The organism is Streptomyces sp. NPDC030799 (assembly GCF_055572255.1).
Map to the genome: position 1 here is coordinate 132,064 of NZ_JBVIDS010000009.1, position 57,414 is coordinate 189,477.

Genomic DNA, 57,414 nt, shown 5'->3' on the forward strand with positions numbered 1-57,414 from the left:
TGGTGAAAGATATCTTCAGAGGGGTGGGGAGGAAAGGGGGTGGGGGCAGCCGTGGGGGGAAGAGAAGAGAAATTGCCATGTGGGGGCACCGACACCCCCCGCCCCCCCCCCCCCCCCGGCGGCTTTTTCACGACGGTGGCGGCGCCTCGGGGGGGCCAGGGGCGCGAACATGCCCGAGGGGCGCGGGGACTGCCGAGCAACCACGGACGACCCGCAGGTCACCCGGGCTGCCGCAGTCCCACGGCGCCCCTCGTTTCGACGGCTAATCCCGGCGGAGCGAAGGCTTGAGCTCCTTCAGCCGGCCCAGCAGACCGTTCACGAACGAGGGCGACTCGTCCGTCGAGAACTCCTTGGCCAGCTGCACCATCTCGTCCAGGACGACGGCATCCGGGGTCTCGTCGACCCAGATCAGCTCGTACGCGCCCAGCCGCAGGATGTTGCGGTCCACGACCGGCATCCGGTCGAGCGTCCAGCCGACCGCGTACTGGGCGATCAGCTCGTCGATCCGCCGCGCGTGTTCCGCGTAGCCCTCGACCAGCTGCATCGTGTACTCGCTGACCGGCGGCTGCCGGGTGTCGGACCGGGAGAGCCGGACCCAGTCGGCGAGGACCGTCAGGACGTCGGCGCCGCGCTGGTCGCCCTCGAAGAGGATCTGGAAGGCGCGCTTGCGGGCCGTGTTGCGGGCAGCCACGGTTAGCTGTTCACCCGGCCGAGGTAGTCGCTCGTGCGGGTGTCGACCTTGATCTTCTCACCGGTGGTGATGAAGAGCGGGACCTGGATCTGGTGGCCGGTCTCCAGGGTGGCGGGCTTGGTGCCACCGGTGGAGCGGTCGCCCTGGACGCCCGGCTCGGTCTCGGCGATGGTCAGCTCGACCGCGGCGGGCAGGTCGACGAAGAGGACCTCGCCCTCGTGCTGCGCGACGGTGGCGGTGAAGCCCTCGACGAGGAAGTTGGCGGCGTCACCGACGGCCTTGCGGTCGATGTGCAGCTGGTCGTAGGTCTCCATGTCCATGAAGACGAAATACTCGCCGTCCATGTACGAGAACTGCATGTCGCGCTTGTCGACAGTGGCCGTCTCGACCTTGACGCCGGCGTTGAAGGTCTTGTCGACGACCTTGCCGGAGAGCACGTTCTTGAGCTTGGTGCGCACGAATGCCGGGCCCTTGCCGGGCTTGACGTGCTGGAACTCGACGACGGACCAGAGCTGGCCGCCTTCGAGCTTGAGCACCATGCCGTTCTTGAGGTCGTTCGTGGAAGCCACGGTTGCGGAATCTCCTGGACTGACGTACGACCCCGGGGCATGCGCACAGCGCGAGGCTAGAGCGCGAGCAGCTCCTTGGTCGTGATGGTGAGTAGCTCGGGTCCGCCGTCCGCCTCGGGGCGTACGACGAGCGTGTCATCGATCCGGACGCCGCCCCGGCCCGGGAGGTGGACCCCCGGTTCGACGGTGACCGGCACGCAAGCGTCCAGTTTACCCATGGCCGCGGGCGCCAACTGCGGGTCCTCGTCGATTTCGAGTCCGACGCCGTGTCCGGTGAGCGGTGGCAGGGCCTCCGCATAGCCGGCCGAGTCCAGTACCTGGCGCGCAGCGCGGTCCACGTCACGGTATCCGGCGCCGGGTGCCAGGGACTCGCGTCCGGCGCGCTGGGCGGCGAAGACGAGGTCGTACAGCTCGATCTGCCAGTCGGCGGGCGAGGTGCCGATCACGAAGGTGCGGCCGATCTCGCAGCGGTAGCCGCGGTAGGTCGCCCCCAGGCACACGGTGAGGAAGTCGCCCTCCTCCACGCGCCGGTCGGTGGGGCGGTGGCCGCGGCGGCCGGAGTTCGGCCCGGTGGCCACCGAGGTGGGGAACGCGGGTCCGTCGGCCCCGTGGTCCACCAGACGGCGCTCCAGCTCCAGCGCGAGGTGCCGCTCGGTACGGCCGACCAGGATGGACTCCAGCAGCTCACCGAGGGCCTGGTCGGCGATCTCGGCGCCGATGCGGAGGCAGGAGATCTCCTCCTCGTCCTTGACCACCCTGAGCTGCTCGACGGCTCCGCCGAGGTCGGTGAGGCGGAGACGCGGGGCGACCGAGGCCAGGGCTCTGTGCCGGGCCACGGTGAGGTGGTGTTCCTCCACCGCCAGTGAATCGGCACCCTGGGCTGCGGCGAGGTCGGCCGCCGCGACGGCGGCGTCACCCCCGGCGGGCAGGACGTGCAGGCGCAGGTTCTCGTCCGGCCGGCCCTCGTAGGGGCGGTCGTCGGGCGGGCCGGCGCAGACGAGGAGATCCTCGCCCTTGCCGAGCAGCAGTGCGGAGCCCTGCGGGGCTGCGGCGGCGAGGTAGCGCACGTTGGCCGGGCGGGTGACGAGCGCTGCCGCGGTGCCGGCCGCGGTGAAGTGGTCTCTCAGCCGGGATCGGCGGGTCGCGTACACCTCTGACATGAGATGAGCGTAGGAGTTTTGTGCCGATTGTGCCGATTCGTGGGGGCCGAGTGGGGCTGCGGGGCAGGTGAGGGGTGGTGCGCGTTCTCCCCGCTCACCAGCTCGGTGGGCTCGCTATCGCTCTCGACAGGACCTCGTCCAGGACCCTCGCCGTGCCCGGAACATCGAGCTGGGAGTTGTCGATGATCGGGAGACCCGAGCCGTACCAGCCGGCCATGCGGCCGTGGATGCGCGCGACCTCCTCGTCGGTGAGGCGGCGGTTGCCGGTGCGCTCGGCGTTGCGCTCCAGGACGATGTCCAGGCCCGGCAGGAGGACGACCGGGAGCAGGCCGGGGCCGACGTGCCGTTTCCAGCCGCCGAGGCCGACGACCGGGCGGTCCGGGAAGACGGCGTCGTCCAGGATGCAGGAAATGCCGTTGGCGAGGAAGTTGCGGGCGGCGAAACCGCAGGTGCGGCGGGCCAGGCGGTACTGGGCCTCGGAGTTGTCGTTCCAGCCGGACTGGGGGTCGGCGAAGCCCGAGCGGACCCATTCGCGCACGTCGTCCAGGCTGATGTGCGCGGTGGGCACGCGGCGGTGGTCGGCCCAGTACTTGGCGACGCTGGTCTTGCCCGCGCCGGCCGGGCCGATCAGCAGGACGGCCAGCGTGGTGGTCGCCGGGTCGGGGGCCGCGGCATGAGCCGGCGGCGCCATGGGGACGCCCACGGGGCCGCCCGGCGGCAGCGGGACATGGCCGGTGGTGTCGGGGGCCGGCGGCGCGGCGGGCTGCGGGGCCGGGGACTGGGGCGCGGGAGGTTGCGGGGGCGTCGGCGGGACGGCACCGGCCGGGGCCGGGAAGACCGGCGGCGGAGGAACGGGGGCGGGCCCCTGGGAGGCTCCCGGGCGCGGGCCCGGGTGGTGCGCGGCCGACGCCCAGCCGACATGCGGCATCTGCCCCGGCTGGTGGGGCGGCGGCAGCGGAGACCCCACTGCGTGCTGCATCCGTTGCCACTCCGTCTCGTACAGGCAATTCGTGCTGGTAGCAGAGGTTAACCCGCTGCTTGCCGAACGGTACCGTCCCCGGCCGTCGTTTGGTGAAACGACCGGGGGCGGCTCGAAGTGCCCGTTCCGGAAAGGGAATCGGACGGACGCAACAGTCGGGGACCTACTGCCCGACCTCGCCGTACGCGGCGAGCAGGACGGCCGGGTCGGGGCCTTCCAGGACGGTCGGCTTGGCCAGGCCGTCCAGGACGATGAAGCGCAGCAGGTCGCCGCGGGACTTCTTGTCGACCTTCATCGTCTCCAGCAGCTTGGGCCACTGGTCGTAGCGGTAGTGCAGGGGCAGGCCGACAGATTCGAGGACCGTGCGGTGCCTGTCCGCCGTCGCATCGTCCAAACGGCCCGCCAGGCGGCCCAGTTCGGCGGCGAAGTGCATGCCGACCGCGACCGCGGCGCCGTGCCGCCACTGATAGCGCTCGTTCTTCTCGATGGCGTGGCCGAGCGTGTGACCGTAGTTCAGGATCTCCCGCAGACCCGACTCCTTCAGGTCGCTGGAGACGACCTCGGCCTTCACCCGGATCGAGCGCTCGATCAGCTCCGCCGTGTGCGGGCCCTCCGGGGTGCGGGCCGCCTCCGGGTCCGCCTCGATCAGCTCCAGGATCGCCGGGTCGGCGATGAAACCGGCCTTGATGATCTCGGCGAGTCCGGAGACGTAGTCGTTGACCGGGAGGGAGTCCAGCGCGGCCAGGTCGCACAGCACACCGGCCGGCGGGTGGAAGGCGCCCACCAGGTTCTTGCCCTCGGCGGTGTTGATGCCGGTCTTGCCGCCGACCGCCGCGTCCACCATCGCGAGGACGGTCGTCGGGATGGCGATCCAGCGCACCCCGCGCAGCCAGGTCGCCGCCACGAACCCGGCCAGGTCCGTCGTCGCGCCGCCGCCCACACCCACGATCGCGTCGGTGCGGGTGAAGTTCGACTGGCCCAGCGCCTTCCAGCAGTAGGCGGCGACCTCGGCGGTCTTGGCCTCCTCGGCGTTCGGCACCTGGATGGCGATCGCCTCGTAGCCCTGCTCGGCCAGCTCCGCGCGGAGCGCGTCACCGGTCTCGGCCAGCGCCTCGGGATGGATCACCGCGACCCGCCTGGCCCTCGGCCCGATCAAGCCGGCCAGCTCACCGAGGAGTTGCCGGCCGACCAGCACCTCGTAGGGGTCGGTGCCCGCCGAACCGGCGACCTGGATCCGAGTGACTGACTCGCTCATGCTTCCTTCAACTCCAGTGCGTCGAGGGCTGCTCGGGTGACCTCTTCGGGGGTACGGCCGTCCGTTGGTACGACGGCGGTGGCGACCTCCTCGTACAGGTGCCGCCGCGCCTCCATCAGTTCGCGCCACTGCTTGCGCGGGTTGACCGCGAGCAGCGGCCGGGCCACGTTCAGACCCGTGCGCTTGACGGCCTCCTCCACGTCCATCGAGAGGTAGACCACCCGGTGCCCGGCGAGCAGGGCGCGCGTGTCGGCGTCCAGGATCGCTCCGCCACCGAGCGCGAGGACGCCCCCGTGCTCGGCGAGCGCGGCATGCACCGCCCGCTTCTCGATCGCCCGGAAGGCGGGCTCGCCCTCGTCGACGAAGATCTCGGCGATGGTGCGCCCCTCGGCGGCCACGATGTCCTCGTCGGTGTCCCGGTAGCCGAGGCCGAGGCGCTCGGCCAGGAGCCGGCCGATGGTGGACTTGCCCACGCCCATCGGTCCGACCAGTACGACCGCAGGCACGGCGCTCACCGGATCTGCAGGTTGTCGAGGTAGGACTGCACGTTGCGGCGGGTCTCGGGCACGGAGTCGCCGCCGAACTTCTCGGCGACCGCGTCCGCGAGGACGAGCGCGACCATGGCCTCGGCGACGATGCCGGCCGCGGGCACGGCGGAGACGTCGGAGCGCTGGTGGTGGGCCTGGGCGGCCTCGCCGGTGGTGACGTCCACGGTCTGCAGGGCCCGCGGCACGGTCGCGATCGGCTTCATGGCCGCCCGCACCCGCAGCAGCTCGCCCGTGCTCAGGCCGCCCTCGGTGCCACCGGCGCGGCCGGAGACGCGCCGGATGCCCTCGGGCGTGTTGACGATCTCGTCGTGCGCCTTGGAGCCGGGCACGCGGGCCAGCTCGAAGCCGTCACCGATCTCGACGCCCTTGATCGCCTGGATGCCCATCAGGGCACCGGCGAGCCGGGCGTCCAGCTTGCGGTCCCAGTGCACATGCGAGCCGAGGCCGACCGGAACGCCGTAGGCCAGCACCTCGACCACGCCGCCGAGCGTGTCGCCGTCCTTGTGAGCCTGGTCGACCTCCGCGACCATCGCCTTCGACGCGTCCGCGTCCAGGCAACGCAGCGGGTCGGCATCCAGCTTCTCGACGTCGGCGGGCGTGGGGTACACGCCCTGCGGAGCCTTCACGGAGCACAGCTCGACGACGTGCGAGACGATCTCGATACCGGCCGTCTCCTTCAGGTAGGAGCGGGCCACCGCGCCGAGCGCCACCCGGGCCGCCGTCTCCCGCGCGGAGGCGCGCTCCAGGATCGGCCGGGCCTCGTCGAAGCCGTACTTCTGCATGCCCGCCAGGTCGGCATGGCCGGGCCGCGGGCGGGTCAGGGGCGCGTTACGGGCGAGCCCGTCGAGGATCTCCTGGTCGACCGGGTCGGCCGCCATGACCTGCTCCCACTTGGGCCACTCGGTGTTCCCCACCATGATCGCCACCGGGGAACCGAGGGTCAGACCGTGCCGGACACCGCCCAGGAAGGTGACCTCGTCCCGCTCGAACTTCATCCGCGCACCGCGGCCATAACCGAGCCGCCGCCGCGCCAGGTGGTCCGCCACCATGTCCGTGGTGATCGGCACGCCGGCGGGAAGCCCCTCCAGCGTCGCGACAAGTGCCGGACCGTGGGACTCCCCCGCGGTCAGCCAACGCAGCCTGCTCAACGGTGCTCCTCAGTGTTCGCGCCCGGTACTGCCCTGCGTACGCTCATCCACGCGTACGGCGACGGCGCGACCGGGTGCGCGACCCCGGCCCGCCACCTCCGATCCTCCCACGAGCCGGCCGTTGTCAGGCCGCCGGTCCAGTAAACGGACGTACCGGCGGGCGGTCAGTGCGCGGCGAGTGCCTTCTCACCGGCGTGGCGCATGGCCTCCAGGGGCACCGGGGAGCGGCCGGTCATCTGCTCGACCTGAAGGACGGCCTGGTGGATCAGCAGGTCGAGCCCGCTGACCACGGCGCCGCCGAACATGGACCAGCGGGCCGCGAGCTCGGTGGGCCAGGGGTCGTAGAGCACGTCGAAGAGGGTGGCGGGACGCTCGGGTACGGCAGCGGCGAGGGCGTCGGTGGTGCCGGCTGGGGTGGTGGCGACGACCAGCGGGGCACGCAGCGCCTGCGCGGCATCCGCCCAGTCCGCCGTGCGCACCTCGACGTCGAGCCGTTCGCCCCACTGGCGCATCTCGGCGGCGCGGGCCTCGCTGCGGACGTAGGCGACGACCTCCCCGGTGCAGATCCGGGCCAGGGCGGCGAGAGCGGAGGAGGCGGTGGCGCCGGCGCCGAGGATCGCGGCGGAGTCGACCTGCTGGATGCCGTGCTCGCGCAGCGCGGCCACCATGCCGGGTACGTCGGTGTTGTCGCCGATCCGGCGGCCGTCCTCGGTGAAGACGACCGTGTTGACCGCGTCGACGGACGCGGCCGTCTCGCTGATCTCGTCCAGCAGCGGGATGACCGCCCGCTTCAGCGGCATGGTCAGCGACAGTCCCGCCCACTCCGGCCCGAGCTTCTCGAAGAAGCCGGGCAGAGAGGCCTCGTCCATCTCGAAGCGGTCGTACGACCACTCGGTGAGCCCCAGCTCGTCGTACGCGGCCCGGTGCAGCACCGGCGAGAGGGAGTGGGCGATGGGCTTACCGAGCACGGCGGCCCGGCGGGCGTCTGCTTCCTTCGATGCCATGGAACCCGTCCTTGAGCTTCTGTGTCCAGGCGAAGACTACCGACCCGACGTCAGCTCTTTTTCCGGGACGCGTTCCACTCGTTGACGAGCTTCTCGTGCTCCTCGAGGGTCTTGGTGAACTTGCTGGTCTTTCCGTCCATCGAGATGAAGTAGTACCAGCCGTCGTGGGTCGGGTCGAGCGCGCCCTTGAGCGCTTCCTCGCCGGGGTTTCCGATGGGGCCGGGCGGCAGCCCCTTGGAGAAGTAGGTGTTGTAGGGGTTGTTGTACTTGCGCAGCTCGGCGATGCTCAGGTCGATCTTGCTCTGGTTCTTCACGTAGTTGTACGTGGAGTCGAACTCCAGCCGCCCGTAGGTCTGCGGGTTGTCGGGTTCGAGGCGGTTGTAGACGACCTCCGCCATCTTGCGGAAATCGTCGTGGCTCGTGCCCTCGGCCTGCACCAGGCTCGCCACGGTGAGCAGCTGCCAGGGGCCGTCGAGGCCGAGCACCTTGGCTTTGTCCTCCAGGCCCAGCTCTTTGTACTTGGCGGTGGCCTGGGACACCATCTCCTTGAGCACGGCCTCGGGCTTCTGGCCCTTGGTGACCGCGTAACTGGAGGGGTAGAGGAACCCTTCCAGCGGATCCTTCAGGTTCGCGTGGTCCAGTGCCCAGGCGGGCAGTCCGAGGCTCTTGTAGTCCTTCTTCGCGACCCTCGCCGTCGTACCGGCCGCCACCCCGACCCGCTTGTCGATCAGGCTGTAGACCGCCGTGTTGCGCAGACCCTCGGCGATGATCAGGTTGCTGCGGCTCTTCGGGCTGAGCATCAGGTCCACCGCGCTCGCGGCGGACATCTGTTTCTCCAGGGTGTACACACCGTCCTGGAGCGACTTGTTCCCCGGGTTCGCCTGCAGTGCGGACACGAACGCGGCGGCGCTCTTGACGACGCCCGCCTCCTGCAGCTTCTGGCCGATGTCCCATCCCCCGGCGCCCTTGGGGATCTCGACCGTCACCTGCTCGCCGTTTCCGGCGCCCGCGTAGTCCGGGGCCGGGGCGAAACGATTTTGGTAGAACTTGTAGCCGAAGTATCCGACGCCGCCGAGGCCTCCGCCGAACACCAGGCAGACCACCAGACAGGCGCAGCCGGTGCGACGTTTCTGGCCCTTCTTGGCGGGTTTCTTCCCTTTGCCGCGCCGGTCACGGCGGCTCTGGAGCTCGTGCTCCTCACCCTCGTCGTCCTCGCCGCCGCCTCCGGCGAAGAAGGGGTGCTCCTCCTCGGCGGGCGCGGTCTCCGGCTCGGGTTCGGCCTCGGTGCGCCTGCGGCCGGGGGGCTGCGGCGGCGGGTAGGCGTCCTCGGTCCCGTAGAAGTCGGGCTGCTCCCCGCCGTACGCGACGGGCTGCTGGCCGTACGGGTCACCGGGGTCGGCGGCGTACGGCGCCTGGCCGTGGGTGCCGGTCGCGTCCCAGCCGCCGTGGTGCTGGTACTGCTGCTGGGTGTGGCCGGTGAACTGCTGCTGCCCCTGTTCGCCGTAGACCTGGTAGTGCTCGTGGCCGTACCCGGACTGCTGCTCCTGGCTCCAGTCGCCGTACTGCGGCTGCTGCGGGTGGTGCTGCGGCTGGCCGCCGTAGGCAGACTGCTGACCCATGTGGGTCTGCTGCCCTTCCCATCCGCCGTCCCCGAACAACGGGTCCTGCGGATGCCACGGTTGGGAGCCTGGGCTCCGGCCATACTCAGTCATCGATCCCCTAGAGCCGCGAGGCCGACCGGTCACGTGGCCGGTGGGCCTCGCTTCCGTTCCGCCTCTTTGCTGTGCGCCGCTTGTTCGAACACCGGCGCATCGCGCGGAACGTTACCGTATCGCGATCAGATGACCACTTCGACGCCCTCGCCGGGTGCTTTACCTGACACCCGTTCGGATTCGAGAGCCTGCTGCAGGATGATGACGGCGGCGGCCTGGTCGATGACGGCCCGGCCCTTCTTGGATTTCACACCGGAGGCACGCAGTCCCTGACTGGCCGTCACGGTCGTCATCCGCTCGTCCACCAGGCGCACCGGGACCGGCTTGATGCCCTTGGCCAGCTCCTGGGCGAAGGCGCGGACCTTGACGGCGGCCGGGCCCTCACCCCCCTTGAGGGAGCGAGGGAGGCCTACGACGACCTCGATCGGTTCGTATTCCTCCACCAGTTGCCGCAAGCGGCGGTGGGCGGCGGGGATGTCCCGGCCGGGGACGGTCTCCACCGGTGTGGCGAGGATCCCATCGGGGTCGCACGAGGCGACCCCGATACGGGCGTCCCCGACGTCGATCGAAAGTCGACGTCCTCTGCGCATGTCCGGCCGTTTCCTTACTCAGTCGTCACTTGGCGGTTTCGGCGACCAGGCGCTCGACAGCGTCGACGGCCTCGCCTACGGCGGCCGGGTTCTGGCCGCCGCCCTGGGCGACGTCCGGCTTGCCGCCACCGCCGCCACCGAGGGTCTTTGCGGCGGTACGGACCAGGTCACCGGCCTTGAGGCCGCGCTCGCGGGCGGCTTCGTTGGTGGCGATGACCGTGAGCGGCTTGCCGTTGTTGACCGTGAAGAGGGCGACCACGGCGGCCCGGCCGCCCTGGATGCGGCCGCGCACGTCGAGAACCAGCTTGCGCAGGTCGTCCGGGGTCGTACCGTCCGGGACCTGGCCGGTCACCACGGCGACACCGCGGACGTCCTTGGCGGACTCGGCGAGACCGGCGGCGGCCTGGAGGACCTTCTCGGCGCGGAACTTCTCGATCTCCTTCTCGGCGTCCTTCAGCTTGCCGAGCATCGAGGAGACCTTCTCCGGCAGTTCCTCCGGGCGGCCCTTGAGCAGCTCGGTCAGCTGGTTGACGACCGTGTGCTCCCGGGCGAGGAAGTTGTAGGCGTCCACACCGACCAGGGCCTCGATACGACGGACGCCCGAGCCGATGGAGGACTCGCCGAGCAGCTTCACCAGGCCCAGCTGGGCGGTGTTGTGCACGTGCGTGCCGCCGCACAGCTCCTTGGAGAAGTCGCCGATGGTCACGACGCGGACCCGCTCGCCGTACTTCTCGCCGAACTCGGCGATGGCGCCCTGCTTCTTGGCCTCGTCGATGCCCATGACCTCGGCGTGCACGTCGAGGTCGCGGGCCAGCACCTCGTTGATCTTCTGCTCGACGTCGGTCATCACGGCCGTCGGGACGGCGGACGGGGAGCCGAAGTCGAAGCGGAAGCGGCCGGGCTGGTTCTCGGAACCGGCCTGGGCGGCCGTCGGGCCGAGGGCGTCGCGCAGGGCCTGGTGCGTCAGGTGCGTGGCCGAGTGGGCACGGGCGATGGCCTTGCGGCGGCGGGCGTCGATGGAGGCGTGGGCCTTGGCCCCGACGGTCACCTCGCCGACCTGGACGACGCCCTTGTGGACGTACACACCCGGGACCGGCTTCTGGCAGTCGCGGACCTCGATGACGGCACCGGAGTCGGCCTTGATGCGACCGGTGTCGCCGATCTGGCCGCCGCCCTCGGCGTAGAACGGGGTGCGGTCGAGGACGATCTCGACCTCGTCGCCCTCGGTGGCGGCCGGCGAGGAGACGCCGTCGACCAGGATGCCGACGATCGTGGACTCGCCCTCGGTGTCGGAGTAGCCGATGAAGTCGGTCTCGCCGGCGGTGTCGGCGATCTCACGGTAGGCGCCCATGTCGGCGTGGCCGGTCTTCTTGGACTGGGCGTCGGCCTTGGCGCGCTCCCGCTGCTCCTTCATCAGGCGGCGGAAGCCGTCCTCGTCCACGGAGAGGCCCTGCTCGGCGGCCATCTCCAGGGTGAGGTCGATCGGGAAGCCCCAGGTGTCGTGGAGCAGGAACGCCTTGTCGCCGGGCAGGACGGTGGAGCCGGCCTGCTTGGTCTCGGTGACGGCGGTGTCGAGGATGTTGGTGCCGGCCTTCAGCGTCTTGAGGAAGGCGTTCTCCTCGGCGAGGGCGACCTTCTCGATCCGCTCGCGGTCGGTGATCAGCTCGGGGTACTGCCGGCCCATCATCTGGATCACGGTGTCGATCAGGTCCTTGACGACCGGACCGGTGGCGCCCAGCAGACGCATGTTGCGGATGGCACGGCGCATGATGCGGCGCAGGACGTAGCCGCGGCCCTCGTTGCCGGGGGTGACGCCGTCGCCGATGAGCATGGTGGCCGTACGCATGTGGTCGGTGACCACACGCAGGGACACGTCCGAGGCGTGGGCGTCGCCGTAGCGGACGCCGGTCAGCTCGGTGGCCTTCTCGATGACGGCCATGGAGGTGTCGATCTCGTACATGTTCTGCACACCCTGCAGAATCATGGCGAGCCGCTCCAGGCCGAGGCCCGTGTCGATGTTCTTGCTCGGCAGGTCCCCGAGGATCTCGAAGTTGTCCTTGCCGATGCCCTCGCCGCGCTCGTACTGCATGAAGACGAGGTTCCAGATCTCCACGTACCGCTCGTCGTTGACGGCGGGGCCGCCCTCGACGCCGAACTCGGGGCCGCGGTCGTAGTTGATCTCGGAGCAGGGGCCGCACGGGCCGGGGACGCCCATGGACCAGTAGTTGTCCTTCATGCCGAGGCGCTGGATGCGCTCCTTCGGCACCCCGACGACCTCGTGCCAGATGCGCTCGGCCTCGTCGTCGTCCTTGTAGACGGTGATCCAGAGCTTCTCCGGCTCCAGGCCGTAACCGCCCTTGTCCTGGGGCGTGGTGAGCAGCTCCCAGGCGAGCTTGATGGCGCCTTCCTTGAAGTAGTCGCCGAAGGAGAAGTTGCCGCACATCTGGAAGAACGTGCCGTGGCGCGTGGTCTTGCCGACCTCTTCGATGTCGGGCGTGCGCACGCACTTCTGCACGCTGGTGGCGCGCGGGAACGGCGGCTTGACCTCACCCAGGAAGTAGGGCTTGAAGGGCACCATGCCGGCGGGGACGAGGAGCAGAGTCGGGTCGTCCGCGATGAGCGACGCCGAAGGGACGACGGTGTGCCCGCGCTCCTCGAAGAAGCTCAGCCAGCGGCGGCGAATCTCGGCCGACTCCATCAGTGGTCCTCATTCCGGTTGTACGAGTACATCGGGGCTTCGATGTACTTCGGGTTGCTGCGGTTGTTGCTGCGGTCGGCCTCGATGGCGGCCTGCCGCCTGGGTGCGGGGAGTTCGGGGTTCTCGTGGATCCCGAGGGCCTCCTCCAGCTCGGCCTCCCGCTGGGCCATGTTGTCGCGGACGTCGAGCGCGAAGCCCACCGCACGGTCCTTGAGCCGCTGACCGGTCTCCAGGGCCTTGTTCGCCGCGGTCGCGGCGAGGCTCTCCGGGGTCAGCTGCTTCAGCTTGCGGTTGACCTTGGTGGTGGCCCACACGCCGGCGGCGACACCGGTGGTGAACCAGAACGTACGGCGGAACATCGCTCGGTCTCAGTCCTTACTTCCGCTTGCGTCGTGCGGCGGGGACCGTGCGGCCCACGATCACCGTACGCCGGGGCGCCTTCGCGGGCACGTCCTCCTTGCGGCCGCCCAGCGCCCGGCGGACGCCGTAGCCGAAGGCCGCGACCTTCACCAGCGGGCCGCCGAAGGTGGAGGCGACCGTGCTCGACAGCGCGGAGGCGTTCGACGTGACCTCCTGGACGTCGGAGGCGATCGCGTCGACGCGGTCGATCTGGGTCTGCGCGGAGCGCACCGCCTGGGAGGCGTCGGCCAGCAACGGGACGGCCTGGTCGGTCACGTCCGCCACGAGCTTGGTCGTCGCCTTGAGCGTCTGGGCCAGCCTCGCGAGAGCCACCGCGAGGAAGGAGACCAGGATCGCCCAGAAGACGGCCACCAGGATCCCGGCCACCTCTCCACCGGACACTGTGCGCACCCGCTCCCTGAAACGTGCCTCACCATCGAAAAGTCGTGTCCGAGCCTATCGCGCCGGGGGCGGGGCTCCGTACCGGATTACCCGGGCCGCGGGGGCGGAGTTGCGGGAAGCGATTGTACGCAATGAACACACTTCAGTACGCTCCGTGTCCCATGCGAGGTCCTCAGCGCCCAGATCCCTTCCCGGACGGCGATCCGCCCCTGGAACTGACCACGTTCGTCGGGCGCTCGGCCGAACTCGCCGAGCTGACCGCCGCTCTCGGCCGGGCCCGGCTGGTGACCGTCACCGGGGTCGGCGGCGTCGGCAAGTCCCGGCTGGCCGCGCGGGTCGCCGCCGGGTGGGAGTCGGGGTCCGGGCGGGTGGAGCTGGCGCCGGTGCGCGATCCGCAGTTCGTGGAGTACGCGGTCGCGGAGGCGCTGGGGCTGACCGACCACACCGCCCGGACGCCCCGGGAGACGCTGCTGGAGCATTTCGCCGGCCGTCCGGCCCTGCTGGTGCTGGACGGGTTCGAGCACCTGGTGGAGGCCTGTGCCGGGCTGACGGCCGACCTGCTGCGGAGGCTGCCGCGGCTGCGGGTGCTGGCCGTGGGCCGGCGCCCGCTGGGGCTGGCGGGCGAGCGGCTGCTTCCGCTGGCGCCGCTCGGCGAGGACGAGGCGGTGGAGCTGTTCACCGACCGGGCCCGGGAGCAGGGGCTGGAGCTGTCCGACGGTCCCGAGGTGCGCGAGCTGTGCCGGCGCCTGGAGGGGATCCCGCTGGCGCTGGAGCTGGCGGCCGGGCGGCTGCGGGCGCTGTCCCCGGCGCAGCTGCTGCAGCGGCTGGACGACCGGTTCCGGCTGCTGGCCACCGGTTCCGGAGCGCGCTCCGTCCCCGGGGGACCCCCGGCCCGCCACCAGACACTGCGCACGGCGATCGGCTGGAGCCACGAGCTGTGCACGCCCGCCGAACGGCTGCTGTGGGCGCGTCTTTCGGTGTTCGCGCAGACCTTCGACCTGGAGGCGGCCGAGTACGTCTGCAGCGGGGACGGGCTGCCCGCCGAGGACGTCCTGGACGTGCTGTCGGAACTGCTGGCCCAGTCCGTCGTGACCCGTGAGGAGACCCCGGCCGGCCCCCGCTACCGGATGCTCGACACGGTCCGGGCCTACGGCGCCGAGTGGCTGGAGGGGATCGGGGACGCGGGGCGGCTGCGCAGGCGGCACCGGGACTGGTACCTGGGCCTGGCCACCTCTTGCGAGCTCGACTGGTTCTCGCCCCGGCAGGGCGAGGTCGCCGCGCGGGTCGAAGCGGAGCTGCCCAACCTGCGGGCGGCCATCGAGTGCTGTCTGGCGGAGCCGGAAGGGACCCATCTCGGCCAGTACCTGGCCGGGTCCCTGTGGTTCTGCTGGGTCGGCTGCGGGCGGCTCGCGGAGGGCCGCCGCTGGCTGACCTGCTGCCTGGAGCTGGATTCGGGGTACGAGCAGTCGCGACTGAAGGCGCTGTGGGTGCTCGGGTATGTGGCGATCCTCCAGGGCGACACCGTGCCGGCCCTGGCGGCGCTGCAGGAGTGCCGGGAGCAGGCGGAGCGGGCCGCGGATCCGGCGGCGGTGGCGTACGCGGAGCACCGCACCGGCTGTCTGGCCCTGGTCACCGATGACATGGCCCGCGCAGAAACGCTGCTGCGGTCGGCGCTGTGCCGTTATCAGGAGATCGGCGAACTCAACAGCAACGTGCTGATGGGGCAGGTGGAGCTGGCGATGACGCGGGCTTTCCAGGGGGACCTGCCGGAGGCGGTGCGGCTGTGCGAGGACGTGCGCCGGGTGTGCGAGGACCACGGGGAGCGCTGGGCGCGGTCGTACGCGCAGTACGTGCTGGCGTACGCGGCCTGGCAGGACGGCGACCAGGGCAGGGCGCGGGAGCTGCTCGCTGACTGCCTGCGCAACGTCCATGCCTTCCACGACCTGCTCGGCTCGGTGCTGTCCATGGAGTTGCTGGCGCTGGTGACCGTGGCGCAGGGGGACGCGGCCGAGGCGGCGGTGCTCCAGGGGGCGGCGGGCCGGATCTGGCCGTCCGTGGGGCTGCCGTTGTTCGGCTCGGCCTATTTCAACGCCCCGCACGAGCGCTGCGAGGCACTGGCCCGGCAGGCGCTGGGGGACGCGCGGTACGAGGAGTGCGTGCGGGAGGGTTCCCGGCTGGACCGGGCGGAGGCCGTGGCCCGCGCGCTCGGGCACCGCGGTGTACGACCGCTGGACGCACTGCCGGCTCCGCGCGGGCCGGTGCCGCAGGAGGGCGGCGAAGGCGGCCAGGGCGTGGGCTCGGGCGAGGGCGGACAAGCCGCTGACCGGACCTCCGGCTCCGCGCGGGGCGGTGCCGCAGGAGGGCGGGACAACCGGTCCGGGCGCGGACGAGGCGCAACGCGGCGCGGTCATTGAGAGAAAAACAAACCCGCCGCCTCGCCCGCCCGGCAGGGCCGGGCGGGGAGACGGCGGGCTGAGGACTTACGCCGTGACCGGGGTCAGCGGGCGTAGTACTCGACGACGAGCTGCTCGTCGCAGATGACCGGAACTTCCTTGCGGTTCGGCTCGCGGTCCAGGCGGAACGCCAGGGCCTTGAGGTTCACCTGCAGGTAGCGCGGGGTCTCACCCTCGGGGGCGAAGCCACCCTCGCGGGCGATCTGGAAGAGCGTCTTGTCCTTGGAGCGGTCGCGGACCTGCACGACGTCGTCCGGGCGGACACGGAAGGACGGCTTGTCGACCTTCTGGCCGTTGACCTGGATGTGGCCGTGGACGACCATCTGACGGGCCTGGTAGATGGTGCGGGCGATGCCCGAACGCAGGACCAGGGCGTCGAGACGGCGCTCGAGCTCCACGATCAGGGCCTCACCGGTCTTGCCCTGGACCTTGGACGCGCGCTCGTAGGCGCGGACCAGCTGGCGCTCGGAGATGTCGTACTGCGCGCGCAGACGCTGCTTCTCCAGCAGACGGACCTTGTAGTCCGAGTTCTGCTTGCGGCCACGGCCGTGCTCACCCGGCGGGTAGGGACGGGCCTCGAAGTACTTGACGGCCTTCGGGGTCAGCGCGATGCCGAGGGCACGCGACTTCTTGACCTTGGGGCGGGACTGGTTCGCCACTGTCTTTCGTCTCTTTCGTAGTGTTCGGCTCGTCAGGGTTAGGGAGGTCGCATCCGCAGCCGGGAAAACCCGCCGGGTCCCAAGGGACCTGCCGGGCAGCCGCTTCCCTGGTCTGGGCACATACGTGCAGCACGCGAGTGGCCCACCGACCGGTCCCGTGACTTCGGGTGGTGGTGGGCTGCCCGCGACACCGTTCGACGGTGCGCGACGCTCCTGGAGTCCATCCGGGGAGGATGGGGCTCCGGCTGGCTGTCCCGCTCTGACAGCACGGGACTCAGCACTTCGGGGAATTCTACAGGGCGCTCAGGACCGTCTGCGACCGAGGTGCTTCCTGGTCCACTCCACGGCGTCCGCATACCGCGCCTCGGCGCCGTGCCGGCTCGGGGTGTAGTACTCGCGGTCCTTCAGGGCGTCCGGTGCGTACTGCTGCTGGGCGATGCCCTCGGGCAGGTCGTGCGGGTACACGTACCCCTGGGCATGGCCGAGCTTGGCGGCGCCCTGGTAGTGCCCGTCGCGCAGGTGCGGGGGGACCGGGCCGGCCAGGCCCTTGCGTACGTCCTCCATGGCGGCGCCGATCGCGGTGGTCGCCGAGTTGGACTTGGGGGCGAGCGCGAGGGCGATGGTGGCGTGGCTGAGGGTGAGGGCGGCCTCGGGAAAGCCGATCATCGCGACGGCCTGGGCCGCGGCGACGGCGATGGGCAGGGCGTTCGGATCGGCCAGGCCGATGTCCTCGCTGGCGGAGATCATCAGACGGCGGGCGATGAAGCGGGGGTCCTCGCCGGCCTCGATCATGCGGGCCAGGTAGTGCAGGGCCGCGTCGACGTCGGAGCCCCTGATGGACTTGATGAGGGCGCTGGCGACGTCGTAGTGCTGGTCGCCGTCGCGGTCGTACTTCACCGCGGCCCGGTCGACCGTCTGCTCCAGCGTCTGCAGGCTGATCGCGCTCTCGCCCTGGTCCAGGGCGGCTCCGGCGGCGGCCTCCAGGGCGGTCAGCGCCCGGCGGGCGTCACCGCCGGCGATGCGCAGCAGGTGTTCCTCGGTGTCCTCGGGGAGGGTGACGGCGTCCTTCAGACCGCGCTCGTCGGTCAGGGCACGCTTGAGCAGGCCCCGGATGTCGTCGTCGGTGAGCGGTTCGAGGGTCAGCAGGAGCGAACGGGACAGCAAAGGCGAGATCACCGAGAAGTACGGGTTCTCGGTGGTGGCTGCGATCAGGGTCACCCAGCGGTTCTCGACCGCCGGGAGCAGGGAGTCCTGCTGGGCCTTGCTGAAGCGGTGGATCTCGTCCAGGAAGAGGACGGTCTCCTTGCCGAAGCCGCCGGTGGCGCGGCGGGCGCCGTCGATGACCGCGCGGACCTCCTTGACGCCCGCGGTGATCGCGGACAGCTCCACGAACCGCTTGTTCGTCGCCTTGGAGACCACATAGGCGAGGGTGGTCTTGCCGGTGCCGGGCGGGCCCCAGAGGATCACCGAGGACGGTCCTGCGGGACCGCCGGAGCCCTCGCCGACCAGCCGGCGCAGCGGGGACCCGGGCTTCAGCAGATGCTGCTGGCCCACGACCTCGTCGAGGGTGCGCGGGCGCATCCGCACCGCCAGGGGGCTCGCTGCCGGATCCTTCTCCTGGCGTTCTTCTGCCGCGGCGGTGAACAAGTCGGGTTCCACATGGAAGACCCTAAATCACCGCACTGACAACGGGACCGGGCCAGGGGTCAGGCCCACAGATGGCTGCCCCAGCGGGTCAGGATCAGCATCACGATGACGCCGCAGTGGGTGACCGGCACGACCCAGGTGAACTCGGCGAAGAAGGACTTCAGCCAACGCGGGGCCGGCAGGAAGTCGTTGCGGACGTTGAACGAGGTCACGTACCAGAACATGGTGATCGTGGCGACCCAGGCCAGTGAGCACCACAGGCACAGCGCGTTGATCGAGTACAGGGACTGGTACTGCAGCCAGGTGACGAAGCAGACACCGAAGAGCGTGCCGAAGTTGAAGGTCAGCCAGTACCAGCGGGGGAAGCGGGCGCGGGTCAGCAGGCTCATGGCGACGCAGACGACGATGCCGTAGCAGACCAGGCCGAGCATGGGGTTCGGGAAGCCGAAGACGGCCGCCTGCTTGCTCTCCATGACGCTGCCGCAGGACACGATCGGGTTGACGCTGCACCCCGGGGTGAACGTCTTCCCGACGGCTTTCGCCTCCAGGATCTTGTTCTTGTCGATGGTGATGACCCAGGCGGCCAGCAGTCCGGCCGCGCCGGTGATCAGCAGCAGCAGGGCGAAGGCGCGGCTGCCGCCCGCTGTGCGCGGGCCGTCGGCGGCACGCTCGGGACCGGACTCCGTGGAGACGTCGTTGACTGTCGTCTTGCTCATCACGCCGATTCCGTCATTTGAGAGTTGGACCATCTTCGGGCACAGCTCATTGTGCCGCACACACGCGTGTGTCCACCGTTCGAAGGACATAAGGAGGTACGCACGGTGGTCACGGATCGTTCGGTTCCGGCCGATGCTCGACGTCATGACAGCACACGCGAACGAACTCGCGGTGGACGTCCGGGGGCTGCGCAAGCGGTACGGGGGCGTCACCGCGGTGGACGGCCTCGACCTCGGCATCCGGCGCGGTGAGGTGTTCGGCCTGCTCGGGCCCAACGGCGCGGGCAAGAGCACGACGGTGGAGATCCTTCAGGGCAATCGGTCACGGGACGGGGGCGAGGTGTCCGTCCTCGGCGCGGATCCGGCGACGGGCACGCGCGCGTGGAGGTCCCGTGTCGGAATCGTCTGGCAGGACGAATCGGCGCCCGCCGAGTTGACGGTGCGCGAGACGGTACGGCACTTCGCCCGCTACTACCCCCGCCCGCGCGACCCGCAGGAGGTCATCCGCCTGGTCGGCCTCGACGCGAAGGCGGACAGCCGGGTCAAGGCCCTCTCCGGCGGCCAGCGGCGCCGCCTCGACGTGGCGCTCGGCGTGATCGGCGATCCGGAACTGCTGCTGCTCGACGAGCCGACCACCGGCTTCGACCCGGCCGCCCGGCGCCAGTTCTGGGACCTGATCCGGCTCCTCGCCGGCGGCGGCACGACGATCCTGCTCACCACGCACTACCTGGAGGAGGCCGAGACCCTCGCGGACCGGCTCGCGGTCGTCGCCCGAGGCCGGGTCGTCGCCGAGGGCACGCCCGCCGAGCTGCGCCGGCGGTACGGCGGTGAGGCGACCGTGACCTGGACGGAACCCGACGGCTCCCCGGGCGCGGAGCACACCGCCACGCCGACGCGAACCGTCGCCGCGCTCATGCGCCGCTTCGACGGCGAGATACCGGCACTCACCGTGACCCGCCCCACCCTGGAGGACGTCTACCTCCGGCTGACCGGACAGGAGGCCGTGCGATGACCACGACCGCCGTACGCGCCACCGACCGCGCCTGGGCCGGATCCCTGCCCGGCGCCTGGTCGCTCGGGCTGCTGCGGGGCGGCCTGGAGATCAGGCAGTTCTTCCGCCGGCGCGAACAGGTGGTCTTCACCTTCGCCTTCCCCGTGGTGTTCCTGTTCCTGTTCGCGTCGATCTTCCACGACGCCGTCCGGGGCGCCGGGATCACCGCCTCCCAGCTGTACGTGCCCGCGATGACGGCGTCCGGGATCATGTCCACGAGCTTCCAGTCGCTCGGCATCTCGATCGCGGTGGAGCGGGACGAGAAGGTGCTGCGGCGGCTGCGCGGCACGCCGATGCCGCCCGCGGCCTACTTCCTGGGCAAGATCTGGCTGGTTCTGTTCACCGGCGTCCTGGAGACCGCGATCCTGCTGACCGTCGGCACGGTGTTCTACGACGTCCACCTGCCCTCGGACGCCGGGCGCTGGTTCGACTTCGCGTGGATCTTCGTACTCGGGCTGACCGGGTGCGCGCTGCTCGGCATCGCCATCAGCTCGGTGCCCCGCTCCGCGAAGAGCGCCAGCAGCGTCGTCGTACTCCCCTTCCTGGTGCTCCAGTTCATCTCCGGGGTGTACATCGCCATCGACACCCTTCCCGGCTGGATGCTCGACATCGGCGCCCTGTTCCCGCTCAAGTGGATGTGCCAGGGGCTGCGAGGTGTGTTCCTGCCGGACTCCGCTCGGGTCCTGGAGCAGGCGGGGAGCTGGGAGTTCGGGCGGATCGCTTTGGTGCTGGGGGCGTGGTGCATCGGAGGATTGGCGCTGTGCTTGCTGACTTTCCGGTGGAAGAACCGGCGCGACGGGTGAGGGGGGACAGGGCGCGCGGTGTCCACGCCTGGGACCGCTCGCTCCTGCTCTGGGACGTGTACTTCGCGGTGGCCTGGGCGGCCACCCAGACCATGCTGCTCGGCGCCGACCATCCCGTGTGGCCGGTCCGTGCCGTGGCGGCCGGGCTGCTCGTACCGCTGGTGCCCTGGTACGTGGCCGTGGGGCGCCGTCTGCTCGGCGAGGACCCGCCGGACGAGCGCCGCGCCCGGTCCTACCTGGCCGTGGCGATGGTCTTCTTCCTGCCGGCCGCGGTACTGGCCGGGGAGACCCGGATACTGGCCTTCGCGCTGATCCCCCAGTGCTTCATGACCCTGCGCATGCGCGCCGCGCTGATCACGGTGACCGTGATCAACGTGGTCCCGGTCGCGGGCTGGGCACTGCTGTGGCGGCCGGGGGCCGAGGACCTGCTCGTCAACACGCTGTCCGCCCTGGTGACCCTGGTGTTCTCGGCGGTGGTCGGCGGCTGGATCATCCGGATCATCGAGCAGAGCCTGGAACGGGCCGAGCTGATCGCGGAACTGGAGGCCAGCCGGCACGAGATCTCGCGGCTGTCGGCGGCGCACGGCGCCCTCGCCGAACGCGAGCGGCTGGCCCGCGAGATCCACGACACCCTCGCCCAGGGCTTCACCAGTCTGCTGATGCTGGTGCAGGCGGTGGAGGCCGAGCTGGACACCGATCCGGCGCAGGCCCGCCGCCATCTCGCCCTGATGGACGAGACGGCCCGCCGGAACCTCACCGAGGCCCGTGCCCTGGTGGCCGGCGGCGCGCCCGCCGATCTGGCGGGGTCGTCGCTGCCGGACGCGCTGGAGCGGCTGGCCGCCCGGCACTCGGCCGCACTCGCGGTGACCGGCCCGGTGCGCGCGCTGCCCGCTGGCGTGGAGGTGGTCGCCCTGCGCGCCTGCCAGGAGGCGCTGACCAACGTCCGGAAACACGCGGGGAGTTCGGCGACCGCCGAGGTGCACGTCGGCTACACCGACGGCACCCTGACCGTCTGCGTCCGCGACGACGGCCACGGCTTCGACCCGCCGTCCGCCACCGGCGGCTACGGTCTTGCGGGGCTGCGTGCCCGCGCCGCCGAAGTGGGCGGCACCGCGGTCGTCCGCAGCGCACCCGGCGACGGTACGACGGTGACCGTACGCCTGCCCGTCCCCGCCGCCGTGGCTTCCGTCCTGAGGAGTGAGACCCCGTGATCCGGATCGTCCTGGCCGACGACCATCCCGTCGTGCGGGAGGGACTGCGCGCCATGCTGAGCGCCGAACCGGACCTGGAGGTGGTCGGCGACGCGGCCGGCGGGCCGCAGGCGGAGGCGCTGGCAGCCGAACTGCGCCCGGACATCGTGCTGATGGATCTGCGCATGCCGGGCGGCTCAGGTGTGGACTCGATCGTGCGGATGACCGCGGCCGGGCTGCCGTGCCGGGTGATCGTCCTGACGACGTACGAGACGGACCGGGACATCCTGCGGGCCGTGGAGGCGGGCGCCGCAGGCTATCTGCTCAAGGATCTTCCACGGCGCGAACTGGCGGACGCGGTACGGGCGGCCGCGCGCGGCGAGACGGTGCTCGCCCCGTCGGTGGCGGCCCGCCTGGTGGACCAGCTGCGGACCAGGCCGGAACGCCCCCGGCTGTCGGAGCGGGAGACGGCGGTACTGCGGCTGGTGGCGGAGGGCTGCACGAACGCGGAGATAGGCCGGCGCCTGTACATCGGGGAGTCGACCGTGAAGACCCATCTGCTGCGGGCCTTCGCCAAGCTGGGAGTCGACGACCGCACAGCGGCCGTGACCCACGCCATGCGGTACGGCCTGCTGGAACAGTGAGAGGGCGCCGGGGTCCTCCCCGGCGCCCTCTCGTTGCCCGACAGCCGAGTTGGCCGACCAGCCGAGTTGGCCGACCAGCCGAGTTGGCCGACTAGCCGAGCCGGGACTCCAGTTCCGCCACGATCTCGTTCACGCCGATCGCCGTCTGCTCGCCGGACTCCATGTCCTTGAGCTGGACGACACCCTCGGCGAGGTCGCGTTCGCCGGCGACGATCGCGTACCGGGCGCCCGAACGGTTCGCGTTCTTCATGGCCCCCTTCAGGCCCTTCCCGCCGTACGAGAAGTCCGCCGCGACGCCGAGCTTGCGCAGCTCGGTGACCTTCGCGAACAGGATGCGACGGGCCTCCTCACCGAGCGGGACCGCGAAGACGCTGGTGGTCGAAGGGAGCTCCAGCTCGACACCCTCGGCCTCCAGAGCCAGAACCGTGCGGTCGACGCCCAGGGCCCAGCCGACGGACGGCAGCGCCGGGCCGCCGATCATCTCGGACAGTCCGTCGTAGCGGCCGCCGCCGCCCACCGCGGACTGGGAGCCCAGACCGTCGTGCACGAACTCGAAGGTGGTGCGGGTGTAGTAGTCCAGGCCACGCACCAGCTTCGGGTCGTCCTCGAAGGACACGCCCGCCGCCGTGATCAGCTCGCGGACCTCCTCGTGGTACGCCTTGCACGCGTCGCACAGGTAGTCGCGCAGCAACGGGACGCCGGCGAGCTGCTTCTGGACCGATTCGCGCTTGTCGTCGAGGACCCGGAGCGGGTTGATGTCGACGCGGCGGCGCGTGTCCTCGTCCAGGTCCAGGCCGAGCAGGAAGTCCTGCAGCGCGGCCCGGTACACCGGCCGGCACTCCTTGTCGCCCAGGCTGTTGAGCAGGATGCGGAAGTTGCGCAGGCCCAGCGAGCGGTACGCCTGGTCGGCCAGGATGATCAGCTCGGCGTCGAGGGCCGGGTCCTCCGCGCCGATCGCCTCGGCGCCGACCTGGGAGAAGTGCCGGTACCGGCCCTTCTGCGGGCGCTCGTAGCGGTACTGCGAGCCCGAGTACCAGACCTTCACCGGGAGGTTGCCCGTCTTGTGCAGGTTGGCCTCCAGCACCGCGCGCAGCACGGGTGCGGTGGTCTCCGGACGCAGGGCCAGCTTGTCGCCGCCCTTCGTCTCGAAGACGTACATCTCCTTCGTCACGATGTCGGTGGACTCACCGACTCCGCGCGCGAACAGCTCCACGTTCTCGAAACCGGGCGTCTCGATGTAGCCGTAGCCGGAGCTCCTGAGCGGCGCGGCGATCGCCTCGCGGACCGCCAGGAACTTGGCGCTGTCCGGCGGCAGCAGGTCGTACGTGCCCTTGGGGGCCTTGAAAGTGCTCACGGAAATTCTCGTCACATTCCTCGTCGGGGAGCGTCGGCGTCCGCTCCCAGGCCGACGGCCACCTGCCGCAGGTACGGATTGGTGGCGCGCTCCTGGCCGATGGTCGTCTGGGGGCCGTGGCCGGACAGCACCACGGTGGAGTCGTCGAGCGGCAGGCACACGCGGGCCAGCGAGTCGAGCATGTCCTCCATGGATCCGCCCGGCAGGTCGGTGCGTCCGATGGAGCCGGCGAACAGCAGATCCCCGGAGAAGAACACCGACGGGATGTCGGCGGTCTCGGGCATCCGGAAGGTCACCGACCCCTTGGTATGGCCCGGCGCGTGCGCGACGGAGAACTCCAGACCGGCCAGTTCGAGGGTGGTGCCGTGCGTCAGCTCCCGGACGTCGTCCGGCTCGCCCACGGTCAGCTCGCCCATCAGCGGCATGCCGATGGACCGGCCGAGCGCCTTCTCGGGGTCGCTCATCATGTACCGGTCCTCGGGGTGGATCCAGGCCGGTACGTCGTGTGCGCCGCAGACCGGGACGACCGAGGCCACGTGGTCGAGGTGGCCGTGGGTGAGGACGACGGCGACGGGCTTGAGCCGATGCTTCTTCAGTGCTTCCTCGACGCCTTCGGCGGCCTGGTGGCCGGGGTCGATGATCACACACTCCTCACCGGCGGCGGGGGCGACGAGATAGCAGTTCGTCCCCCAGGCCCCGGCGGGGAACCCGGCAATGAGCACGATCGTCCTTCGTTGTGTCGACACGGGTGAGCACAAGCTGTGGTCCAGAGCCTACCGGCGCTGCCGTTTCCTCAGCGAACCCATATACGGTACGGGGCTACACACAGCGGTCGGCTCACGAGGACGCACGCGTACCGGTCGACACACGACACGCATGAGGAGAGAACCCGGTGGTCAGCCAGGAGCAGCGGCGGCGTCAGCTCGCCCGGGAGAAGTTCTTGCGGCAGCAGCAGCGGCGCACCAGCGCGCGGCGCAAGGCCCGTGTGCGCAACTCGGTGATCGCGTCGGTACTGGGCGTGATCGTGATCGGGAGTGTCGCGCTGTACAGCACCGATGTGCTGAAGGGCAGCGACGGCAAGGCCAACGCCGGTGCCGACACCACGCCGAGCGCCTCGCCGACCAGCAAGGCCCCGGACCCGTGCGCGAAGCCCGCGGCCGGTGCGGCGAAGAAGCTGAGCTGGAAGAAGGAGCCGGCGATGACGATCGACACGTCGGCGAAGTACACGATGAAGCTCGCGACGACGTGCGGTGACATCGACGTCGCGCTGAAGACGGCGGCGGCGCCGCACACCGTGAACTCGTTCGACTTCCTGGCGGGCAAGGGCTACTTCGACCACACCAAGTGCCACCGTCTGACCACGAGCGGTATCTACGTGCTCCAGTGCGGCGACCCGCAGGGCACCGGCATGGGCGGGCCCGGCTACACGCTCCCGGACGAGAACCTGAAGGACAAGAGCCTGAAGGCCAGCACATACCCGGCGGGCACGGTGGCGATGGCCAACACCGGTCAGAAGCACACCGGCGGCAGCCAGTTCTTCCTGGTCTACAAGGACAGCCCGCTGCCGCCCCAGTACACCCCGTTCGGGACGGTCTCGGAGGCGGGCATGAAGGTGCTGCAGAAGATCGCCGCCGCCGGCTCCCAGCCCGCCGACCCGACCACGCAGAACACCGCTCCGAACGCCACCGTGGTGATCAACAAGGCGACCGTGACGAAGTCCTGACCCTGCCCCCGTGCCCAGCGACGGCCGACTGCCGAATTTCGGTCGTGCTGGATGCGGACAGGGAACCCGCTGGTCGCCTATGTTGGCCGTGACGAAACTGTGGACGATGCCCGGGGGTGCTGAGGCCCCCCGCAGGCATCATGTGGAGGAGGCGCTGTGAGCAGCGACCCGTGGGGCCGCGTCGACGAGACGGGGACCGTGTACGTGCGTACGGCCGACGGCGAGCAGGTCGTCGGATCCTGGGCGGCCGGCTCCCCCGAGGAGGCGCTTGCCTACTTCGAGCGCAAGTACGAGGGCCTGGTTGTCGAGATCGGCCTCCTCGAGAAGCGAGTGCAGACCACCGACCTGTCGGCGAAGGACGCCCAGACCGCCATCGACCACCTGCGCGAGCAGGTGGACGCGCATCACGCGGTCGGCGACCTGGACGCCCTGCGCAAGCGGCTGGACAAGCTCGTGGAGACGGTCGAGGCGCGGCGTGAGGAGCGCAAGGCGCAGCGGGCCAGGCAGTCCGACGAGGCCCGCAAGGCCAAGGAGGACCTGGTCGCCGAGGCCGAGCAGCTGGCCCAGTCCGACCAGTGGCGGGCCGCCGGTGAGCGGCTGCGCGCGCTGGTGGACACCTGGAAGGGGCTGCCGCGGCTGGACCGCAAGTCCGACGACGAGCTGTGGCACCGCTTCTCGCACGCCCGGTCGGCGTTCTCCAAGCGGCGCAAGGCGCACTTCGCGCAGCTGGACGCGCAGCGCGAGGAGGCGCGCCGCACCAAGGAGCGGCTGGTCGCCGAGGCCGAGGCGCTGTCGGGTTCGACGGACTGGGGTCCGACGGCGGCCCACTACCGCGAGCTGATGGCGCAGTGGAAGGCCGCGGGCCGCGCCCAGCGCGAGCACGAGGACGACCTGTGGAACCGCTTCCGTGGCGCTCAGGACGTGTTCTTCGCCGCCCGCAGCTCGGTGTTCGCCGAGCGGGACGCGGAGCAGTCGGAGAACCTGAAGCTGAAGGAGGAGCTGGCCGAGGAGGCCGAGAAGCTCCTGCCGATCGGCGACCTGAAGTCCGCGCGGGCCGCCTTCCGTTCGATCAACGAGCGCTGGGAGGCCATCGGCCATGTCCCGCGGGACGCGCGGCCGAAGGTCGAGGGCCGGATGCACGCGGTCGAGCGGGCGATCCAGGAGGCCGAGGAGGCCGAGTGGCGCCGGACGAACCCGGAGGCACGCGCGCGTGCCGAGGGGCTGACCGGTCAGCTGCAGGCCGCCGTGGACAAGCTGAAGGCGCAGATCGAGCAGGCCCGCGGTCAGGGCAACAACGCCAGGGCCGACAAGCTGGAGCGTGAGCTGGAGGGCCGCCAGGCGCTGCTGGACCAGGCTCTGAAGGGCCTGCAGGAGTTCGGCGGCTGACGGACCGGCAGGCGGCGCCGACCGGCCGTATCGGCGGCTGAACGGCCGGCGGTCGCCCTCCTTGTGTCCTCGTCGTGGCGGCCCGGTGGTGGTGTTCCCCCCGGGCCGCCCGGCCGTTTCAGACTGGTTCTTCAGGGGCGTTCACAGCGGTCCGGCCTGCTCGCTGATGTCCAGGGCGTGCTTGAGGACCTCGCAGGCCTGTACATGGTTGCCGGACTCCTGCAGCAGCTCGGCCAGCCGTCGGCAGACGAGCACGGCTTCGGGGCCGTACCCCTTGTGCACCTGGTGGAAGGCCAGCTCCAGCACCTCGATCGCCTCCCGCACCTGGCCGGTCTCCGCGAGCAGCTCGGACAGCTCCAGCTGTACGGCGACCAGGTCGCCCTGCGCCCCCGCGGACTGCTGTTCCTGGAGCGCGAGCCGGAGCACCGGCAGGGCGTCACGGGTGTTGCCGGTGGCGCGCAGCAGCCGGGCGAGGGCGAGGCCGGTGGCGACGATGGCCGCGCGCACCTCGGAAGCCCGGGCCGGGCCGGCGAGGGTCCGGCGGCCGGCGCGGGCCTTGTTGCGGGCCAGCGGGAGCCGTCCGACGCCGTTCTCCTGGGAGCGCTGTGGCAGGGGCCGGTTCTTGCTGCGCAGGCGTTCTTCCAGGACCCGGTAGAGCGTGTCCAGGTCGATCAGCTCCGGTCCCTCGGCGACGCCCTCACGCAGCACACGCAGCAGCTCGGCGGTGAAGGCGGTGTTGCGCTCGCCGTCGGGGGCCAGGGCTATGCGGTCACCGGGCGAGGCGGTCAGGACGTAGGCACCGTCCACGGCGGCCTCGGCGGCGAGCACGTCCCCGCCGCCCAGCGCCCGGGCGGCCCGGCCGCTGAAGCAGCAGTCGAGCACGACGATCTTGCGCCGGGCGCGGGCGGAACGCAGCGCGGTGCGCAGGTGCTGGTAGGCGACCGCTGTGTAGCCCAGGTGTTCGCGGGAGTCGCCCAGCGCGAGATACAGGTCGGCGGAGTCGGCGTCCCGCATTCCGTGGCCGGCGAAGTACACGAGCAGGGTGTCCGTGGCCTCCTCACCGGCCTGGTACACCGGGTCCAGGATGGTCTGCGGGCTGAGCGGGTCGGTGACCACCGTGCAGTGCCGTACGGGCAATCCCCACACGGTCGGGTCGCACAGCTCGGCGGCGAGGTCCACCACGTTGGCCTCGACCGCGGGCAGCTGTGGCAGATGGCGGTAGGAGGCGGTGCCGACCAGAACGGCCCGCGAGCGCGCCGGGTCAGGCAGTCGTGTCATCGCCTCCGGGCTCCTCGGTGCTGCGGTGCGGGAGGCTGCCGTCGGGCGAGATGCCGTCGAGCAGCTCGACGATGCGTCTGAGGGTCTCCTCGTCCCGCGCGGCCCGGGGGGCGAGGACGACCTCCACCTCGCCGCGGCGGAGGGTGACCGCGGGTGCGTGGCGCCGGGCCGCCTGCCACTGGAGGACGGAGACGACGAGCGACCCGGCGGACAGGCCGGTGCCGAGGGCCAGTTGGAGGATGTCGAAGCCGGCACCCATGCCGCCCGGGGCGGGCCGTGCGCTGCTGCCTGCTCGTCCGCGCACGGCGAGTGCCTCGTCCGAGCGCAGCCAGCGCAGCAGGGAGCGCAGGTCGTCCTCGGCGCCGGAGTGCCCGGCCCCCGGGGCCCCGGGCGGTGCCGGGATGGCCACGACGAAGTCAGTCATCGCTTCCGTCCGTTCGGTCTGCTCGTCTGCCGACACGTCTGTTCACCCGGGAGAGCATCTCCAGTGCCTCGTCCCCGGCGTCGAGCCTGGCCCGGCAGACGGCCTGCCAGTACTGGCTGGTGAGGGTGGTGGGGTGGTCGGGGCCCAGCTTGGACAGACAGATCTGGACGACGACCGCCAGCATCTGTGCCGCCTCCCGCACCTGTCCGCGCTGCACCAGGCCGACGGCCTCACGCTGACGTGAGAGCGCGCCCTGGGGAGTCATACTGCCGAGGACGATGCGCCTTGTGGTGTCGCTGAGGGTGGCGGGATGCATGGGGTCCGGGGCGGCCGAGAGCGAGACGGCCTCGGCCCACACGTACTCCGGCTCCTCGCCCAGGGGCGCCGGCAGGGGGCGTGCGGAGACCTCGGTGCTGCGGACGGCGTCCACGGCTTCGGCACGCAGACGCCCGGTCACGAGGCCGGCAAGGTCCTGGGTGCCGCCATACATCAGGGGGACGAGCGTGTCGCGTACGACGGCGGCGTCCGTCAGGCGCAGCAGGGGATCCTGCCGGCACAGTTCGCCGACGAGGTGGGCCAGAGGCAGCGGGATGCCGTCGTCGGCGGTGAGCCGCGGGATGCCCTCGCCCAGTGCACGCAACATGATGGCGCCGACGTCCGCGGTGGGGCCGAAGGGCAGCTCGCCGGTCAGCATGAGGTACAGGCAGGCTCCCAGGCCGTACCAGTCCGCCGCGGCCTCGCGCGGCCCGCCGCTCATGGCTTCGGGCGCCATGAACTGCGGGGTGCCCACCAGGGCGCCGGTACGGGTGATGGCCGTCTCGCCGGCCAGCCGGGCCAGCCCGAAGTCCTGCAGCACAACCCGCCCGTTGCCGGTGACGCCCACGTTGGACGGCTTGACGTCGCGATGGACCACACCCCTGTCGTGCACCGCCTGCAGGGCTTCCGTGATGCCCAGCGCCACCGTGCAGGCGGCGGCGACGGGCAGCGGGCCGGTGGCCACGACCAGGTCGGCCAGGCTCAGGCCGTCGAGGACCTGCATCACGAGGTACGGCACGCCCTCGTGGACTCCGCTGTCGTACAGGGTGACGACACCGGGATGATCGATGCGTGCCAGGGCGCGGACCTCGCGCTGGAAGCGTTCCCAGGCCACGTCCTCTGCGGCGAGGCCCTCGACGGCCGTCAGCATCTTCACGGCGACGCGGCGGCCCAGTTGGACGTCCTCCGCCTCGTGCACGACACCCATGCCGCCCCGCCCGAGCAGCTGTAACAGACGGTAGCGTCCGGCGACGAGCTGCGTCCGGGCGTCCTCGGCGTCGGGCCCGTCGTGGTCCTGCCCGCTCATCCCGCTCCCCCCGTTCCGGACACTCCTACGACCGGCTGCGACCGGATGTCACGCGGTACACGTCGTACACGCCCTCCACGCCCCGTACGGCCTTCAGTACGTGGCCCAGGTGCTTGGGGTCGCCCATCTCGAACGTGAACCGGGAGGTGGCCACCCGGTCCCGGGAGGTCTGGACGGCCGCGGAGAGGATGTTGACGTGCTGGTCGGACAGTACGCGGGTGACGTCCGACAGCAGTCGCGAGCGGTCCAGCGCCTCGACCTGGATGGCGACCAGGAAGACCGAGGACTGGGTGGGCGCCCACTCGACGTCGAGGATGCGCTCCGGCTCACGGGACAGCGAGTCGACGTTCAGGCAGTCGCTGCGGTGAACCGATACGCCGCTGCCGCGGGTGACGAAGCCGATGATCGGGTCACCGGGTACGGGCGTGCAGCAGCGGGCCAGCTTGACCCATACGTCGTCCACGCCCTTGACCACGACGCCCGGGTCGGCGCTGGAGCGGCGCTTGCGGCCCCGGCTGCGCGTCGGCGGTACCGCCTCGTCGATCTCCTCGGTGGCGGCCTCCTCCCCGCCGAGGGCCTGGACCAGCTTCTGCACGATGTTCTGTGCGGAGACATGGCCCTCGCCGATCGCCGCGTACAGCGCGGAGATGTCCGAGTAGCGCATCTCGTGCGCGAGCGTGACGAGGGAGTCGCCGGTGAGGATGCGCTGGATCGGCAGGTTCTGCTTGCGCATGGCCCGGACGATCGCGTCCTTGCCCTGCTCGATCGCCTCGTCCCGGCGTTCCTTGGAGAACCAGGCCCGGATCTTGTTGCGGGCGCGCGGTGACTTGACGAAGCCGAGCCAGTCGCGGGACGGCCCGGCGCCGGGTGCCTTGGAGGTGAAGACCTCCACCAGGTCGCCGTTGTCCAGGGTGGATTCGAGCGGGACGAGCCTGCCGTTGACCCGCGCCCCTATGGTGCGGTGGCCGACCTCGGTGTGAACGGCGTACGCGAAGTCCACCGGGGTGGCACCTGCCGGGAGCGCGATGACGTCGCCCTTGGGGGTGAAGACGAAGACCTCGTTGCGGGACAGGTCGAAGCGCAGGGACTCCAGGAACTCGCCGGGGTCCTCGGTCTCCTTCTGCCAGTCCAGCAGCTGCCGCAGCCACGCCATGTCGTTGATGGCGTCCTTGTCCTTCGCCGACGTCTTCGGCGCGTCCGTACGGACCTTGGAAGCGCCGGCGACGGCCTCCTGCTTGTACTTCCAGTGCGCGGCGATGCCGTACTCGGCGCGGCGGTGCATGTCGAAGGTGCGGATCTGCAGCTCGACCGGCTTGCCGTTGGGCCCGATGACCGTCGTGTGCAGCGACTGGTACATGTTGAACTTGGGCATCGCGATGTAGTCCTTGAACCGGCCGGGGACCGGGTTCCATCGCGCGTGCACGGTGCCGAGGGCGGCATAGCAGTCGCGGACGGTGTCGACAAGGACGCGAATACCCACCAGGTCGTAGATCTCGGCGAAGTCGCGGCCCCGCACGATCATCTTCTGGTAGACGCTGTAGTAGTGCTTCGGGCGGCCGGTGACGGTCGCCTTGATCCGAGCGGCCCGCAGATCGGCCTGGACCTCGTCGGTCACTATGGCGAGGTACTCGTCCCGCTTGGGCGCCCGCTCGGCGACGAGCCGGACGATCTCGTCGTACATCTTGGGGTAGAGGATCGCGAACGCGAGGTCCTCCAGCTCCCACTTGATGGTGTTCATGCCCAGCCGGTGGGCGAGCGGCGCGTAGATCTCCAGCGTCTCCCGCGCCTTCTTCTCCTGCTTCTCGCGCTTGAGGTAACGCATGGTGCGCATGTTGTGCAGGCGGTCGGCGAGCTTGATGACCAGGACACGCGGGTCCTTGGCCATCGCCACGACCATCTTGCGCACCGTCTCGGCCTGCGCGGCCTCGCCGAACTTGACCTTGTCCAGCTTGGTTACGCCGTCGACGAGCAGGGCGACGGTGTCACCGAAGTCGCGGCGCAGCTGGTCGAGGCCGTACTCGGTGTCCTCGACGGTGTCGTGCAGCAGCCCCGCCATGAGGGTGGCCGGGTCCATGCCGAGCTCGGCGAGGATCGTGGTGACGGCCAGCGGGTGTGTGATGTACGGGTCGCCGCTCTTGCGCTTCTGCCCGCGGTGCCACCGCTCTGCGACCTGGTAGGCGCGCTCGATCTGCCGCAGGGTCGAGTTCTCGGTCTTCGGATCGTTGCTGCGCACTATCCGCAGCAGCGGCTCCAGAACCGGGTTGTACGGGTTCGCGCGCTGGACGCCGAGGCGGGCCAGGCGGGCGCGGACGCGGTTGGAGGAGCCGGTGCGGGTGGGCTGGGTGGCGGGCTGGCGCACCACCGGCGGCTGCACCGGGCGCTCGGGCGGGACCGGCTTGGGACGCGAGGCCTCGGCAGCCTTTTCGACGGGCGCGGACTGGGCGTGCTCGATCGGCCCGCGGGTGTCGTTCTTCGCGTTGGACGCGTGGGGCGCGGGCTTCGCCGCGGCGGCCGAGGCGGACTCGGGCTTTGCGGCGGTCAGGTGCTGGGCCTCGTCTGGCAAGAGGGCTCCTCGTGCGCGATCCGGGTCCCCCGGTCAGGCTCCGGAGACCCCATGGTAGCGATCCTGCGGCTGGTCATCGCCTTCAGGCGGACGTGAGGACCGTCTACCTGTGGAACACGGGAGGCTTCCGCCGGATTCCTCAAGGTGGAATCGGGGTGGTCGAGGGGCGTGCGCCGGGTGTCCTGCGAGTGGCTTCGGCCACGCCTTCGGCCGGATGTGGTTCCCACCGGCACCACCCGTACGGTTTTCGTCGCCGGGCGCGGACGGCCCCGTCGGGCGCCTTCGCCGTCGGCGGGTGCGGGGGGCCTCGGCGGACGGCCGGCGACGGGCTCGCGGCCGCCGGCGGCGAGCACCACCCACGGGCGTCACCGCACCAGTCGGCGCATGCCGCACAGGTAGTGCCGGTGGGAAACACAAAGCGGCCCCGGCGAGGCCGGGGCCGCTCGTGCAGCAACCTGCTCAGACCTGGAGCAGCGCCTCGAGCGGCGCCGAGCCGAGCGCCGGCTCCAGCCGGGCGCGACCGCCGAGGAAGCCGAGTTCCATCAGCACCGCCAGGCCCGAGACCTCGGCACCGGCCCGCTGGATGAGGTGGATCGCGGCCTCGGCCGTACCGCCCGTGGCCAGGACGTCGTCCACGATCAGCACTCGGTCACCGGCCGACAGGTCCTCCGCGTGCACCTCGATCTCGGCCGACCCGTACTCCAGGTCGTACGCCTGGCGCAGCGTCGCTCCGGGCAGCTTGCCCGCCTTGCGGACCGGGATGAAGCCGAGACCCGCGCGGACGGCGACCGGGGCGCCGAGGATGAAGCCCCGGGCCTCCAGTCCGACGATCTTGGTCGCGCCGGTGTTCGCCGCGATCTCGGCCAGCGTGTCGGTGAGCGCCGTGAACGCGGCCGGGTCCGCGAGCAGCGGGGTGATGTCCTTGAACATCACGCCCTGCTCGGGGTAGTCGGCGACGTCACGGATGCGGCTGAGCAGCAGCCCTGAGATGTCCGCGAGCTCGGTCATCGGCGCTTCCCGGAGGGTCGGCCGCGGCCCCGGTTGCGGGACGCGGGCTGGTTGCGCGGGCCCACGACGGCGGGGGCGGTGTCGGCGGAGTCGTCGTCGGCACGGTCGCCCGCGACGTTCTCCTCGGCGGCGGCCTGGGCGCGCTTGGCCAGGACCCGCTTGGTGAGGGCCTTCAGCGCCGGCTCCCGCTCCTTGAGGTCGGCGACGAGCGGCGTGGCGATGAAGATCGACGAGTAGGCACCGGCCGCGAGGCCGACGAACAGCGACAGCGAGATGTCGTTGAGCGTGCCTGCGCCGAGGAAGCCGCCACCGATGAACAGCAGACCCGCGACCGGCAGCAGGGCGACGACCGTGGTGTTGATCGAACGGACCAGCGTGCCGTTGATCGACTGGTTGGCGATGTCGCTGAAGGTGAAGCGCGTCTGCTTGGTGATGTCCTTCGTCTGCTCCTTGAGACTGTCGAAGACGACGACCGTGTCGTAGAGCGAGTAACCGAGGATCGTCAGCAGACCGATGACCGTACCGGGCGTGACCTCGAAGCCGACCAGGGCGTAGATACCGGTCGTGATGGTGATGTCGTGGATCAGCGCGACCAGGGCCGCGACCGCCATGCGCCACTCGAAGGCGATGGCCAGGTAGATCACGACGAGCACCATGAAGATGCCGAGGCCTTCCCAGGCCTTGTTGGCGATCTGCTCGCCCCAGCTCGGGCCGACCAGGTCGGCGGCGAGCTTCTCGGGGTTGAGGTTGAGGTCCTTGGCCAGTTCCTGCTTGATCTTGTCGGACTGGCCGGTGTCGATGCCGGCGATCTGGATGCGCAGGCTGCCGTTGCCGAGCTTCTGCACGATCGCCTCATGACCGGAGGCGTCCTTGGCGTAGGTCTCCGCCTGGGCGACCGACGTGCTCATCTTGGTCGGCGTGGTGAAGACCGCGCCGCCCTGGAACTCGATGCCCATGTTCAGGCCGCGCACCGCCAGGCCGAGGATGGCCGTGATGGTGATCAGGATGGAGATGCCGTACCAGATCTTGCGCTTGCCGACGAAGTCGTACGAGATCTCGCCGCGGTGCAGTCGAGCGCCGAGGTTGCCGAGTTTCGACATCGCTCAGGCCTCCTTCGGGTCGACAGGGCCGGCGGCAGGACCGGCGGGACGGCGGGTGCGGCGCAGCGGCGGCTTGGCACCCAGGCTCTTCGGGTCGAGGCCGGACCACTTGTGGCCGTTCGCGAAGAACGGGCGGCGGGCGAGCAGCGTCATCAGCGGCTTGGTGAAGAAGAAGACGACGACGACGTCGAGCAGGGTGGTCAGGCCGAGGGTGAACGCGAAGCCCTGGACCTTGCCGACGGTCACGATGAACAGGACGGCGGCGGCGAGGAACGACACGAAGTCCGAGACCAGGATGGTGCGCCGGGCGCGCGGCCAGGCCCGCTCGACGGCGGGGCGCAGCGAGCGGCCCTCGCGGATCTCGTCCCGGATGCGTTCGAAGTACACGATGAACGAGTCCGCGGTGATACCGATGGCGACGATGGCACCGCACACGGCCGGCAGGTTCAGCGCGAAGTGGATGGCCGGGCCGAGCAGCGACATGATCACGTAGGTGAGGATCGCGGAGACCAGCAGCGACGCCATGGCGACGATCGACAGGCCGCGGTAGTAGACGACCAGGTAGATCACGACCAGGGCGAGGCCGATCGCGCCGGCGAGCAGACCGGCGTGCAGCTGCTCACCGCCGAGCGCGGCGGTGACGGTGGTGACGGACTGCTCCTGGAAGGAGAGCGGCAGGGCGCCGTACGAAAGCATGTTGGCGAGACCCTGGGCGTCCTGCTGCGTGAAGCTGCCGGAGATCTCCGCCTGGCCGCCGGTGATGGCCTCCCGCACGAACGGGCTGGAGACGACCTCGCCGTCGAGGACGATGCCGAACTCGTTCTGCGGGTCCTGCTTCTTCGCCAGCTCGCCGGTGATGTCCGCGAACTTCTTGGAGCCGCTGGAGGTGAAGGTCATCTGGACCTGCCAGCCGGCGGCGCTCGTGGTGTTGAAGACGGCCTGCGCCTTCTTCACCTCGGTGCCGTCGACGGCGGCCGGGCCGAGCACGTACTTGTACCAGATCTTCTTGATCTGACCGCAGGCGATGGTGGGCTCGCCGGGCTTGGAGGCGCCGCCCACCTTGGCCCGCTGGGCCGGGTCCGTGCAGTCGAGGGCGGCGTACTGGGCCTGGAGCTTGGCGGCGGCCGAGTTGCCGCTCGCGGACCCGGACGGCGTGGCCGACGGCTTCGCGGACGGCTTGGAGCTGCCGCTGGAGGACGCGCTCGGCGAGGGAGTGGAGCCGGCCTTCAGCGCGTCGGTGACGGCGCGGCCCTGCGAGGTCGCCGACGCCGTCGGGGACGGGGAGCCCGTGGAGGACGAGGACGCCTTCTCCTTGGAGGAGGAAGAGGCGGAGGAGCTCGTGCTCGGGTTCGGCGAGGAGCTGCCGCTGGGGGAGGCGCTCGGCGAGGGGCTCTTCGCGGCGGGGAGGCTGGGCCCGCTGGCCAGGACAGGGCGGAAGTACAGCTTGGCGGTGGTGCCCACCTGCTGCTGGGCTTCCTTGGAGTTGGTGCCCTTGGGGATGTTGACGATGATGTTGTCGTTCCCCTGGGTCTGCACCTCCGCCTCGGAGACGCCGAGGCCGTTGACACGGCGGTTCATGATGTCGACCGCGGTGTCCATGTTGGCCTTGTTGATCGCGGATCCCTGGTCGGCCTTCGCCTTGAGCGTGATGCTCGTACCACCGGCGAGGTCGATGCCGAGACGCGGAGTGGTGTTCCCGGAGAGGAACATGCCTCCGGTGAGCGCCACGATGGCGATCAGGATGAGGGCCAGCGAGCGCCCTGGCTTGCTCTGGGCACTCGCGCTCCGGCCCCTCTTAGGTGCTGCCACCTTCTCGTACTCCCTCTCGGGCCGCCCCGCGCCCGGTCGGCGCGGTCGGCCATGACATGGTGTCGGGCTGTTCCGTGCGGGAAACAGACGCCCGGTGGTGCGCGGGGCGTGATGATGCCGCCCAGCGCACCACCGGGGCGTGACTACTTCGCGTCGGAGTCGCCGTCGGTCTTCTTCGGCTCGTCCTCCGCCTTGGCCTCGGCGGCCTCGGCCGTGTCGGTGTCGTCCTCGGCAGCGTCCTTCTTACCGAGGTCGACGGCCTTGTCGTCGGAGGCGGCGGCAGCGGGCGAGTCGGACTCGTCGGTCTCGGTGAGGGAGGAGGCGTCGTCCGGGACGATGTCGGCGTCGGACTTCAGGTCGTGCTCGATGCCGTGGACGATGCGGTTGTACTCGTCGTCGGTGAGGACGGCGCCGATCGCGTTCTTGGCGAAGAGGAGCTCGACGCCGGGGCCGGCGTCGAGGAGGACGGTCTCCTCGTTGACCTCCTTGACCGTCGCGTACATCCCCCCGATCGTGCGGACACCGGAGCCAGGCTGCATCTCATTGCGCATCTGGGCGGCCTGCTGCTGCTTCTTCTTGGCCGAGCGCGTCATCAGGAACATGGCCGCGATGAGCACGATGAAGGGGAGAAGGGTAAAGGCATTCACGGGACGGAATTTCCTTCGCGCGACCGCGACGGAGAGCGGCCTGTTGACGGGGGTGTGGTCGGCGCCGCCCGCAAGGGCGGCATCGGCGGAGTCTAAGCGAGTCCGCGTGCATGGAACAACGCTCAGCATGGCACCTGGGTTCCTGCTGGTGCCAATGCCTTCGCCGTCCCGTATCCATCATCGCGCCGTCAGCTGCCGAACAGGTCCTGTTGTCCGTTTCCCCCGGTCGCCGAGCGGGGCGGGGTCAGGCCGAGGTGCGCCCAGGCGGCGGGCGTGGCGACCCGGCCGCGCGGGGTGCGGGCGAGCAGTCCCTCGCGGACGAGGAAGGGTTCGGCGACCTCCTCGACGGTCTCCCGCTCCTCCCCCACCGCGACGGCGAGCGTGGACAGGCCGACCGGGCCGCCGCCGAAGAGCTTCAGCAGGGCCTGCAGGACGGCGCGGTCGAGGCGGTCCAGGCCGCGCGTGTCGACCTCGTAGACGGCGAGGGCGGCCGCGGCGATCTCACGGGTGATCAGGCCGTCCGCCTTGACCTGGGCGTAGTCGCGGACGCGGCGCAGCAGGCGGTTGGCGATACGGGGCGTGCCACGGGAGCGGCCGGCGATCTCGGCGGCGCCGTCCGGCTCGATCTCGACGTCCAGCAGGTTCGCCGAGCGGTGGACGACCCGCTCCAGTTCGTGCGGCTCGTAGAACTCCATGTGCGCGGTGAAGCCGAAGCGGTCGCGCAGCGGGGGTGGCAGCAGGCCCGCGCGGGTGGTCGCGCCGACCAGGGTGAAGGGCGGCAGCTCCAGGGGGATGGCGGTGGCGCCGGGTCCCTTGCCGACGATGACGTCGACGCGGAAGTCCTCCATCGCCATGTACAGCATCTCCTCGGCGGGCCGGGACATGCGGTGGATCTCGTCGAGGAAGAGGACCTCGCCCTCCTGCAGGGAGGAGAGGATCGCGGCGAGGTCGCCGGCGTGCTGGATGGCGGGGCCCGAGGTGATGCGGATGGGCGCGCCCATCTCGGCCGCGATGATCATCGAGAGGGTGGTCTTGCCGAGGCCGGGTGCGCCGGAGAGGAGCACATGGTCGGCGGTGGCGCCACGCGCGCGTGCGGCCCGCAGGACGAGGTCGAGCTGTTCGCGCACCTTCTCCTGGCCGATGAACTCGCCGAGGTCCTTGGGGCGCAGAGCGGCCTCGACGGCCTGGTCCTCCCGGTCGGCGGACGCACCGACGAGCCGCTCGGGGGCGGGGGTGTCGGTGGTGTCGTCCCAGTTCATATGCGTGTGCCTCGATCGTCGTGGGGTCAGCGGGCGCGGTTCAGGGTCTGCAGGGCGGTCCTCAGCAGCTGCCCGATCTGCGGGTTGCCGCCCGCGGCCTCGGCCTGCGGGGTGACCGCGGCGACGGCCTCGTCGGCCTCTCGGGTGGCGTAGCCGAGGCCGATGAGGGCGGCGTGCAGCTGGTCGCGCCAGCCCTGGGTGACCGGAGCGCCGACCACGGGGGCGCCGACGGGTTCGCCGAGCCGGTCCTTCAGCTCCAGCAGCAGTTTCTGCGCGCCCTTCTTGCCGATGCCGGGCACGGCGGTCAGGGCCTTCTCGTCGCCGGTGGCGACGGCGCGGCGCAGCGCGTCCGGGGTGTGCACGGCGAGCATGGCCTGGGCCAGGCGCGGGCCGACGCCGCTCGCGGTCTGGAGCAGCTCGAAGACCTGACGCTCGTCGTCGTCGGCGAAGCCGTACAGGGTGAGGGAGTCCTCGCGTACGACCAGGGAGGTGTGCAGCTTGGCCGGCTGGCCCAGGCGGAGCGTGGACAGCGTGTTCGGCGTGCACTGGACGGCCATGCCGACACCGCCGACCTCGACGACCGCGGCGTCGGGGGCGAGCGCGGCGACCGTGCCGCTGACGAAGGCGATCATGCCGTACGGCCTTTCGGTGCGTTGACGGTGTGGGCGTTGCCGGTGTGGGCGTTGCCGGTGTGGCGGGCGACCGCCTGCTGGAGCCGGTTGTGGGCGGGCGCGCGCCAGATGTGGCAGATGGCGAGCGCCAGGGCGTCGGCGGCGTCGGCCGGCTTGGGCGGTGCGGAGAGCCGCAGCAGCCGGGTGACCATGGCGCCGACCTGGGCCTTGTCGGCACGGCCGGTACCGGTGACGGCGGCCTTGACCTCGCTCGGGGTGTGCAGGGCGACGGGGATGCCGCGCCGGGCGGCGCACAGCATGGCCACGGCGCTGGCCTGGGCGGTGCCCATCACCGTACGCACGTTGTGCTGGCTGAAGACGCGCTCGACGGCGACGAACTCGGGCCGGTGCTCGTCCAGCCACTGCTCCAGGCCCTGCTCGACGGCGAGGAGGCGGTGACTGAGGTCGGCGTCCGCAGGTGTCCGTACGACACCGACGCCGAGCATGGTGAGCGGGCGGCCCGCGACCCCCTCGACGACACCGACACCACACCGGGTCAGCCCGGGGTCCACCCCCAGTACGCGCACCGCGCCCCTCCCTCCGCCGACTCGATCAGCCGACTCGACAAGCCGGCTCGATCAGCTGTTTGTGCAGGCTATCGGTTGCCACTGACAACGCCCCGCACCGGCGCCCGGCAAAGCGACGGGCCGACGGGTTGTCCCGTCGGCCCGTGAGACCTGCGAAGCCCGCGGCAGCGTCAGGCGCCGACCTTCTCCATGATCTCGTCGCTCACGTCGAAGTTCGCGAACACGTTCTGCACGTCGTCGCTGTCCTCGAGCGCGTCGATGAGCTTGAAGATCTTCTTGGCGCCCTCCTCGTCCAGCTCGACCTGGACGGACGGCACGAAGCTGGACTCGGCGGAGTCGTAGTCGATGCCGGCCTCCTGGAGGGCGGTGCGGACCGCGACCAGGTCGGTGGCCTCGCTGATGACCTCGAAGGTGTCGCCGAGGTCGTTGACCTCCTCGGCGCCCGCGTCGAGGACGGCCCCGAGGACGTCGTCCTCGCTCAGCTCACCCTTGGGGACGATCACGACGCCCTTGCGGCTGAACATGTACGACACCGAGCCCGGGTCGGCCATGTTGCCGCCGTTGCGGGTCATGGCGACGCGGACGTCGGAGGCGGCGCGGTTGCGGTTGTCGGTGAGGCACTCGATGAGCACCGCGACGCCGTTGGGGCCGTAGCCCTCGTACATGATCGTCTCGTAGTCGGCGCCGCCGGCCTCGAGACCGCCACCACGCTTGATCGCGGAGTCGATGTTCTTGTTCGGGACCGACTGCTTCTTGGCCTTCTGGACGGCGTCGTAGAGGGTCGGGTTGCCGTCGAGGTCGACGCCGCCCATCCGCGCCGCGACCTCGATGTTCTTGATCAGCTTCGCGAAGAGCTTGCCGCGCTTGGCGTCGATCACGGCCTTCTTGTGCTTCGTCGTGGCCCATTTAGAGTGGCCGGACATCTGCCTGTCTCCTTCGCGTAACCCATCCTGAACGAACTCCCCGAGGCCTGAACGGCTGGGGGGATCCCCAGAGATCCTACAAGGACTCGGCGGTCCCGTTGGCGCGCACCATGTCGACGAACAGCGAGTGAACACGGTGGTCGCCGGTCAGTTCCGGGTGGAACGACGTGGCGAGCGCGTTGCCCTGGCGGACGGCGACGATGTGGCCGTCGTGCTCGGCGAGCACCTCGGCCCCGGCACCCACGGACTCCACCCAGGGAGCGCGGATGAAGACGCCCTCCACAGGATCGCCCGGAATGCCCTTCACGTCGACCGCGGCCTCGAAGGACTCGTTCTGGCGGCCGAAGGCGTTGCGGCGCACGATCATGTCGATGCCGCCGATGGTCTCCTGGCCCGAGCGCGGGTCGAGGATCTTGTCGGCGAGCATGATCATGCCGGCGCAGGTGCCGTAGACGGGCATACCGTCACGCACGCGCGCGCGGAGGGGCTCCATCACGCCGAAGAGGATGGCCAGCTTGGAGATGGTGGTGGACTCGCCGCCGGGCAGCACGAGGCCGTCGACCTCGGCGAGTTCCTCGGGGCGCCGCACCGGCCTGGCCACGGCGTCGGCCGCGGCCAGGGCGATGAGGTGCTCCCGTACGTCGCCCTGGAGGGCCAGGACGCCTATGACAGGAGTGTTCATGGGGTGGTGTACCTGTGAGCCTGTGATTACCAGCCGCGGTTCGCGTACCGCTCGGCCTCGGGCAGGGTGTCGCAGTTGATGCCGACCATGGCCTCGCCGAGGTTGCGGGACGCGTCCGCGATGATCTTCGGGTCGTCGTAGAAGGTGGTGGCCTTCACGATGGCGGCGGCGCGCTTGGCCGGGTCGCCGGACTTGAAGATGCCGGAGCCGACGAAGACGCCCTCGGCGCCGAGCTGACGCATCAGGGCGGCGTCGGCCGGGGTGGCCACGCCACCGGCGGAGAAGAGGACCACCGGGAGCTTGCCCAGCTCGGCGACCTCCTTGACCAGCTCGTACGGGGCGCGCAGCTCCTTGGCGGCGGCGTACAGCTCGTGGTTGTCGAAGCCGCGCAGCTTGGCGATCTCGTTCTTGATCTGGCGCAGGTGACGGACGGCCTCGACGACGTTGCCGGTGCCGGCCTCGCCCTTGGAGCGGATCATCGCGGCGCCCTCGGCGATGCGGCGCAGGGCCTCGCCGAGGTTGGTGGCACCGCACACGAACGGGGTGGTGAAGGCCCACTTGTCGGAGTGGTTGACCTCGTCGGCCGGGGTGAGCACCTCGGACTCGTCGATGTAGTCGACGCCGAGGGACTGCAGGACCTGGGCCTCGACGAAGTGGCCGATGCGGGACTTGGCCATGACCGGGATCGAGACGGCGTCGATGATGCCCTCGATCATGTCCGGGTCGGACATACGGGCCACGCCGCCGTCCTTGCGGATGTCGGCCGGGACCCGCTCCAGGGCCATGACGGCGACGGCGCCCGCGTCCTCGGCGATCTTCGCCTGCTCCGGCGTGACGACGTCCATGATCACGCCGCCCTTGAGCTGCTCGGCCATGCCGCGCTTCACGCGGGCGGTGCCGGTCTCGGGAGCCTGGTTCTCGATGGTGGACACGGGTGACCTCACTGATGGGAAAGAGGGTTTGTGCACCGACGAGGAAACGCGAGTGGACCAGGCCACAGCAAGGGCCAATGGCAAGCCGGTGGATCCTTTTCGTCCGGGGAAGGTTCCCCGCGGGTTCAGGAGGCCCGCTCCACCAGGGCCGCGGGGGGCTCGTCGTCCATCTCGAACGCCAGCGGGAAGGGGGCGTGCCCGGCCAGCCGGAACCAGCGGACCTTGCGGTGCTCGCGGAGTCTGCGGGCGGCTCCTACGGCGTCGTTGTGGAAGCGACGGGCCATCGGGACCCGGCGGACGGCCTCGGCCAGCTCACGGGCCGCCTCCTCGCCGCCCGGGGCCTCACGTACGGCCTCCACCTGGCCGGGGTCCTCGAAGACCGCGCGCAGCGCCTGGCTCAGCTCGCTCTCGGCGACCTCCCGCTGCTCCTCCTCGGCCTGCCGGGCGGCGTGGGCGGCCTCGTACAGCACGATCGAGGCGGCCGGGTCCAGCACTCCCGAGGTGGCCAGTTCCTGTGTGACGGAGGCCCTGCGCAGCAGCTGTGCGTCGAGCGCGGCCCGCGCGGCGTCCATCCGCACGTGCAGCCGGTCCAGCCGCCCGGCCGTCCAGCTCAGGTACACGCCGATCGCGACGAGCGCGACGAGGATCCAGATGAGGGTTGCGGTCACGGCGGAAGGCTATCGGCTGCCAGTGGGCACCCCCTGCGCCGCCCGAAGCCGTCCCCCGCCGATCTGCGCCCCCGCACCACCCGAAGCCAGGCCCCGCCGGTCGGCAGGCCAAGACGGTCGAGGGACATGGGCGTGCCCAGCCGCACCGGACGCCCACCGGTCCCGGGCCGACCGAGCCACACCCGGACAACTCGAGCCCGCGCCGGCCCACTCCGCCCGGACATCGCTCGATCCCGGGCCGGCCGAGCCGGGCCGGGCCGTTCGTCAGTCCCGTGCCAGACCGAACCGCGCCCGCAGGCCCGTCGTCCGCTCGTCCGCGGCGACCGCCGCCGCGCCGGCCGTGACCGTCTCGTAGACGGACAGGATGTCCGCGCCGACCGTCGACCAGTCGAACCGCCGCACGTGCGTGCTCCCGCGCTCGCGCAGCTCCTCCCGGCGCACCGGGTCCTCCAGCAGGCGTACGGCCGCCTCGGCGAGCGCGTCGGCGTCCTCGTTGGCGAAGACCTCGCCGGCCTCGCCCTGGTCGAGTACCTGGACGAAGGCGTCGAGGTCGGAGGCGAGCACGGGGGCGCCCGCCGACATGGCCTCGACCAGGATGATGCCGAAGCTCTCGCCGCCGGTGTTGGGCGCGACGTACAGATCGACGCTGCGCAGGAAGCGCGCCTTGTCCTCGTCGCTGATCATGCCGAGGAACTCGACCCGGGAGCGGAGCTCCCGGGGCAGGTCCTCGACGGCCGCCTCCTCGTCGCCGCGGCCCGCGACCAGCAGCCGCGTCTGCGGGCGGGCGGCGAGGATCTTCGGCAGGGCCTTCATCAGCACGGGCAGGCCCTTGCGGGGCTCGTCGATACGGCCGATGAACCCGATGGTGTCGCCCTGCCACTCCTGCTTGGGCTCGGCCTTGGCGAAGAAGTCGACGTCGACGCCGTTGGGGATGACCACCGCGTCCCCGCCGAGGTGTTCGACCAGGGTCCGGCGGGCGTACTCGCTGACCGCGATCCGGGCGCTGATCTTCTCCAGGGCGGCCTGCAGGATGGCGTACGCGGCGATCATCGCGCGCGAGCGCGGGTTGGAGGTGTGGAAGGTGGCCACGATCGGCCCGGAGGCCGCCCAGCAGGTCAGCAGGCCGAGCGAGGGCGAGGTCGGTTCGTGGATGTGGACCACGTCGAAGGCGCCGTCGTGCAGCCAGCGCCGCACCCGGGCGGCCGAGAGGAAGCCGAAGTTCAGGCGGGCCACCGAGCCGTTGTAGGGCACCGGGACGGCACGGCCGGCCGAGACGACGTACGGCGGCAGCGGGGTGTCGTCGTCGGCCGGGGCGAGGACGGAGACGTCGTGGCCGAGGCGGATGAAGTACTCGGCGAGGTCGCGGATGTGGAATTGGACGCCACCGGGCACGTCCCAGGAGTACGGGCAGACGATCCCGATTCTCACGAGGGTCCCTTCGCGGGGTCGAGGTCGGCGAGCCACAGCCGCTGGAGCATGTGCCAGTCCTCCGGATGGTCGGCGATCCCGGTGGCGAAGGCGTCGGCCAGCGCCTGTGTCATGACAGACGTCTTCTCGGCCCGCGTACCTGACTGCGGTACCTCGACCGGGGAGTGCACACGGCCCTGCATGACGGGCGAGTCGTCGTACCAGAGGGTGACCGGGAGCAGCAGGGCGCCGGTCTGCTGGGCGAGCAGGGCGGGGCCCGCGGGCATCCGGGTCCGCTCACCGAAGAAGTCGACCTCTACGCCGGAGGCGGACAGGTCCCGGTCGGCGACCAGGCAGACCAGGCCGCCGTCGCGCAGCCTGCGGGCCAGGGTGCCGAAGGCCGAGCCGCCGCTGTGCGGCAGGACCTCCATGCCGAGGCCCTCGCGATAGGCGACGAAACGGTCGTAGAGCGTTTCGGGCTTGAGCCGCTCGGCGACCGTGGTGAAGGGCGTCTCCAGCTTGGTGGTGACCCAGGCGCCGGCGAGGTCGTAGTTGGCCATGTGCGGCAGGGCGAGGACCACGCCTTTGCCGGCGGCCAGCCCGTCGGTGAGGAAATGTATGTCCTTGGGGTCGAAGCCCGACTTCACGCGCTCGCGGCTCCAGGCCGGCAGCCGGAAGGACTCCATCCAGTAGCGCAGGTAGGAGCGCATGCCCGCGCGGGACAGCGCGCGCAGCCGCTCGGGGCCGGCGTCGGGCAGCACGCGCGCGTAGTTCGACTCCAGGCGCTGCACACCCTTGCCGCGCTGTTTCCAGGCCAGGTCGGCGATCGCCCGGCCGAGGCGGACCGCGGCCGGTTCGGGGAGCTTCTTGACGGTGCTCCAGCCGGCGCCGTAGAGCGCGTCGGTGAGCCGTTCGGCGGCGCTCACTGGGCGGCCTCGGCGTTCTGCTGGGCCGCCGCCTCCGCCTCGGCGGACTCGCGGCGGACCGTGACGACCCGCTGGATCAGCGTGACGAGGCTGCCGACGGCGACGATCCACAGGGCGATCGGCAGCAGCCACTGGATGCCCGGCACACCGAACTTGTGCAGGCCCGCGAAACCGGCCGCGACCAGCGAGATCACCAGCCGCTCGGCGCGTTCGACGAGGCCGTTGACGGCGACCGGCAGTCCGATGGACTCGCCGCGCGCCTTGGTGTAGGACACCACCTGGCCGCTGGCCAGGCAGAAGATCGAGACCGCGCACAGTGCGTTGTTGTGGCCGTGGCCCGCGTACCAGAGCGCGAAGCCGCCGAAGATGGCGCCGTCGGCGACCCGGTCGAGGGTGGAGTCGAGGAACGCGCCCCAGCGGCTGGAGCGGCCCAGCTGACGGGCCATGTTGCCGTCGACCAGGTCGGAGAAGACGAACAGGGTGATCACGACCGTGCCCCAGAAGAACTCGCCCCGGGGGTAGAAGACCAGCGCACCCGCGACCACACCGGCCGTGCCGATGAGCGTGACCGTGTCGGGGCTCACGCCCCGGCGGATGAGAAACGCGGCGAACGGTGTGAGGACACGCGTGAAGAATGCACGCGCGTACTTGTTCAGCATGGCCTTCCCGACGGTCGGTGTCGCCGCGGCCCTGGTGGCCTCCGGCTGGCCCATCGTAGCCACGCGCACGCGTGCGTGACGGGCGGGCACCCGCAGCCCGTGGAGCGAACCGGCGTGCGCCGCCGTGCGCGGGCGCGCGGGACGCGATCGGCGTCCGCGGCTGTCGTTCGTATGGACGCAGCGTGACGGGAGTGGAAAGCTCGAATAACCGCGGGCGTCGCCGGAGCCGCCAGTGCACGCGGGTCCCGCGTGTCCGCGCCCACAGTGACCTCACCGTGCACGGGAGGCAGGATCATGGGCGACAAGACTCAGACACACCACCCCGGGGCCGCCGGCAGGGCTCTTGAGGCCGACCAGCCCGCGTCCGTACGGAACGTGGTGCTGGTCGGCCACTCCGGTTCGGGCAAGACGACTCTGGTGGAGGCCCTCGCGCTGACCGCGGGGGCGGTGAACCGGGCGGGCCGCAAGGAGGACGGCGGCACCGTCTCGGACTACGACGAGATCGAGCACCGGCAGCAGCGCTCCGTACAGCTCTCCCTGGTGCCCGTCGAATGGGACGGCATCAAGATCAACCTGCTCGACACCCCCGGCTACGCCGACTTCGTCGGGGAGCTCAGGGCCGGTCTGCGCGCCGCGGACGCGGCCCTGTTCGTCGTCTCCGCCTCGGACGGCGTGGACGGCTCCACCCGGATGGTCTGGGAGGAGTGCGCGGCCGTCGGCATGCCGCGGGCGATCGTGATCACGCACCTGGAGGCCGCGCGCGCGGACTTCGAGGAGATGACGCGGATCTGCGCGGAGGCCTTCGGCGGCGACGATCCCGACGCCGTGCTCCCGCTGTACCTGCCGCTGCGCGGCCCCGAGGGGCCCGACGGGCACGCGCCCGTGACCGGGCTGATCGGGCTGCTCTCGCAGAAGCTGTTCGACTACTCGACCGGGGAGCGCAAGGAGTCCGAACCCGGCGAGGACCAGCTGCCGGACATCGAGGAGGCCCGCAACCGGCTCATCGAGGGGATCATCGCCGAGAGCGAGGACGAGACCCTCATGGAGCGCTATCTCGGCGGCGAACAGGTCGACGTCATGACACTGATCCAGGACCTGGAGCGGGCCGTCGCCCGTGGCTCGTTCTTCCCCGTCCTGGCCGCCGCCCCCGCCGCCGAGGGCGCCAGGCAGGGCCTCGGCACGGTCGAGCTGCTGGAGCTGGTCACCGGCGGCTTCCCGACCCCGTTCGAGCACCCGCTGCCCGACGTCACCACCATCGACGGCAAGCCGCGCGAGCTGAAGCCGTGCGACACCGCCGGCCCGCTGGTCGCCGAGGTCGTCAAGACCTCCTCCGACCCCTACGTCGGCCGTGTCTCGCTGGTGCGCGTCTTCTCCGGCACCCTGCGCCCCGACCAGACGGTGCACGTCTCGGGGCACGGGCTGGCCGACCGCGGCCACGAGGACCACGACGTCGACGAGAAGGTCGGCGCCCTGACCATGCCCTTCGGCAAGCAGCAGCGGCCGGTGACGCACGCCGTGGCCGGCGACCTGGTGTGTGTGGCCAAGCTGGGCCGGGCCGAGACCGGGGACACGCTCTCCGCGAAGGACGACCCGCTGCTGATGGAGCCGTGGCGGATGCCCGACCCGCTGCTGCCGATCGCCATCCAGGCGCACAGCAAGGCCGACGAGGACAAGCTCTCGCAGGGCCTGTCCCGGCTGGTGGCCGAGGATCCGACGATGCGGCTGGAGCAGAACCAGGACACCCACCAGGTGGTCCTGTGGTGCCTGGGCGAGGCCCACGCGGACGTCGCCCTGGAACGGCTGCGCAGCCGCTACGGCGTCCAGGTCGACGTCGTCCCGCACAAGGTCTCCCTGCGCGAGACGTTCGCGAACAAGGCCACCGGACGCGGGCGGCATGTGAAGCAGTCCGGCGGACACGGGCAGTACGCCATCTGCGAGATCGAGGTGGAGCCGCTGCCGGGCGGCTCGGGCATCGAGTTCGTGGACAAGGTGGTCGGCGGCGCCGTACCGCGCCAGTTCATCCCGTCCGTGGAGAAGGGCGTGCGGGCCCAGGCCGCCAAGGGCGTCGCCGCCGGCTATCCGCTCGTGGACGTACGGGTCACGCTGGTCGACGGCAAGGCGCACTCGGTGGACTCCTCCGACGCCGCGTTCCAGACCGCGGGCGCGCTGGCGCTGCGCGAGGCCGCGGCGGACGCGAAGATCCATCTGCTGGAGCCGGTGGCCGAGGTGTCCGTGCTGGTCGGCGACGATTACGTGGGCGCCGTGATGAGCGACCTGTCCAGCCGGCGCGGCCGGGTGCTCGGCACCGAGCAGGTGGGCTCGGGGCGGACCGTGATCCGGGCCGAGGTGCCGGAGTTCGAGATCGGCCGGTACGCCGTCGACCTGCGCTCGCTGTCGCACGGCACGGCCCGTTTCGACCGCTCGTACGCCCGGCACGAGCCGATGCCGCCGCAGATCGCCGAGCGGATCCGTGAACAGGCGGGTGACAACGGCTAGCTGACGGTACGTCATCGGGCGCACAACCCGGCGCACGGGCGGGCGGCTTCGGCCGTCCGCCCGCGCGCTGTCGGTGGCGGCGGATACGCTGATCACAACGAGGGCCTGTTCAACAGGTGTGCGGGGCGAGGAAGTCGGGAAGGCCGCAGTAGCAAGGCCGACGATGGGGGCGGGAATGTCGTTGGGAACGGAGTGGGACGGGCCCCAGGTGCCCGTCTCGGGCGACGAGGGCCAGGCGGCGACCTCCGCGTTGGCCTCCGCGGCCTACCGGGACAGCCCGATCGAGGAGATCAAGAAGGCCGACAACGAATGGCATCAGTCGACCGTCAAGGCCGGCAAGATCGCGCTGCTGAGGCCCAATCTCGGTGAGGCCTTCTCGCGGGCCGTGGTCGCCCGGATGCTCGCTCCCGGCCGCAAGCCGCTCATCCAGTCCTTCGGCTCCGAGCCCCAGTTCGTGGTGGAGCACTGCCTCGCGGCCAACAACATCCGCCGGGAGCGCGACAACCGCCTGACCGCAGTGACGGTCCTGTGCGGAGTGCTCTTCCTGCCGGGCCTGATCGCCTGGCTGCTCGTGTTCCAGCTGCGCACGTTCGTCGCCAAGCGTGACGACAGGCGGGCCGGGACGCTCGCCACCGTGCTGCTCACCGGCGTCGGCGTGCTGGCCGCGCTGTTCCTGGTCAAGATGCCGTTCAGCGGCTTCTGGGCGTGGTATGCGCGGGCGTGCGTCGTGCTGCCGGTGCTCGGCTGGTTCTGGGCCAAGCAGATCTGCGAGCGCACGGCCAGGGATCTGCGGGCCCGCTGGGGCGGCCTGCTCTCGGGCACCAGTGTGGGCGCCAAGGTCCCCGAGGCCGTGCCGCGCGGACCCAACCAGACGGCGGCCGAGGAGCTGCGCCAGTCGCTGGCCCGGCTCAGCGCCGAGCAGCAGTCGAACTCGGTCTTCTACGCCGGTCCCAAGGGCATACTCGGCATGGGCACCCGCTGGGGCGCCTGGCAGCTCGCCGAGGATCTGCTGCCCGCCGATCCGACCCGGGAGATCCATCCCTTCCGCAGCTGGGACGTCGTACGCGCGATCCACGACCAGCTCGCCCTGCTGGAGCGCGGCCCGCTGAACACCGGCGGCTTCCCCAAGCCGGCGATACGGCACTGGATCGTCACCCCGATCGGCGAGAAGGCCGCGGAGGTGGCCCGGCCCGAGGGCACCGACGTCGAGGCCTTCCAGGTGAAGCCGCACGCGATACAGGAGATCTGCAACAAGCAGCAGTTCGGCAGCGGCGACCGGCACTATCTGGGCGTGCAGTGGACGCTGTGGGACGGGCAGCTGGTCCTCACCATGCTGATCACGGTGACGGTGCTGCACGAGACGCTGCGCATCGAGGTCACCGGGCATGCGCTCGGACCGGTGAACCCGGTGTTCACCTCCAAGCCGGAGCCGCCGAGCAAGGAGGTCGCCAAGTCCCTCAAGCCGTGGGAGACCCGGAAGGTGATGCTGCCGCTGGTCACCACCGACGAGGTGGTACGGCTCGCCGCGCGCGCCCCGCTGACCTGGTACCCGCCGCTGCTCAACTGGCTCGGCGGCTCGCTGGTCCTGCCGGAGCCCTTCGGCCTGCGGCACGCCTGGGCCGACCAGCCGTGGCGGCACCGCTTCATGGCCGACGACGCGCTGCGCGCGGCCACACCGGTGCTGCGGGTGGTGCACTCGGCGGCGATCAGGGTGCTGGAGGAGAACGGCGTGGACACGGAGAAGTTCGGCATGCGCTCGGGCGTCCTCAGCGGGTTGGTGCAGGACCCGACGCCGCGGAAGGCGGACCTGTACGACGCGTGAGCGGTGCCCTCCGCGGAGGGCACCTCGGACCTACGCGGGCCACGCCTCCGCCAGCATCTTCCTGGTGTCGGCCAAGAGCTGCGGCAGCACCTTCGTGTGGCCCACGACCGGCATGAAGTTCGTGTCGCCGCCCCAGCGGGGGACGACGTGCTGGTGGAGGTGGGCGGCGATGCCTGCGCCGGCGACGGTGCCCTGGTTCATGCCGATGTTGAAGCCGTGCGCGCCGGACGCGGAGCGCAGGGCCGTCATCGCCTGCTTGGTCAGCTCGGCCAGTTCGGCGGTCTCCGGGCCGGTCAGCTCGGTGTAGTCGGCGACGTGCCGGTAGGGCACGGTCATCAGGTGGCCGCCGTTGTACGGGTAGAGGTTGAGCACGGCGTACACATGATCGCCGCGCCGGACGATCAGACCGTCCTCGTCGGACTTGGCCGGGATCGAGCAGAACGGGCAGCCGTCGTCGGCCCCCGGGCCGCTCGGCTTGTTCTCACCCTGGATGTAGGCCATCCGGTGGGGCGTCCACAGGCGCTGGAACGCGTCCTGCGTCCCCACTCCGATCTGCTGCTCCGGCTCAGTCGTCATGCTAGGCAGCATATGGCTTCGCCCGTTCGCGGCGTGTCGCCGGGGCAACGGGAGCGGGTGCACCGGCCAAGCTTGGCCGGTGGACGACGACAGCAGAACGCAGCGCTGGGAACGCTGGGAGGGGCGCGCCGCGGTGCCGCTCGGCATCGCGTCGTTCGTCTATCTCGCCGGCTACGCGGCGCATGTGCTGGCGCGGGACCTGCCCCCGGCCCTGGACGACGTCCTGCGCGTGATCATCGCTGCCGCCTGGGCGGTGTTCGTCGTCGACTACGCGATGCACTGGCGGCTGAGCGGCCGTGGGCCCGGCTTCGTGACCCGACACTGGCTGGACACGCTGGTCGTGCTGCTGCCGTTGCTGTGGCCGCTGCGTATCGTGCGGCTGTACGACGTGGTCCAGCGGCGGCGCGGTGCCGCACGCCTCGCGCTGCACGCGCGCGTGATGCTGTACGCCAGCCTGTCCGCGGTGCTGCTGGGCTTCTCCGGTGCCCTCGCGGTGTACCAGGCGGAGCGTGCCGCTCCGCACGCCACGATCCGGACGTTCGGTGACTCGGTCTGGTGGACCTGCGCGACCCTGACGACGGTCGGCTACGGCGACATGGCCCCGGTGACAGCCCTGGGCCGGGTCCTCGCGGTGGGGTTGATGGCCTGCGGTCTCGCTCTGCTCGGCGCGATCACCGGCTCGTTCTCCTCGCTGCTGTTGCAACGGTTCGCCCGGGGCACGGACGAGGAAGGGCCCCCGGGGAGCTGATCCCGGGGGCCCTTCGGGGTGGTGCGGGTCAGACCTGGACCCGGTCCTCCACGACCTTCGCGATCTTCGCGATGGCCTCGTCCAACGGGATGCCGTTCTCCTGGGAGCCGTCGCGGTAGCGGAAGGAGACCGAGCCGCCCGACATGTCCTCGTCGCCCGCGATGACCATGAAGGGCACCTTCTGCTTCTGGGCGTTGCGGATCTTCTTCTGCATGCGGTCCGAGGAGGAGTCCACCTCGACCCGCAGGCCCTTCTTCCGCGCCTCGGCGGCGAACTTCTCCAGGTACTCGACGTGCGCGTCTCCCACCGGGATACCGAGCGCCTGGACCGGCGCCAGCCACGCCGGGAAGGCTCCCGCGTAGTGCTCCAGGAGGACGGCGAAGAACCGCTCGATGGAGCCGAACAGCGCGCGGTGGATCATGACCGGACGCTGCTTGGAACCGTCGGGGCCGGTGTACTCCAGGTTGAACCGCTCGGGCAGGTTGAAGTCGAGCTGGATGGTCGACATCTGCCAGGTCCGGCCGATCGCGTCCTTGGCCTGGACGGAGATCTTCGGGCCGTAGAAGGCGGCGCCGCCCGGGTCGGGCACGAGGGGCAGACCCTGCTTCTCGGCGACCTGGCGGAGGGTCTCCGTGGCCTCTTCCCAGACCTCGTCGGAGCCGACGAACTTCTCGGGGTCCTTGGTCGACAGCTCCAGGTAGAAGTCGGTGAGGCCGTAGTCGCGCAGCAGCCCCAGGACGAACGTGAGCGTCTTGTCCAGCTCCTCGGACATCTGCTCACGGGTGCAGTAGATGTGCGCGTCGTCCTGCGTGAAGCCGCGGGCACGGGTCAGGCCGTGCACGACGCCCGACTTCTCGTACCGGTACACGGTCCCGAACTCGAAGAGACGCAGCGGCAGTTCGCGGTAGGACCGGCCGCGCGCGTCGAAGATCAGGTTGTGCATCGGGCAGTTCATGGGCTTGAGGTAGTAGTCCACGCCCTCGTCGAGCTGCATGGGCGGGTACATGCCCTCGGCGTACCAGTCCAGGTGCCCGGACGTCTCGAAGAGCTTCCCCTTCGTCGCGTGCGGGGTGTAGACGAACTCGTAGCCCTCTTCCTCGTGGCGGCGCCGCGAGTAGTCCTCCATGACCCGGCGGATGATGCCGCCCTTGGGGTGGAAGACGGCGAGGCCGGAGCCGATCTGCTCGGGGATCGAGAAGAGGTCCAGCTCGGTGCCGAGCTTGCGGTGATCGCGCTTCTCGGCCTCGGCGAGGAAGTCCAGGTGCGCCTTCAGCTCGTCCTTGGACGGCCAGGCGGTGCCGTAGATGCGCTGGAGCATCGGGTTCTTCTCGCTGCCGCGCCAGTAGGCGGCCGCGTTGCGCATCAGCTTGAACGCCGGGATGAGCCGGGTCGAGGGCAGGTGCGGACCGCGGCAGAGGTCCTTCCAGCACAGCTCGCCGGTCTTGGCGTCCAGGTTGTCGTAGATCGTCAGCTCGCCGGCGCCGACCTCGACGTCCGCGCCGTCGTCGTGCGACGCCGAGCCCTTGAGGCCGATCAGCTCCAGCTTGTACGGCTCGGCGGCCAGCTCCTCACGGGCGGCCTCGTCGGTGACCACACGGCGGGAGAAGCGCTGCCCGCGCTTCTGGATCTCCTGCATCTTCTTCTCGATGGCCTTGAGATCCTCGGGCGTGAACGGCTTCTCGACGTCGAAGTCGTAGTAGAAGCCGTCCTTGACGGGCGGGCCGATGCCCAGCTTCGCCTCGGGGAACAGCTCCTGCACGGCCTGCGCCATGACGTGCGCGGTGGAGTGGCGCAGGATGTTCAGGCCGTCCTCGGACGAGATCTGGACACCCTCGACCTCGTCCCCGTCGGACAGCTCGTACGCGAGGTCCTTCAGCTCGCCGGCCACGCGCGCGGCGATGATCGAGCGCTCGCCCGCGAAGAGGTCGGCGGCCGTAGTGCCCGTCGTCACCACGCGTTCTTCCCGCTCGGAATCGCGTTGGATGATCACACGGACGTCTGACACCGGTCTCTCCTGACTGAAGGTGGGGTGCGGCGCCATACCAGGAGCGCGCGCACTGGCGATCGTACCGACCCGACGGCACCGACCGCTAAACGGTCACCCTCAGTCCCCGTCCCCGTACGCTTCCCCGCAGGCTTCCTCGAAGAAGTCCAGATTTTCCTGGAGGGCCTTCATCAGCCGGTCCCGCTCGCCCTCGTCCACCTGCACGGGTACGACCCCGGACGCGCCGGTGAGCCGGCGGAAGCCGCCCCGGCGCTCCAGCCGGCCGTGCACCCGCACCGGAAGTCCGACGAGGTGGGCGTGGCCGGCGATGTGGTAGTCCTCCTCGTCGAGGGTGACGCGGATGTGCGGGACGTCGGCGCCGGAGAGGACGCGCAGCCGTACGGTGCCCTCGCCGCCCGGTCCGGAGCGGCGCATGCGGACGACGGCGCCGGTGATGCGGACCGGGACGGAGGGTTCCTCGCGCACATAGCGGGCGGCGGCCTCGCGCAGGACGGGCAGGTCCCCGGGCGAGAACTCGACGGGCTCGGCGGAGGGGGCGCAGCCCTCGGGAACGCCGGCGCCGGGTGCCCAGGCGACGGCGATCCGGGCGCCCTCGGTGCCCCTGACCAGCGCAGCGACCGCCTCGACCAGTTCGCGGCTGACTCCGGCCTCGACCGCGCCGTCGAAGGCGTCCATGCCGCCGGTGGCCCGCTGGTAGTCGATGGCCTCGCGGGCGGCGTACAGGGCCTGGTGGAGGCGGACGGCGAGCGGACGGCCGGCGGGCACGGGCACGAACGCGGTGAGGTGGCGCCCCTCGGTGGCGGGGCCGACGAGGACGTCCTGAAGGAGTGCTGCGGCGGAGCGGCGGTGGCGGGCGCCGTAGTAGCCGGCACGCGCGCGTGTGGCGAGCGCGGCGGCGAGCAGCATCTGCCGGACGCCGCCGCGCAGTTGCTCGTCGGCCGTCCAGGGCGAGGCGCCCACCGGTCCGCTCGGGGTGTCGCGCCACCAGCGGATCTCGTCGCTCGGTACGGCGAGGGAGATGAGCACCTCGCGCGCGGCGGGGGTGTCGCTGCGGGCGAGGGCGTCGAGGGCCTCGCCGAGCAGGTCGTCGCTGTCCGGGAAGGCCCGGCTCTCCGGCACGAGGAGACTGGTCCCGCCGCCGCCCGGGCCGGGCGGGGTCCAGCGGCCGTACCGGCCCGCCGCTCCCCCGCGCCGCTGCCAGCCGTGCCGGTGCAGCAGGGCGCCGAGCACGGCGGGGTCGACCTGGGCGGGGTCCGGGGGCCGGTGCCGGCCGAGATCCTCGGGATGCGGCCGGACCTGGCGCGGCAGCTCCTCGTACGGACGGCTCCTCATGGCCTGCCTCCCGTCCCGACCCGCGTCATGATCTCGCAGAGCGCCCGGTCGTCGAAGATGCGCGTGGTCGGTATCCGCACGGTGGTCCGGTGCCGGCCGGTGACGGGGTGGCCGGCGAGGTTGACCCAGTAGCAGCAGTGCCTGAGGTCGAGCCGGTCGTGGCTGGCGCGCAGCCAGTCGTCCCGGGCGCGCGGGACGAGCATGACGACCAGGATCTTGTGCACCGAGACGGGTGTGCGGGCGAGCTTGCGCAGGTGGTCGTTGTCGAGCGTGAAGGAGAACGAGCGCCCCGGAGGGTTCGGCGCGACCTGGTAGGTGGCCTTGAGCTGCACCTTGATGGTGACTTCGTCGTCGACGGTGTGTCCGGGCGCGCTGTGGCTGACGTGCCAGTCGATGCCGTTGTCCGGGAAGGGCTGGGACAGCGAGCAGCCGGACGCGGCGGCGACCGCGTGCAGATAGCCGACCTGCAGTGTCTCCATGCAGGCGGTGGTGGCGAGCGTGCCGCGGAGGGGGCCCGTGCGATCGGGCAGCAGCCCGCCCCGCTCGGGCTGCACAGTGGCCATGACCAACAGCCTTCCAAGCCAAGAGTTTCCCCGCTGCGGGCCGCTGAACTGCAAAGACCCGTACTCCTGTTGTCTCCTTGCGGCGTACGGCGCAAACGGCCCGGGTATCACCAAACGGGCAGAAGACGGAACGTCACCTGCCCTGGGTGAACGAGGAGTTGGGTTGGGATGACGTACTGGTACGAGGGGCCGCTGGCCGCCTTCGACACGGAGACGACGGGCGTGGACGTCGAGACCGACCGGATCGTGTCGGCCGCCGTCGTCGTCCAGGACGCGCCGGGAACCCGGCCCCGGGTGTCCCGCTGGCTGGTGAATCCGGGGGTGCCGGTGCCCGAGGAGGCGACGGCGGTGCACGGGCTGACGGAGGAGCACCTGCAGCACAACGGCCGCTGGCCCGCGCCGGTGATGTACGAGATAGCCGAGCAGCTGGCGGAGCACGCGGCGATGGGCCGCCCGCTGGTGGTGATGAACGCGCCCTTCGATCTGACGTTGCTGGACCGGGAGTTGCGCCGGCACCGGGCGTCGTCGCTGGACCGCTGGTTCGAGTCGGTGCCGCTGAGGGTGCTGGACCCGCGGGTGCTGGACAAACACTTGGACCGCTACCGCAAGGGCCGCCGCACGCTGACGGACCTGTGCGAGCACTACGGCGTGACGCTGCAGGGCGCGCACGACGCGGGCGCGGACGCGCTGGCCGCCCTGGAGGTCGTACGGGCCCTCGGCCGCCGTTTCGCCACCCGTCTCGAACGCCTCTCCCCCGCCGAGCTGCACACGCTCCAGGCCAACTGGCACGCGGCGCAGGCGCGCGGTCTGCAGGCATGGTTCGCGCGCAGTGGGTCGGAGGAGATCGTCCACACGGACTGGCCGTTGCGACCGGAGCTGCCGGCGGCGGCGTAGGGGCGTTCCCGGGCGGCGGCACACGGGGAGCCGCCGCCGTGCGCGCCCTGGGGTGATCGGAGAGCCGCCCAGCATGTGGGGGGCGAGCGGCGGACGCTGCCGTACCGGCGGTGGAATCCCGGAACCGCCGCCGTGCGGAGGCGGCACCCCCGGTCCGTCCCCGCACAGGCGCCGCTTCACCAGGAGCCGCCTCCGCCGCCGCCCGCTCCGCCGCCGACGTCTCCGGAGGAGCCCCCCGCGCCGGAGCCGGAGCCGGAGCCGCCGCCGCTGGAGGACGGTGCTCTTGACGAGAGTGCGGCGGTCACGACCAGTCCGACGGCCAGCGCCGGCCCGAGCCGTACGGCGCGGGAGGAGGGCTGCCGGGTCGGCACGGCGGAGGTCTCCACGGCCCGCCGCCAGGTGTCACCGAGACCGAGGGCGACCGCCCAGGCCGTGTAGTGCCGCACCTGATCGTCGTCCAGCGGTTCCGCGTGCGGCACGGCGGACGGATCGGCGAGGTAGTGCCGGAACGCCTCGACCCGCTGCCGCTGGGCGCTGCCCTCGGTGGTGCGCCGGTGCAGCTCCCAGGCGCGCCGCGCCAGCGCGAGGCCGGCACCGTAGAGGACCCCGCCCGCGACGAGCACCGGCACCCCGGCCGCCTGGCGGGCCCCGCTGAGGCCCGCGCCCACCACGGCGGTGAGGAAGCCGAGCACCGCTGCGGCGATGCCGATGTACCGTCCGGTGCGCGCGCGGCGTACGGAGGCCGCGTCCCACAGACCGGAGTCGGCCTGCCATTGCCGCAGGTGGCGGGCGAGCGCCTGCCAGCCCGTCTGGAAGGACGAGTCGTAATGGCCCAGCATGATCTCGTCACGCCCGGCGAAGATGTACCGCAGGACCTCCCTGCTGACCGGGTCGTCCGATCCCGCGCCCCTGCTGCGGCGCCGCAGGGTCGGCGCGTGCTCCGCACCCGCGAGGACGAGGTGACCGTCCGCAACGGCTTCGAGCAGCCAGGCGGTCTGGTGCCGGGGATCGACCCGCTCGTCGGCCAGGATCCCGCCCTGGGCCGGGCTCAGGCCCGGCGGGGGTGTGGCGCTCGGCGCGCCGAGGGCCGTGTCGGCGCCCTCGGGGGCGGGCCGGTCCCGGCCGAACAGGCGCAGCAGCCCGATCGCGGCCAGCGCGGCGGCGAGGGCGAGGCCGGCGGTGTACAGGGCGACCAGGAGCGGATGGGTCACGGTGGTGCCGACGGCCTTGCCGCCGGGCGGCGCGGGCAGCAGCGGCTGCGCTCCCCCCAGGGAGTGACCCCGGGTCGCGTAGAGGGTGAGTCCTTCCTTGCCCTGGAGCCGGACCGGCTTGACGGTGAGCACACCGGCGCCGGTCGGCTCCACGGCGCAGC

Annotated in this window: 52 protein-coding genes (1 of these 52 only partly in view); 11 read left to right on the top strand and 41 right to left on the bottom strand. The window is 71.1% G+C overall.

All coding sequences use genetic code 11. From position 1 onward, the window contains the following. Nucleotides 1–262: 262 nt before the first annotated feature. The 13 genes from nusB to ACZ41I_RS23260 all read right to left on the bottom strand — a co-directional run bounded on the left by nusB (nt 263) and on the right by ACZ41I_RS23260 (nt 13,164). Nucleotides 263–691 (bottom strand): transcription antitermination factor NusB, encoded by a 429-nt coding sequence (gene nusB / locus ACZ41I_RS23200; protein ID WP_399771377.1) that lies wholly within the window; start codon nt 689–691, stop codon nt 263–265. A gap of 2 nt (nt 692–693) precedes the next feature. Beyond that, nucleotides 694–1,260, bottom strand: coding sequence for an elongation factor P (efp, locus tag ACZ41I_RS23205; protein ID WP_363216411.1), 567 nt, complete (start codon nt 1,258–1,260; stop codon nt 694–696). A 56-nt stretch (nt 1,261–1,316) separates the two neighbouring features. Then, nucleotides 1,317–2,420 (bottom strand): aminopeptidase P family protein, encoded by a 1,104-nt coding sequence (locus tag ACZ41I_RS23210; protein WP_399771373.1) that lies wholly within the window; start codon nt 2,418–2,420, stop codon nt 1,317–1,319. A 94-nt stretch (nt 2,421–2,514) separates the two neighbouring features. Continuing rightward, nucleotides 2,515–3,399, bottom strand: coding sequence for a Pro-rich N-terminal domain-containing protein (locus tag ACZ41I_RS23215; RefSeq protein ID WP_363216413.1), 885 nt, complete (start codon nt 3,397–3,399; stop codon nt 2,515–2,517). Between the two features lie 163 nt (nt 3,400–3,562). Next, nucleotides 3,563–4,654, bottom strand: a complete 1,092-nt coding sequence (gene aroB / locus ACZ41I_RS23220) for a 3-dehydroquinate synthase (protein WP_468514951.1) — start codon at nt 4,652–4,654, stop codon at nt 3,563–3,565. Next, nucleotides 4,651–5,169: a shikimate kinase gene (locus ACZ41I_RS23225; protein ID WP_363216416.1), complete on the bottom strand. Its 519-nt coding sequence runs from the start codon at nt 5,167–5,169 to the stop codon at nt 4,651–4,653. The genes aroB and ACZ41I_RS23225 overlap by 4 nt, the downstream gene beginning before the upstream one ends. Then, nucleotides 5,166–6,350 carry a chorismate synthase gene (aroC, locus tag ACZ41I_RS23230; RefSeq protein WP_468514952.1) on the bottom strand — a complete coding sequence of 395 codons (1,185 nt, stop codon included), beginning with the start codon at nt 6,348–6,350 and terminating at the stop codon, nt 5,166–5,168. The genes ACZ41I_RS23225 and aroC overlap by 4 nt, the downstream gene beginning before the upstream one ends. Before the next feature lie 164 nt (nt 6,351–6,514). Beyond that, a complete protein-coding gene (locus ACZ41I_RS23235; protein ID WP_363216418.1) occupies nt 6,515–7,354 on the bottom strand; it encodes a shikimate dehydrogenase in 840 nt (279 codons plus the stop codon). Nucleotides 7,355–7,404: 50 nt separating this feature from the next. Continuing rightward, nucleotides 7,405–9,066: an endolytic transglycosylase MltG gene (gene mltG / locus ACZ41I_RS23240; protein WP_399771363.1), complete on the bottom strand. Its 1,662-nt coding sequence runs from the start codon at nt 9,064–9,066 to the stop codon at nt 7,405–7,407. Between the two features lie 125 nt (nt 9,067–9,191). After that, entirely contained in the window at nt 9,192–9,656 is a 465-nt protein-coding gene (gene ruvX / locus ACZ41I_RS23245) for a Holliday junction resolvase RuvX (protein ID WP_023552096.1), read from the bottom strand. A 25-nt stretch (nt 9,657–9,681) separates the two neighbouring features. Continuing rightward, a complete protein-coding gene (gene alaS, locus ACZ41I_RS23250) occupies nt 9,682–12,354 on the bottom strand; it encodes an alanine--tRNA ligase (protein ID WP_363216420.1) in 2,673 nt (890 codons plus the stop codon). Then, entirely contained in the window at nt 12,354–12,713 is a 360-nt protein-coding gene (locus ACZ41I_RS23255; protein ID WP_363216421.1) for a hypothetical protein, read from the bottom strand. Before ACZ41I_RS23255 ends, alaS begins: the two co-directional genes overlap by 1 nt. Nucleotides 12,714–12,729: 16 nt before the next feature. Then, nucleotides 12,730–13,164: a DUF948 domain-containing protein gene (locus ACZ41I_RS23260; RefSeq protein ID WP_363216422.1), complete on the bottom strand. Its 435-nt coding sequence runs from the start codon at nt 13,162–13,164 to the stop codon at nt 12,730–12,732. A gap of 152 nt (nt 13,165–13,316) precedes the next feature. On the opposite strand from ACZ41I_RS23260, the gene ACZ41I_RS23265 reads away from it, so the two are divergent. Continuing rightward, nucleotides 13,317–15,569 carry an ATP-binding protein gene (locus tag ACZ41I_RS23265; protein ID WP_468514953.1) on the top strand — a complete coding sequence of 751 codons (2,253 nt, stop codon included), beginning with the start codon at nt 13,317–13,319 and terminating at the stop codon, nt 15,567–15,569. Between the two features lie 83 nt (nt 15,570–15,652). On the opposite strand, the gene rpsD is transcribed toward ACZ41I_RS23265, so the two are convergent. From rpsD to ACZ41I_RS23280, 3 genes are all read right to left on the bottom strand, one after another. After that, nucleotides 15,653–16,267, bottom strand: coding sequence for a 30S ribosomal protein S4 (gene rpsD, locus ACZ41I_RS23270; protein ID WP_228618885.1), 615 nt, complete (start codon nt 16,265–16,267; stop codon nt 15,653–15,655). Nucleotides 16,268–16,570: 303 nt separating this feature from the next. After that, nucleotides 16,571–17,926, bottom strand: a complete 1,356-nt coding sequence (locus tag ACZ41I_RS23275; RefSeq protein ID WP_363216424.1) for a replication-associated recombination protein A — start codon at nt 17,924–17,926, stop codon at nt 16,571–16,573. Nucleotides 17,927–17,973: 47 nt separating this feature from the next. After that, the gene (locus ACZ41I_RS23280; protein ID WP_468514954.1) at nt 17,974–18,630 is read right to left on the bottom strand and encodes a vitamin K epoxide reductase family protein; all 657 of its coding nucleotides are present in this window, start codon (nt 18,628–18,630) and stop codon (nt 17,974–17,976) included. A 145-nt stretch (nt 18,631–18,775) separates the two neighbouring features. Between ACZ41I_RS23280 and ACZ41I_RS23285 the strand changes: the two genes are divergently transcribed. From ACZ41I_RS23285 to ACZ41I_RS23300, 4 genes are read left to right on the top strand one after another with little or no spacing between them, the layout of a single operon-like run. Beyond that, on the top strand, nt 18,776–19,642 hold the full coding sequence (locus tag ACZ41I_RS23285; protein ID WP_468514955.1) for an ABC transporter ATP-binding protein: 867 nt from the start codon (nt 18,776–18,778) through the stop codon (nt 19,640–19,642). Next, the gene (locus ACZ41I_RS23290) at nt 19,639–20,484 is read left to right on the top strand and encodes an ABC transporter permease (protein WP_399771348.1); all 846 of its coding nucleotides are present in this window, start codon (nt 19,639–19,641) and stop codon (nt 20,482–20,484) included. Before ACZ41I_RS23285 ends, ACZ41I_RS23290 begins: the two co-directional genes overlap by 4 nt. Then, on the top strand, nt 20,481–21,695 hold the full coding sequence (locus tag ACZ41I_RS23295; protein WP_468514956.1) for a sensor histidine kinase: 1,215 nt from the start codon (nt 20,481–20,483) through the stop codon (nt 21,693–21,695). The genes ACZ41I_RS23290 and ACZ41I_RS23295 overlap by 4 nt, the downstream gene beginning before the upstream one ends. Continuing rightward, on the top strand, nt 21,692–22,318 hold the full coding sequence (locus ACZ41I_RS23300) for a response regulator (protein WP_468514957.1): 627 nt from the start codon (nt 21,692–21,694) through the stop codon (nt 22,316–22,318). Before ACZ41I_RS23295 ends, ACZ41I_RS23300 begins: the two co-directional genes overlap by 4 nt. Nucleotides 22,319–22,409: 91 nt before the next feature. Here the strand turns inward: ACZ41I_RS23300 and hisS are convergent, their stop codons facing one another. Then, entirely contained in the window at nt 22,410–23,672 is a 1,263-nt protein-coding gene (gene hisS / locus ACZ41I_RS23305) for a histidine--tRNA ligase (protein ID WP_363216430.1), read from the bottom strand. A gap of 11 nt (nt 23,673–23,683) precedes the next feature. After that, the gene (locus ACZ41I_RS23310) at nt 23,684–24,394 is read right to left on the bottom strand and encodes an MBL fold metallo-hydrolase (RefSeq protein ID WP_399771339.1); all 711 of its coding nucleotides are present in this window, start codon (nt 24,392–24,394) and stop codon (nt 23,684–23,686) included. A gap of 170 nt (nt 24,395–24,564) precedes the next feature. Between ACZ41I_RS23310 and ACZ41I_RS23315 the strand changes: the two genes are divergently transcribed. Then, a complete protein-coding gene (locus ACZ41I_RS23315) occupies nt 24,565–25,395 on the top strand; it encodes a peptidylprolyl isomerase (RefSeq protein WP_468514958.1) in 831 nt (276 codons plus the stop codon). Nucleotides 25,396–25,551: 156 nt separating this feature from the next. Then, nucleotides 25,552–26,781 carry a DUF349 domain-containing protein gene (locus ACZ41I_RS23320; protein ID WP_363216433.1) on the top strand — a complete coding sequence of 410 codons (1,230 nt, stop codon included), beginning with the start codon at nt 25,552–25,554 and terminating at the stop codon, nt 26,779–26,781. 141 nt (nt 26,782–26,922) lie between these two features. Here the strand turns inward: ACZ41I_RS23320 and ACZ41I_RS23325 are convergent, their stop codons facing one another. The 18 genes from ACZ41I_RS23325 to pgsA form a co-directional block, all read right to left on the bottom strand. After that, entirely contained in the window at nt 26,923–28,059 is a 1,137-nt protein-coding gene (locus ACZ41I_RS23325) for a caspase, EACC1-associated type (protein ID WP_363216434.1), read from the bottom strand. Beyond that, nucleotides 28,043–28,483 (bottom strand): effector-associated constant component EACC1, encoded by a 441-nt coding sequence (locus tag ACZ41I_RS23330; RefSeq protein WP_468321379.1) that lies wholly within the window; start codon nt 28,481–28,483, stop codon nt 28,043–28,045. The genes ACZ41I_RS23325 and ACZ41I_RS23330 overlap by 17 nt, the downstream gene beginning before the upstream one ends. Next, on the bottom strand, nt 28,476–29,825 hold the full coding sequence (locus ACZ41I_RS23335) for a serine/threonine-protein kinase (RefSeq protein ID WP_399771330.1): 1,350 nt from the start codon (nt 29,823–29,825) through the stop codon (nt 28,476–28,478). The genes ACZ41I_RS23330 and ACZ41I_RS23335 overlap by 8 nt, the downstream gene beginning before the upstream one ends. Nucleotides 29,826–29,850: 25 nt before the next feature. Beyond that, nucleotides 29,851–32,388 (bottom strand): RelA/SpoT family protein, encoded by a 2,538-nt coding sequence (locus tag ACZ41I_RS23340; RefSeq protein WP_363216437.1) that lies wholly within the window; start codon nt 32,386–32,388, stop codon nt 29,851–29,853. 459 nt (nt 32,389–32,847) lie between these two features. Next, on the bottom strand, nt 32,848–33,396 hold the full coding sequence (locus ACZ41I_RS23345; RefSeq protein ID WP_363216438.1) for an adenine phosphoribosyltransferase: 549 nt from the start codon (nt 33,394–33,396) through the stop codon (nt 32,848–32,850). After that, entirely contained in the window at nt 33,393–34,496 is a 1,104-nt protein-coding gene (gene secF / locus ACZ41I_RS23350; protein ID WP_363216439.1) for a protein translocase subunit SecF, read from the bottom strand. Before secF ends, ACZ41I_RS23345 begins: the two co-directional genes overlap by 4 nt. 3 nt (nt 34,497–34,499) lie before the next feature. Continuing rightward, nucleotides 34,500–36,305 carry a protein translocase subunit SecD gene (gene secD, locus ACZ41I_RS23355; protein ID WP_399771326.1) on the bottom strand — a complete coding sequence of 602 codons (1,806 nt, stop codon included), beginning with the start codon at nt 36,303–36,305 and terminating at the stop codon, nt 34,500–34,502. A gap of 143 nt (nt 36,306–36,448) precedes the next feature. Next, the gene (gene yajC / locus ACZ41I_RS23360; RefSeq protein ID WP_399771323.1) at nt 36,449–36,952 is read right to left on the bottom strand and encodes a preprotein translocase subunit YajC; all 504 of its coding nucleotides are present in this window, start codon (nt 36,950–36,952) and stop codon (nt 36,449–36,451) included. A gap of 188 nt (nt 36,953–37,140) precedes the next feature. After that, nucleotides 37,141–38,211, bottom strand: a complete 1,071-nt coding sequence (gene ruvB / locus ACZ41I_RS23365; protein ID WP_363216442.1) for a Holliday junction branch migration DNA helicase RuvB — start codon at nt 38,209–38,211, stop codon at nt 37,141–37,143. 26 nt (nt 38,212–38,237) lie between these two features. Next, nucleotides 38,238–38,843, bottom strand: coding sequence for a Holliday junction branch migration protein RuvA (gene ruvA, locus ACZ41I_RS23370; protein WP_363216443.1), 606 nt, complete (start codon nt 38,841–38,843; stop codon nt 38,238–38,240). Next, entirely contained in the window at nt 38,840–39,409 is a 570-nt protein-coding gene (ruvC, locus tag ACZ41I_RS23375) for a crossover junction endodeoxyribonuclease RuvC (protein WP_468514959.1), read from the bottom strand. The genes ruvA and ruvC overlap by 4 nt, the downstream gene beginning before the upstream one ends. Before the next feature lie 170 nt (nt 39,410–39,579). After that, nucleotides 39,580–40,332: a YebC/PmpR family DNA-binding transcriptional regulator gene (locus tag ACZ41I_RS23380; RefSeq protein WP_363216445.1), complete on the bottom strand. Its 753-nt coding sequence runs from the start codon at nt 40,330–40,332 to the stop codon at nt 39,580–39,582. A gap of 76 nt (nt 40,333–40,408) precedes the next feature. Next, the gene (gene pdxT / locus ACZ41I_RS23385) at nt 40,409–41,014 is read right to left on the bottom strand and encodes a pyridoxal 5'-phosphate synthase glutaminase subunit PdxT (protein ID WP_363216446.1); all 606 of its coding nucleotides are present in this window, start codon (nt 41,012–41,014) and stop codon (nt 40,409–40,411) included. Between the two features lie 26 nt (nt 41,015–41,040). Next, nucleotides 41,041–41,946, bottom strand: coding sequence for a pyridoxal 5'-phosphate synthase lyase subunit PdxS (gene pdxS / locus ACZ41I_RS23390; RefSeq protein WP_363216447.1), 906 nt, complete (start codon nt 41,944–41,946; stop codon nt 41,041–41,043). Nucleotides 41,947–42,071: 125 nt separating this feature from the next. Then, complete coding sequence (locus ACZ41I_RS23395; RefSeq protein ID WP_363216448.1) at nt 42,072–42,614, bottom strand: LemA family protein; 543 nt, start codon at nt 42,612–42,614, stop codon at nt 42,072–42,074. A 264-nt stretch (nt 42,615–42,878) separates the two neighbouring features. After that, a complete protein-coding gene (locus ACZ41I_RS23400) occupies nt 42,879–44,042 on the bottom strand; it encodes a glycosyltransferase family 4 protein (RefSeq protein ID WP_468514960.1) in 1,164 nt (387 codons plus the stop codon). Continuing rightward, nucleotides 44,039–44,947, bottom strand: coding sequence for a phosphatidylinositol mannoside acyltransferase (locus tag ACZ41I_RS23405; protein WP_468514961.1), 909 nt, complete (start codon nt 44,945–44,947; stop codon nt 44,039–44,041). The genes ACZ41I_RS23400 and ACZ41I_RS23405 overlap by 4 nt, the downstream gene beginning before the upstream one ends. Continuing rightward, entirely contained in the window at nt 44,944–45,660 is a 717-nt protein-coding gene (gene pgsA / locus ACZ41I_RS23410) for a phosphatidylinositol phosphate synthase (protein ID WP_363216459.1), read from the bottom strand. Before pgsA ends, ACZ41I_RS23405 begins: the two co-directional genes overlap by 4 nt. Before the next feature lie 240 nt (nt 45,661–45,900). On the opposite strand from pgsA, the gene ACZ41I_RS23415 reads away from it, so the two are divergent. After that, on the top strand, nt 45,901–48,102 hold the full coding sequence (locus ACZ41I_RS23415; protein WP_468514962.1) for an elongation factor G-like protein EF-G2: 2,202 nt from the start codon (nt 45,901–45,903) through the stop codon (nt 48,100–48,102). 175 nt (nt 48,103–48,277) lie between these two features. Further along, nucleotides 48,278–49,924: a hypothetical protein gene (locus tag ACZ41I_RS23420; protein ID WP_363216452.1), complete on the top strand. Its 1,647-nt coding sequence runs from the start codon at nt 48,278–48,280 to the stop codon at nt 49,922–49,924. A 30-nt stretch (nt 49,925–49,954) separates the two neighbouring features. On the opposite strand, the gene ACZ41I_RS23425 is transcribed toward ACZ41I_RS23420, so the two are convergent. Then, entirely contained in the window at nt 49,955–50,512 is a 558-nt protein-coding gene (locus ACZ41I_RS23425; protein WP_363216453.1) for an HIT family protein, read from the bottom strand. 67 nt (nt 50,513–50,579) lie between these two features. On the opposite strand from ACZ41I_RS23425, the gene ACZ41I_RS23430 reads away from it, so the two are divergent. Further along, nucleotides 50,580–51,248: a potassium channel family protein gene (locus ACZ41I_RS23430; protein WP_468514963.1), complete on the top strand. Its 669-nt coding sequence runs from the start codon at nt 50,580–50,582 to the stop codon at nt 51,246–51,248. 28 nt (nt 51,249–51,276) lie between these two features. Here the strand turns inward: ACZ41I_RS23430 and thrS are convergent, their stop codons facing one another. The 3 genes from thrS to ACZ41I_RS23445 form a co-directional block, all read right to left on the bottom strand. Next, nucleotides 51,277–53,253 (bottom strand): threonine--tRNA ligase, encoded by a 1,977-nt coding sequence (thrS, locus tag ACZ41I_RS23435; protein ID WP_399771306.1) that lies wholly within the window; start codon nt 53,251–53,253, stop codon nt 51,277–51,279. A gap of 99 nt (nt 53,254–53,352) precedes the next feature. Continuing rightward, nucleotides 53,353–54,585: a hypothetical protein gene (locus tag ACZ41I_RS23440; RefSeq protein ID WP_363216456.1), complete on the bottom strand. Its 1,233-nt coding sequence runs from the start codon at nt 54,583–54,585 to the stop codon at nt 53,353–53,355. After that, a complete protein-coding gene (locus tag ACZ41I_RS23445; RefSeq protein ID WP_468514964.1) occupies nt 54,582–55,148 on the bottom strand; it encodes a DUF4365 domain-containing protein in 567 nt (188 codons plus the stop codon). The genes ACZ41I_RS23440 and ACZ41I_RS23445 overlap by 4 nt, the downstream gene beginning before the upstream one ends. A 168-nt stretch (nt 55,149–55,316) precedes the next feature. Here ACZ41I_RS23445 and ACZ41I_RS23450 point away from each other — a divergent pair, with 168 nt between their 5' ends. Then, nucleotides 55,317–56,042 carry a 3'-5' exonuclease gene (locus ACZ41I_RS23450; protein WP_360099333.1) on the top strand — a complete coding sequence of 242 codons (726 nt, stop codon included), beginning with the start codon at nt 55,317–55,319 and terminating at the stop codon, nt 56,040–56,042. A gap of 176 nt (nt 56,043–56,218) precedes the next feature. Here the strand turns inward: ACZ41I_RS23450 and ACZ41I_RS23455 are convergent, their stop codons facing one another. Further along, nucleotides 56,219–57,414: the 3' portion of a DUF2207 domain-containing protein gene (locus ACZ41I_RS23455; RefSeq protein ID WP_468514965.1), read on the bottom strand. The gene runs 622 nt beyond the window's last position; the window shows 1,196 of its 1,818 coding nt (coding positions 623–1,818); its start codon lies beyond the right edge, outside the window — the gene reads right to left on this strand; its stop codon occupies nt 56,219–56,221.

Excerpts from the sequence above, each read along its gene's own strand:
- ACZ41I_RS23210 (WP_399771373.1), bottom strand. The coding sequence starts at position 2,420 with ATGTCAGAGGTGTACGCGACCCGCCGATCCCGGCTGAGAGACCACTTC.
- ACZ41I_RS23215 (WP_363216413.1), bottom strand. The coding sequence starts at position 3,399 with ATGCAGCACGCAGTGGGGTCTCCGCTGCCGCCGCCCCACCAGCCGGGG.
- aroB (WP_468514951.1), bottom strand. The coding sequence starts at position 4,654 with ATGAGCGAGTCAGTCACTCGGATCCAGGTCGCCGGTTCGGCGGGCACC.
- ACZ41I_RS23235 (WP_363216418.1), bottom strand. The coding sequence starts at position 7,354 with ATGGCATCGAAGGAAGCAGACGCCCGCCGGGCCGCCGTGCTCGGTAAG.
- mltG (WP_399771363.1), bottom strand. The coding sequence starts at position 9,066 with ATGACTGAGTATGGCCGGAGCCCAGGCTCCCAACCGTGGCATCCGCAG.
- ruvX (WP_023552096.1), bottom strand. The coding sequence starts at position 9,656 with ATGCGCAGAGGACGTCGACTTTCGATCGACGTCGGGGACGCCCGTATC.
- alaS (WP_363216420.1), bottom strand. The coding sequence starts at position 12,354 with ATGGAGTCGGCCGAGATTCGCCGCCGCTGGCTGAGCTTCTTCGAGGAG.
- ACZ41I_RS23255 (WP_363216421.1), bottom strand. The coding sequence starts at position 12,713 with ATGTTCCGCCGTACGTTCTGGTTCACCACCGGTGTCGCCGCCGGCGTG.
- ACZ41I_RS23265 (WP_468514953.1), top strand. The coding sequence starts at position 13,317 with ATGCGAGGTCCTCAGCGCCCAGATCCCTTCCCGGACGGCGATCCGCCC.
- ACZ41I_RS23280 (WP_468514954.1), bottom strand. The coding sequence starts at position 18,630 with ATGAGCAAGACGACAGTCAACGACGTCTCCACGGAGTCCGGTCCCGAG.
- ACZ41I_RS23285 (WP_468514955.1), top strand. The coding sequence starts at position 18,776 with ATGACAGCACACGCGAACGAACTCGCGGTGGACGTCCGGGGGCTGCGC.
- ACZ41I_RS23290 (WP_399771348.1), top strand. The coding sequence starts at position 19,639 with ATGACCACGACCGCCGTACGCGCCACCGACCGCGCCTGGGCCGGATCC.
- ACZ41I_RS23325 (WP_363216434.1), bottom strand. The coding sequence starts at position 28,059 with ATGACACGACTGCCTGACCCGGCGCGCTCGCGGGCCGTTCTGGTCGGC.
- ACZ41I_RS23330 (WP_468321379.1), bottom strand. The coding sequence starts at position 28,483 with ATGACTGACTTCGTCGTGGCCATCCCGGCACCGCCCGGGGCCCCGGGG.
- ACZ41I_RS23335 (WP_399771330.1), bottom strand. The coding sequence starts at position 29,825 with ATGAGCGGGCAGGACCACGACGGGCCCGACGCCGAGGACGCCCGGACG.
- ACZ41I_RS23345 (WP_363216438.1), bottom strand. The coding sequence starts at position 33,396 with ATGACCGAGCTCGCGGACATCTCAGGGCTGCTGCTCAGCCGCATCCGT.
- secF (WP_363216439.1), bottom strand. The coding sequence starts at position 34,496 with ATGTCGAAACTCGGCAACCTCGGCGCTCGACTGCACCGCGGCGAGATC.
- ruvB (WP_363216442.1), bottom strand. The coding sequence starts at position 38,211 with ATGAACTGGGACGACACCACCGACACCCCCGCCCCCGAGCGGCTCGTC.
- ruvA (WP_363216443.1), bottom strand. The coding sequence starts at position 38,843 with ATGATCGCCTTCGTCAGCGGCACGGTCGCCGCGCTCGCCCCCGACGCC.
- ACZ41I_RS23380 (WP_363216445.1), bottom strand. The coding sequence starts at position 40,332 with ATGTCCGGCCACTCTAAATGGGCCACGACGAAGCACAAGAAGGCCGTG.
- pdxT (WP_363216446.1), bottom strand. The coding sequence starts at position 41,014 with ATGAACACTCCTGTCATAGGCGTCCTGGCCCTCCAGGGCGACGTACGG.
- pgsA (WP_363216459.1), bottom strand. The coding sequence starts at position 45,660 with ATGGGCCAGCCGGAGGCCACCAGGGCCGCGGCGACACCGACCGTCGGG.
- ACZ41I_RS23415 (WP_468514962.1), top strand. The coding sequence starts at position 45,901 with ATGGGCGACAAGACTCAGACACACCACCCCGGGGCCGCCGGCAGGGCT.
- ACZ41I_RS23420 (WP_363216452.1), top strand. The coding sequence starts at position 48,278 with ATGTCGTTGGGAACGGAGTGGGACGGGCCCCAGGTGCCCGTCTCGGGC.
- ACZ41I_RS23425 (WP_363216453.1), bottom strand. The coding sequence starts at position 50,512 with ATGCTGCCTAGCATGACGACTGAGCCGGAGCAGCAGATCGGAGTGGGG.
- ACZ41I_RS23440 (WP_363216456.1), bottom strand. The coding sequence starts at position 54,585 with ATGAGGAGCCGTCCGTACGAGGAGCTGCCGCGCCAGGTCCGGCCGCAT.
- ACZ41I_RS23445 (WP_468514964.1), bottom strand. The coding sequence starts at position 55,148 with ATGGCCACTGTGCAGCCCGAGCGGGGCGGGCTGCTGCCCGATCGCACG.
- ACZ41I_RS23450 (WP_360099333.1), top strand. The coding sequence starts at position 55,317 with ATGACGTACTGGTACGAGGGGCCGCTGGCCGCCTTCGACACGGAGACG.